The organism is Gemmatimonadaceae bacterium, assembly GCA_020852815.1.
Classification (GTDB): domain Bacteria; phylum Gemmatimonadota; class Gemmatimonadetes; order Gemmatimonadales; family Gemmatimonadaceae; genus SCN-70-22.
This window is the reverse complement of the sequence record JADZAN010000039.1, coordinates 1-57671: the sequence shown is the minus strand read 5'-3', so window position 1 is coordinate 57671 and position 57671 is coordinate 1. Positions and strand designations below refer to the sequence as shown.

Genomic DNA, 57671 nt, shown 5'->3' with positions numbered 1-57671 from the left:
ACTCACGCTGCACGGGCCGTGGGGGAGCGCTGCGGCAACGATCGACGACTTCGAGCCCTACAACGGGCGCATCGTGGGGACGCTCAAGAGCACGCCACAGGTCGACTCGATCGCGCGCGTGAGCGATGCGCTCGTGGTCGCCGCGCAGCGTTCGGTCGCTCGCCCCCGTGCCGACAGTGCGTCGCTGGGGTCGTCGTCGGCGGCGAGCGCGGGCGATGGTCTCGCGACCCCGTGCGACCGCGCGGTCGACTCGGCGTTCGTGGCACGCCTCAGGGGGATTGCGCGCGAGACCGAGGATTCGCTGCGCGCGTCGACCGACCAGCCGATGTACGAGCGCCTGAAGAAGTCGCTGCGCGCACGGCGCAGCGTGGCGCAGGGGTGTTTCGGCGAGGCGCGCGGCGTGGTGGTCGTGACGCTGTATGCGGGCGACTACGAGTGGGTGCGGGAGCGCGTCCTGCTGGTGGGCGCTGGCGCCGCGCGCAAGGCGACGATCCGCGACCTGCGCTTTCGCGCGCACGAGGTGCTCCACGCGCTCGATGCCGACGGCGATGGGGTCGATGACCTCGCGGCGCGCGCCTGGACGCCGCGCGGCGGGGGGACGGCGATCCTCACCTTCGTGCCGGGCGCGGCGCGCTTCGAGCGGTTGGCGCAGGGGTTCGCCTGGGAGCGGTGATGCACCTGGCGGCGCGTTCGCCGCGGCGCGCGCGGGCAGGTGCCCGGTTGCGACTGTCGGCTCGGCGCCTAACGCATCAACGACCGGAAGCGGAGCAGGACGTAACGTACCTCGTCGTCGGCGATGTATCGGTCCTGGTCGATCCAGTACTCGGTGGGGAAGCCGTAGTGCGGGTCGTATCGTGCGTCGAGCTCCCACGCCGGGCGGTCGATGGCATACTGCAGTCCCGCGAAGAGACCGTCGATGGTGGTGTAGCCGGAATTCGTCGACGTGGGGATCGGCGTCGACGTCCCGTCGATCTCGGCCGACACGACGCGATCGTCCAGCACGGTGACGCGCACGGCAACGCCCCCCAGCAGGCAATAACAGTCGAACCGCGCGACGTACTCGTAATCGGTGATGGACTGTGCCAGCCAGGTCCGGCGCGCCCGCGACAGGTCGCCCTGCTCATCCCAGCGCTCGTCGGTTCCCGTGATGACGGCACAGGCGGTGGCGGACAAGGCGAGCGTGACGATGGCGGCCATCGCGGCACGCCGTGTGAACGACGACGAGACGGGCATGTGGCACCTCCACCGGCGACGAGCCGGCTGGGGAGAGTTTGTCGGTGACCGAATGGCATCGCGGGCCGGGAATGCGCCCACCGTGTGCGAGCGATGGGTGCACATCGCCGCCGCATCTTCGAGCGATCCCCTTGCGTGCGCCTGCATACGAATGAATCGTGCCGTCGTGATTCCCTGCCCAATTCCCAGTAGGCCACGCGTCGACACGCGCCCAACTGTCTCGGCGGTGGGACGTGTCGGTGGCCCGTGGGAGAGACAGGGACGTCGCTGCCCGCTGGGACGACGCGTGTGGAGGTGGATTGTAGCACCGTTGTTCGTGGGTGCGCAGCTCTCGTTCGCCGCATGTACCCCCGCCCTCCGCCCCCTCCCCGGCCCGGCCGATCCCGCGCCAGACCCTTTGGAGCTTCCGCTCCCCGCCAACCCGGCCACCGCCGGCGCCGCCACCGCCGACCTGGCAACGCTCCTGCGCGCCAAGCAGCTCATGGTCCCCGTCGCCGGGATCGTCCCGGAGAAGGTCCCCGACACCTTCACGGCGCGACGCGGCCAACGCATCCACTCGGCGCTCGACATCATGGCAGCGCGCGGAACCCCGGTGCTGAGCGCCGATGCGGGAAAGGTCTTCAAGGTCCGGTCGAACAACCTGGGGGGGCTCACCGTCTACACTCTCGACCCCACGGAGCGCTTCGTCTACTACTACGCCCACCTCGATCGCTACGCCGAGGGGCTGGCCGAGGGGCAGGCGCTGCAACCGGGCGACGTGATCGGCTACGTTGGTACCACCGGGAATGCGCCGCCCAATGCGCCGCATCTCCATTTCCAGGTGCTCGTGTACCGCGGGAACGGTCGCTGGTGGGACGGCGACCCGCTGAACCCGCGCCCTTACCTCGCCCGGGCCGGGCGGATCCGCACACCATCATGAAGGGAAAGGAACGCGCGGAGCTGCGCGCCGAGGCGCATCATCTCGACCCGATGGTCCACATCGGGCACCAGGGGCTGAGCGACACCGCACTGGGCGCGCTGGACGACGCGCTGCGCACCCACGAACTGGTGAAGGTGGCGCTGGCGCGCACGCTGGACGAGTCGCCCAAGGCGCTGGCCTCGCAGATGGCCGAGTCGTTAGGCGCCGACATCATCCAGACGATCGGGCGCAAGGTGACGCTGTACCGGCACAACCCCGACCTCTGGCGAGAGCCACGCAAGCTCCCGCCGTGGAAGGGGTGACGGCGTCGACTTTCCCAGGCCCGCGCCGCCTGACGCGCGGTGGCCTGACGCGCCGCGCGGCCTAACGGATGAGAGCAGGTTGGAGTGCGTCGCACGACGTGCTCCCCTGGTCCGATATCCGTGGTGGGGCGCTGGTCAGTCGCCATTCTCCCTCTGTGGTCAGCGATCCGATGCCGAGCGTGACGCGGCACATCGGTGAGCGCTGGCGAGCGACGATGAAGCCGAGGTCGAAGAGGATCCCGTTGGCTCGCTTGATGGCGTGGTGCGTCCCGACCGTTCGCATGAACCATCCCTCGTTCGTCCAGGCGCGCGAGGCGTCGACGGTCTCGAGTCCCGCACGCAGGATCGCTCGCGCGTTGCGACGCCCGGCGCGATCGCTCCCGTGAATCCGGCCGGAAACGCGGAGCACGCGGTCGCGCTGCGAGGCGTAGAGTACGAGGCGCTGGGTGAGCGGCCGCAGTGCGGGGACAAGCGAGTCGGCGAAGCGCGCCGCGTCGATATCGGGAGCGGCAAAGGCAATGGCGCGCAGCGGCGCGGTGCGCAGCGCACGCTGCAGCGAGTCGTCGCTCGCCAGCCCTTCTCCCACGATCTGTCCGCCGAGCGAGTGGGCGAGCAGGACGGTTCGTGCTGGCGAGAGATCGGCCAGGATCCGGCGGGTGGCGGTGACAAACGATGGGATGCTGGCTGCGGCGGCGGCCGAGTCGTCGTGGTAGGCGCTAGTGAGGAGGGCGCCGCGCCGTGGCGGGCCAATGCCGCTCCCCCGTGACGGCCAGCAGAAGACGATCCATGGCGCGCGCGCGCCGGCGCGGTGGCGCGCGGTGGCGGTGTGCACCCACGCCTCGCGCAGCGACGTCCCGAAGCCGTGCACGTAGAGGACCGCGTAGTCATCCGGGGCGGGGGCGTCGCGCAGACGCTCGGCGATCAACTGGCCAAACGACTCCTCCGTCAGCTGCACCGAGTCGATCACCGCGGAGGGCGGGGAGCCGCCGGGAGGGACGCCCCGCCCGCCGCGGTCGAGCACGACGAAACCGTAGGCGAGTGTTGGCGCCGGTCGTGTCCGTTCGCGCCGGCCGTCCTTCCCGCGCGCCGAGATGTACCAGATGGTGTCGGTCGTTCCGGCGGGTAGCGTCGCTGGCGATGGCGCAGGGTTGCCGGCGCAGCCACTGCCGGCCGACAGCATGAAGGCCGCGCCCAGGGCAGCGCCCAACGCGCCCCGCGACCCGTCGCGACGTGACGCGGCGGGCGTTACCCCTCGCGCAGCGCCGTGAGGATGCGCCATGGCGTGAGCGGGAGTTCGCGCACCTCGATGCCTAACGCGTCGGCCACGGCGTTGGCGATGGCGGGGGCCACGGGGATGATCGGCGGCTCGGCGAGACCGCGCGCCCCCAGGTGGTTGGCGACCGTGTCGCTCCCCTCCACGCAGAAGGCGTCGATCTCCGGGAGGTCGGCGATGGTGGGGATCTTGTAGTCGTGGAACGACGGGTTCACCGGGCGCCCCGAGTGCGGGTCGAGGTGGCGCTCCTCGAAAAGCGCGAAGCCCATCCCCTGCAGGATCCCGCCGTGCAACTGCGACTCGGCGAGCATCGGGTTGATGATGCGCCCGGCGTCGTGCGCGGCCACGATGCGGAGCAGGCGAACGACGCCCGTCTCGATATCGACCTCGACCTCGGCAAAGTGCGCGCCGAACGACATGAGCCCGACATTCTCCGGGTTGGGACCGCGCGAGCCCTGTCCCATGATCATGACGTTGCCGAGCTTGCGCGTGACATCGGCGAAGGCGATGCGGCGTGCGCCGTCGCGGGTGGTGATGGTGGAGTCGCGCGCGGTGAGGTCGTCAGCGTGGCACTCCAGCATCTCGCTCGCCGCCTCGAGGAGCTTCTGCCTCGCTTCCTCGGCGGCGGCGCGGACGGCGGGGCCGACGGAGGCGGTCGTCATCGAACCCCAGGAGTTGCCGGCGTATGGGGTGCGCTCGGTGTCGCCGAGGATGACGCGGACGTCGTCGAGTCGCGCGCCTAACGACTCGGCGGCCACCTGGGCGAGGACGGTGCGCGAGCCGGTGCCGAGGTCCTGCGTGCCGCTGAGGACGTCGACGGAGGCGTCGTTGTTGAGGCGGACGGTGGCGTAGGCGGGAGGGCCGCCGCCGGCCCCCCAGACGCAGGCGGCCATGCCGACGCCGCGGCGGCGGGCGTGGGGAGGCGCGCGGTGGGGGGAGTGCGGGGGGGTGTGGTTCGGCTGGGGGGCCCCCCCCAACAACACATTCGCACCGCCGCGCCCATCCGACGTGACCATTTCCTTCCCCTCCGTACCATTCCCTTCCGCGTCGGCATCTGCATTCTCCGCCGCCCCCCACCCAAAGCGCTTCGCCCCCTCCTCGTAGCACCGCCGCAGCCCGTTCGCCGAGTACGGGCGATCCGCCGACTCGTCGCGCTCGGCGAAGTTCACCAGGCGCAGCGCCAGCGGGTCGAGCCCGAGCTCGCGCGCCAGCACGTCCATCGTTCGCTCGAGCGCGAACGCCCCTTCCACGTGCCCCGGGGCGCGGAACGACATCATCGGCTGCGTGTTCACGTAGGCGAACGTCTCGTGCGTGCGCACGTTGGGGCACGAGTACAGCTCGCGGAAGATCGCCGCCGGCCCCCCTTCCCACCCCGTGGCGCCTAACGCCACCTCCGCCACCACGTCGATGGCCACCAGGCGGCCGTCGCGCCGCGCGCCTAACGTCACCACCTGGCGCGACGGGGCGCGATGCCCGCCGTCCATCTGCTCCTCATCGCGCTCGAACACGCAGCGCACCGCGCGTCCGGTGCGACGGGCCAGGACGGCGGCGGCGAAGGTGTACGTCCCCGAGTTGTTCTTCCCGCCAAAGCCGCCCCCCATGTAGTCCTTGATCACCCGCACGTGCGATTTCGGGAGCGCCAGCTCCTTGGCCAGCTCGTCGCGCACGCGAAACACCCCCTGCGTCGACTCCCACACCGTGAGGCGATCGCCGTCCCACTCGGCGACCGCGGCGTGCGGCTCCAGCGGCGAGTGCAGCTGCGACGGCGTGCGATACTCGCGCCTGACGATGACGTCGGCCGTGGCCAGCGCCGCATCCACGTCGCCGCGCTCGACGACGATGGGAGAACCGCGCATCGTGTTGGCGTTGCCGCCGCGTACGCTGGGGGCGCCCGGTGCCGTCGCATCCTCGAAGGTGATGGCGAAGGGAGCGGCCTCATACGTGACGCGAACCGCCCTGGCCGCGGCGATGGCCTGGTGGCGCGACTCGGCGCACACGGCCGCGACCGGCTGGCCGGGATAGGTGACCGACGCGCCGAGGAACGGGAGCCCGCCGGCGCGGATGGGGCGGGGGAGGTCGGCACCCGTGATGACGTCGGCCACGCCCGACAGCCGCAACGCGGCGGCGGCATCGATCGACGTCACCGTCCCGCGCGCGATCGGCGCGCGCACGAGGGCGGCGTGCAGCATCCCCGGGCGCTGGATGTCGGTGGTGAACGTCGCGCGCCCGGTGACCTTCTCCCGTGCATCGACGCGCGGGACCCGCTGCCCAACGATGGACAGCGATGCGTCCGCGTCCCACGGCGCGGGGTCGTGCGCCGGCAGCTCCACGACCTTGACCTCGCGGCGACCCTCCACCTCGACGACGGTGGAGACAAAGCGACGCCCCTGGCGCTCGTTAGGCCCGCTCATCCGTTTGCCCGCGCGACGGCCTGGATGGCGCGCACGATTCCCGGATAGCTGCCGCAGCGGCACAGGTTCCCCGCCATCGCCTCGCGAATCGCCCCCTCGTCCGGCGAGGCGTCGCGCGCCAGGAGGGCGACCGCCGACATCAGCTGCCCGGCGGTGCAGAAGCCGCACTGCACCGCGTCGTGGACAATGAAGGCCTCCTGCAGTGGGTGCAGTGCCTGCCCCGTCGCGAGCCCCTCGACCGTGGTCACCGACGCTCCCTCGCAGGCGCGGGTGAGCGTGAGGCAGGCGCACACCGGCTCGCCGTTCAGCAGGACGGTGCACGCCCCGCACTCGCCGCGGTCGCACCCCTGCTTGGCTCCGGTGAGGAAGAGACGCTCGCGGAGCGTGGTGAGGAGGCTCTCGAGCGGCTCGGGTGACAGCTCGCGCGAGCGGCCGTTGATGGTGACACGCATGTGTGTCTATCTGGTGTGCCGCGAGGGCGATGTCCAGCGTCTATTATCCACCGAGCGGAGCGCATATACTTGTCACTCCGCAAGTACCTCCGGCCTACCTACCGGCTCAACCACCTGGGATCATGCCGTACGTCATCACCGAAGCCTGCATTGGCACGAAGGACAAGGCCTGCGTGGATGTCTGCCCCGTGGACTGCATCTACGAAGGGGAGCAACAGCTCTTCATCCACCCCGATGAGTGCATCGATTGCGGCGCCTGCGAACCGGAATGCCCGGTGACGGCAATCTTCCCGGAAGAGGACGTCCCGGCCAACCTGCGCCAGTACATCCAGATCAATCGCGACGTCTTCAAGGGCGCCAACCCGCCGGGCCGCCCCACCCGCTGAGCCCCTCCCTCGGCAACACCGGGCGGAACGCCGATCCGTCCCGCCCGGAGCGCCAGCACACCGTGACTCGTCGTTCGCACGGCTGAGATGCTGCGCGCCATCACCCTGGATTACTGGGACACGCTCTACCAGGGCGCCTCCGAGCCCGTCCGCGTCGAGCGGCGGCGTGAGGCGCTCTTCGGGATGGTGCACGAGCTCGGGCACGCCATCGGCCGCGAGGAATTCGACCGCCTCTACCTCGCCTCGTCCGAGGAGGCGATGCGCTGGTGGCGCGACGAGCAGCGCGGCTACCAGACCGCCGAACGGATCCACTGGTTGCTGCAGCAGCTCGGCATCGAGCGTCCCGACGATTGCGCGCACGTAGCAGCCGCCGTGGAGACCGTCGACCGAACGCTCCTCGAACTCCCGCCGCCCTTTCTGGACGGGGCGCGAGAGCTGCTGGAGCGCCTGTCCCGGCGCTATGCCCTCGCCATCATCTCCGACACCGGCTTTGCCAGCGGGCGCGCGCAGGATCTCGTGCTGCGGCAGGACGGGATCCGCGGCTACTTCACGGCGACGGTGTACTCGATGGACGTCGGCCACGCCAAGCCCCGCCCCGAGATCTTCCACACCGCGCTCGGCGCGTTAGGCGTGGAACCGCATGAGGCGCTGCACGTGGGTGACATCGAACGCACCGATGTGGCCGGGGCGCTGGCGGTGGGGATGCGCGCCGTGCGCCTGGACGCCGTCCGCGACAGCGGGGAGACGCGCGCCGAGCGTGTGGCGCGGTCGCTGGGCGAGCTGGGGGACTACCTGCTGGGCTAGTCTGGCGCGTCAGGCAGCGGTAGCAGTGGTGTAGGGCTGGGACTCGGAAGAGCCCCTCTCGACGCAGAGTCCGTGCAGGCGAAGTGCAGCGACGCTTCGCCCTCCCGCCGCGCCCAGCCATCTCGACTTCTCGTCCTCTCGTCCTCTCGTCCTCTCGTCCTCTCGTCCTCTCGTCCTCTCAAGAGAGTGAAAGCCTCGCCAGGAACTCCGTGAGCACATGATTCACCGCGGCCGGCCGCTCGACGTTGGACACGTGACCCGCGCCGGCAATCACCTCGAGGGAGCTGCCACGAATCCCCGCGTGCAGGAGCATGGCCTCGCTGGGCGGGGTGAGGGTGTCGTCCTCGCCGACGACGATGAGCGTGGGGACGTCGATCGTGCCTAACGTTGACGTGGAATCGGGACGGTCGCGCAGGGCCTGGAGCGCGCCGATGACCCCCTCGACGGGCGCGCTTTCCAGCATGCGGTGCACGTCGTCCACGACCTCCGGGCACTTCTCGCGGGTCCGCTTGCCGACCATCCCGGTGATCATCGCGTCGGCGATGGCGGCGCTTCCGCGCTCGCGGGCGGTGGCGATCATCTGGTTGCGGCGCTCGCGGGCTTCGGGGTCATCGGCGCCGGCGCGGGTGTCCATGAGGACGAGTCCGCGCACGCGCGCGCGATGGCGCCGCCAGAACGCCAGGGCGACGTAGCCTCCCATCGATAGCCCGCACAACACCGCCCGTTCTACCTTGAGCGCGTCGAGGAGCGTTGCCACGTCGTCGGCGTACTGCTCCACCGAGTAGGGCGGCTCGACGGTGCTCTCGCCAAAGCCGCGGAGGTCGGGCGCAATGCAACGGGCGCGATCCATGAGCGCCCCCAGCTGCGCCGACCAGAGCCCCCGATGGTGAGGGAAGCCGTGGATGAAGACGATCGCGTCGCCCTCTCCCGCGTCGTCGTAGCCGATCTCGATCCCATCGCCGTACGCAATCATGGGACGGCGTTGGGAATGGGGGTGGAAGTGGTGGTGAGCGCGGAGCGGCGTCGATGGAAAGTGCGCACGAAGTTGGGCCTTGCGTCCGGGGCGCGAGCTTGGAGCGGGATCGAGAGAACGGCGCTTGGTTCGGGGGGGGGAGCGTTAACATGCGTCCCCGCGTCGCCGAGGTCGAGAGTAGTGGCCCGACACGCCGTGCCAGCCTTTCCCCGAACGTTCCCAACGTCGCGTCCGCGCCGGCCGGGCGGCATGGGGGGACGGGCCCGGTGGCCCGTGCTACATTACGAAATCCAACCGATGTCCCGGCCGCGCGCGGCCGAATCCGGTCGGCGAGCGCCTTCGCGGCATCGCCCGGCCCGCCAGATGTGCACGAGACCCAGTGACCGCTTCGCGGAAATCCGATCCGTCGCGCCCGCTTTTCCTCGATTCCCCCGAGGCGGCGGAGCACTTCCTGTCGTCGATCGAGTCGACGCGGGTCGTGGCCATCGACACGGAGGGCGCCTCCTTTCACCGCTACGTCGACCGGATCTACCTGTTGCAGCTGTCGACCGATGCGCACCACGCCATCCTCGACCCGCTCAAGGTCGAGTCGCCGTCGCGACTGGGCACGCTCCTCGAGTCGCGCGACGTGGAGGTCGTTTTCCATGACGCGGACTACGACCTGCGACTCCTGCACCAGGACTACGGCTGGCGCGTCACCAACATCTTCGACACCCGCATTGCCGCGCAGCTGCTGGGCGTCAAGGCGTTCGGCCTCGCCGCGCTCCTGGACCAGTACTTCGGCGTGAAGCTGGACAAGAAGCACCAGCGCGCCGACTGGTCAATGCGCCCGCTGACGGCCGACATGCTCGACTACGCGGCGCAGGACACGATGCACCTGCTGGGGCTGCGGGAGCGGTTGCGCGAGACGCTGGAGCAGAAGGGGCGCTGGGCGTGGGCGCGCGAGGAGTTCTCGCGCCTGGAAGGGACGCAGTGGCCCACCGACGACGAAGGGACGGCCTTCCTCCGCCTCAAGGGGGCGCGCGACCTGTCGCGGCGCGAACTGGCGCTCCTGCGCGAACTCGTGGCCTGGCGGGATGGCGTTGCCAGGTCGCTCGACCGCAGCACCTTCCGCGTGGTGACAAACGAGGTGTTGCTTGATCTCGCGCGCCGCTCGCCGAGGACCATGGAGGAGCTGCGTGGCGTGAAGGGGATTGGGCGCGGGATCCTGGAGAACCGCGGGCACGAGTTGCTGGATGCGTGCGCGCGCGGGCGTGCCGTTCCCGACAGCGAGCTCCCACGCTTTCCCAAGGCGCCACGCTGGGAACGCGATCCGCACTTCGACGATCGCGTGGCGCGCCTCAAGCGGGTGCGCGACGAGGCGGCCGCAGACCTCGAGCTCGACCCCGGTGTCCTCTGCGCCCGCGACCGGCTGGAAGCGGTGGCGCGTGCCAAGCCGCGCCACCTCGACCAGTTGCGCGAGATTCCCGAGCTGCGCTCGTGGCAGGTGGAACTCCTCGGCCCCGCCTTCGTGAAGGCACTGCGCGACGTACTCAACGGCGAGAAGGAGGCGCGGGAGACGGTCGAGAGCGCCCGCGACGCCGACGACGCGTCGTCACCGTACCGGGATGGCTGAGCGAGCGGCACGGCGCGCCCACCTGTCGGCGCTGAGCCTGGCCGCCATCATCGCGTGCGCGACCCTTTCCGCAGCCCTCCCCGCGGCAGCCGGCGCGCAGCAGGGCGCGCAGCCGGGCGACGGGAGTGCCCCCGCGCGCGGGCTCCCCTATGCGTCGTTAGGTAGCGATCCCGCCGCCGACACCATCGCCCCGCCCCTCGCCCGCGAATTTCGCGCGGTGTGGGTGGCCTCGGTCTCCAACATCGACTGGCCGTCGCGCCCTGGACTCCCGGTCGACTCGCAGAAGGTCGAGCTGCTTCGACTGCTCGACGTGGCGCACGCGGTGCACCTCAATGCGATCATCCTGCAGGTGCGGCCGGCGGGGGATGCGCTCTATCAGTCGCGGCTGGAGCCGTGGTCGTACTTCCTTACGGGGCAGCAGGGACGCGCCCCGCGCCCCATGTGGGACCCGCTCGCCTTTGCGGTGACCGAGGCACACCGGCGCGGGATGGAGCTGCACGCCTGGTTCAACCCGTACCGCGCCGGCCACCCCGCGGACACTACGCGCACCAGGTCGCCGTTGCACCTGTCGAGGACCAACCCGGCGGTCGTGCACCGCTACGGCCCGTTCACCTGGATGGACCCCGGCGAGCGCGTGGTGCGGAAGAAGACGGTCGACGTCGTGCTGGACGTGGTACGCCGCTACGACATCGACGGCGTGCACATCGACGATTACTTCTACCCCTATCCCGAGCGGACGCGCCGCGGACGCGAGATCCCGTTCCCCGACGAGAGATCGTGGCGCGCCTACAAGGCGCGCGAGGGGACGCTGTCGCGCGACGACTGGCGCCGCCAGAACGTCGACCAGCTGGTGGAGGAGCTGTACGGCGCCATCAAGCGCACCAAGCCGTGGGTCAAGTTCGGCATTTCGCCGTTTGGGATTTGGCGCCCGGGCTATCCGGAGTCGGTACGCGGCTTCGACGCCTATGACCGCCTCTACGCCGACTCCCGCAAGTGGCTCACGGAAGGGTGGGTCGACTACTGGACGCCACAGCTCTACTGGAAGCTCTCGGCGCCCCAGCAGTCGTATCGCGAGCTGCTGGCCTGGTGGCGTGCGCAGAACCGGCAGGGACGCAGCATCTGGCCGGGGAACTACACGTCGCGGTCCTCCGCCAGGCGCAATCCGCCGTGGCCGGTGGACGAGCTCCTGGATCAGGTGCAGGAGACGCGCGCCCAGCTCTCCCCCAACAGCGGGAACGTCCACTTCAGCATGGACGCCTTCCTCGTCGATCGCGACTCGATGAATGCGCGCCTGGCGACTGGGCTCTACGCGTCGCCGGCGCTCGTCCCGCCCTCCCCGTGGCTCGCCAGCGGCGTCCCCGACGCGCCCGTGGTGGTGCGCGTCCCGCAGCCACGAATGGTGGAACTCGACATCACGCGCCGTGATGCCCCGCTCGTCGAGGCACCGCCGTCAGGTGCACGCCGCCCAGCCGCCGCCCCCGCCCCCCGCGCCCCCGCCGACCGCACCGCCGCCCCCGGCTACTCAACCGTTGCCCACGTGCGCGAGCCGCACTGGTGGGTCGTGCGCGCCCGCTACGCAGACGGTTGGTACGCGCGCATCATCCCCGCCTCCGAGCGCAGCGTCCGCCTCCCCCTCGATGCCGACGACGCGCCGCCCGCCGTCATCGCGGTGACAGCCGTGGATCACGCAGGGCTGGAGTCACTAGCCGCTGTCATTCGTTAGGTCTGCGCCGCAGGGAGGCAGGAACGGGGGAGGAGACCCGTTAGGGTCCATCCTCGTCCCCAGCTTTCGCCGGGGCAGGCTTCTCGTCTTCTCGTCTTCTCGTCCTCCGCCCTTCAAAACCCAAGATAAGCCCGCACGCGCGGCTCGATACGCTCGGGGGTCCATGGCGGACTCCACACGAGGTTGACCGCGACGGAGCCAACCCCCTCGATGGTCTTCAGTTGGCGCTCGGCGTCGCCCATGATCTCGGGGCCGCTCGGGCACCCCGGCGACGTCAGCGACATGTCGATCGAGATGTCGTTCCCGTTCACGGCAATGTCGTATACGAGCCCCAGGTCGAGGATATTCAGGTTGAGCTCGGGGTCCTTCACCTTGCGCAGCGCCAGCCTGACCTGATCGGTGGTCAGCGTCGACTCGGCGCCCGCCGCGGTGCCGTCCGCCCCGCCCACGGAGGGGGCGCTGGCCGTGGTCGCGGAGGCGGGCGGTGTGGGGTGCGCAGAAGAGCGCGTCTGCTCGGGCTGGTCGGCTGTGTCCAAGTCTGCGACGTCCACGGAGGCGGTCTCGTCCATCGGTAATCCTCGCATGCTCCCCAACAAGATCAGCGCGGGGGACTATTCCGATCAAGGTATTCGGGAAGAAACCGGGGAAAAGAAAGAGCCGCCGGTCAGGGCGACTCAGGGGATGGCTAGCGAGGACGACTGCGTTCGCCGTAGCGGCGTCAGCGGCCGCCGCCGCTCGCGGAAGGGCGTTTGGCGGCCGGGCGCGGTCGCTGCGAGCTGGCCGCGCGCGACTTGGCGGTAGCGCTGCGCGACGAACGTACCGTCGCTGCGGGGCGCGCCTTGGGCTTGGACGACTTCGATGACTTGGCCGTCGTGCGCGCCTTGGCACGCGCGCTGGTGCTCTTGGACTTGGCCGTCGCACTGCGGGCAGTGCGCGCCTTGCTGGCCTTGGCCGCCTTCGTCGAGCGCGCGGACCTGGCTTTCGCGCCGCGGCGGGACGATCGCGAGCGACGAACCACCTTGTTCCACCCGTCGGCGCGATCGGCGCGGAACGAGGTAGGCATGTTCAGGATCTGCTCGGTATCCTCGACTGAGAGGGCGGCGGCGTCGGCCAGGTCGGCGCGGACATCGGCGATGACCTTGGCAGGGCGGCGCGCGCGCGCGGCGTGGACGCGGTTGGTCAGGAGGACGACGAACATCTGCCGGTCGGGATCGATCCAGATGGAGGTTCCCGTGTAGCCGGTATGGCCGTACGCCGCCGAGGTGAGGTACTCGCCCGACCCGCCCTGTCCGTCTGCCGTGTCCCACCCCAGGGCGCGCGTCCCCGCCGTGCGCCGCGTGAACAGCGCGACCGTGCTGTCCGAGAAGATGCGAACGTCGTCGTAGATGCCGCCGTTGAGCATCATCTGGGCGAAAATGGCGAGGTCGGCCGCCGTGGAGAAAAGACCGGCATGCCCTGCCACGCCGCCGAGCGCGAAGGCGTTCTCATCGTGGACTTCGCCCTTGAGGGGATAGCCGCGCGGCGGGGCGACCTCGGTGGGGGCGATGCGATAGCGAACGGAGTCGGGCGGGTTGTAGAACGTGTCGTTCATCCCCAGCGGCTTGAAGACGCGCTCGGCGAGGAACTTGTCGAGGCGCAGCCCGGCGACCGATTCGGCGACCCAGCCGAGCAAGTCGGCTCCGAGGTCTGAGTACTCGTAGCAGGCGCCCGGCTGGCAATACAGTGGCGTGTTGATGACGATCTGCTTCGCCTCTGCGGGCGAGGAGGTCATCCGCCACAGCTCGCGCCCGGCGGGGAGGCCCGAGCGGTGGGTGAGGAGGTGCCGGACCGTCACCAGGTCCTTTGTCCCGCCGGAGAACTCGGGGATGTAGCGCGAGACGGGGGCGTCGAGCTCGACACGCCCCTCGTCGACGAGGATCATGATCGCCGTCGTGGTCCCGACGACCTTGGAGAGCGAGGCGAGGTCGTAGATGGTGCGATCGGCGTTCACGTCGGGCGACCCGGAGGTCCAACCGAGGTGCCCGAAGCCTTTCTGCATGACGGCGGCGCCACGGCGGCCGATCACGACGGAGGCGCCGGGGTATCCACCTGCCGTGATCCCGCGGCGAACGACGCGGTCGATGGTCGCCAGGCGTTCCGGGGACATGCCCACGGCACGCGGCGAGCGCACGGGGAGCTTCTCCGTGACGGCGGCGAGTACGAGGGCGAGGGCCAGATGGGCGACCAATGGACTTCTCCTGCAACAAAGGGCTATCGCACCGACGAGCTGGGATCGCGATAGGTATCGGACCGCAAAGGCTACACCAACAGCCCTGGGCGGTCTATATCGACAATAAGAAAATGCCTAGGTTGTTGCAAGGTAGAGAGATGCCTTTCTCTACCTCACGTACGTTCTCGTTCGGGTGCAGGCAGGACTGTCGGGCGGGCTGGACGACAACGCGCAAAGTGCGTCCTTCGCTGGGGACGAAAACCCCCGATTGGGCGGGTGACAATGGCGTTCGAGAGGGCGGCGAACCGTCGTCGAAGGGGTTGCAGGGGTAAACCCACGCAGCGGTGGGACGTGACGAAAGAGGTAGAGTACCCGGGACTTCATGGCTACGGACAATTCCCTCATTCAGCGCGCCATCGACGGAGATGAGCGGGCCATGCGACGGCTCTGGTCGCAACATGCCCCGCACATCGACGCGGTTGTCCGTCGCCTGGTGGGAAATGCCGACGATGCCGTGGACATCGCGCAGGAGGTCTGGATCCAGATCTTCCGGGCACTTCCCACGTACCGCGGTGACTCGCAGTTCGGCACGTGGGCGCATCGCATTGCGGTGAACCGGACGTTGAATGCGCTTCGACGCACGCGGCGGCTGGCGAAGATCGAGACCGACATCGACGAGGAGACGGCGTCGGTGGAGCACGGGAGCGATCGCGCGCTGTTGGCGCAGACGATCGAGGACGCGGCGTCGCGCCTCTCGCCAGGCGCGCGCACCGTTTTCCTGATGCACGACGTGGAAGGCTACACGCACGAGGAGATAGCCGCCGAGTTGGGGATCACCCCCGGCGGGAGCAAGTCGCAACTGTTCAAGGCGCGCGCACGGCTGCGCAAGATGCTGTCGCACGTCATCGACGAATTCAGGGCTGACACGGACCGGGAACATGCTGCACCTGCCTATTGAACGGCTGGCCGAACTGGTCGACGGGGGCGCGATGCCCGCGGAGCGCGAGCACCTGGGTGCCTGCGTGAGCTGCACGCGCGAGTTGGAGGCGTACCGTCGCCTCGTGGTGATGGCGGGCGACGAGCGACGTCGCATCGCGCCGCCGCTCACGGCATGGGATACGTTAGGCGAGCAACTGCGCGCCGAAGGGTTGCTGCAGGGGGGCGCCACGCCGGCGAGACGCGCCACGGCGCACGGCGGGCGCCGCGTGGGTGCCTTGGCCGACGTCGCGCGCCGCGTGGCAGCCGTGCTGGTGCTGGTGGCCGGGGGCGCCGTACTGGGGCGCATGAGCACGGGGATGCAAGTGGTGGAGGCGGTGGCGCTGCGAGGCGGCGCCGGTGCGCTGGGCGATTCGTCGGCGCGTGGGGCGGTGCCCGCCGGCTCCGCACCGTCAAACGTCATCCCGGCGTCGAATGCGGGGAACGACTTCGGCACGTCGCAGGACGCGCTCGCGGCGCTGGACCAGGCGCAACGCCAGTACGAGCAGGCGGCGGCGTGGTTGGCGACGCACGACACGTCGTCGTCGGAAGCGGCGCCGGAGCAGTATCGCACGCGCCTGGCCGCGCTCGACCGCACCGCGCAGACCATGCAACAGGCCATGCGCGACGCGCCATCCGATCCCTACATCAACCAGTACTACCTCGCGACGTTGAGCGCCCGCGAGCAGACGCTGCGCCGCCTGGGGACGACGCTCCCGGTGGGCAACAAGCTCGGGAGCTTCTGATGGCGAAGCCGCTCGTCTGCAATCGTTGGACCTTCCACGGCGTCGTGGCGCGCTGGCGCCCGCTGGCGCCAGCGTTGTGGCTGGCGGCAGTCGCGCTGCTGGCGGCCACGCCGCTGGTGGTGGAGGGGCAGCAGCGCCGCGTGACGGTGCGCGGCGACGCGCGCGGTACCACGCGTGACGTGGCGCGCGAGGAATCGCCGTTCGAGCAGGAAGTCGACCACCTGGTGCAGGAGTTGCTCGAGCGCAAGCGCCTGTCGATGGCGCTCCTCGACAACCTGCAGGAGTTGCAGCTGGCGCTGCGATCGCCCAACCTCACGGAGCAGGCGCGCTCGCAGGGGCAGGTGTCGCTGCGCAGGATGCGCACGCAGCTGGCCGCGCTGGAGAACGACGGGACGCGTATCCAGCGCCGCCTGAGCGACATCTGCGCCGCCGCCAAGCCGGAAGGGTGGGTGGGGGTCATCTACTCCGCCGATGCGAGCGCCTTCCGCGACGACGAGGGAGGCCTCGTGATACGGTTCGTCGACTATCCGGAAATCGAGTCGGTCGATCCGGGATCGCCGGCCGAGAAGGCGGGGATTCGCGGCGGCGACCGCATCCTGGCGATGTCGGGGCGCGACCTGCGCGACGCGGAGATCGACTTCACCCCACTCCTCAAGGTCGGGACCCGCATCCCATTCAAGCTGCGTCGCGGGATGGAGACCAAGGTGCTGACGGTGACGGTGGAGCCACATCCGGGCGAGTTCGCCTCGCCGTGCCCGTGGATCGACGAGCGCATTGCGGCGGCGTTCGCCCCGATGCAGCAGCTGACGTTCACCATCACGTCGGATGAATCGGCGGTGCCCGGGTCAGGCCCGCCGCGCATCGTGGTGCAGCGCCGCTCGCTCCCCGCGGGCGCAACGGAGAGCCCGGCCACGCCGTCGCTGCCGACACCGGTCGCCGCCACGGCTCCCGGCGCCATCGCGGCTCCCGGGCCGCTGCCACCGGTCGCCGGCGCGACGAGTGCATCGACGGTGGTCTTTGCCGGTGCACAGTTCGTGGCCGTGGGGGCGGAACTCGCCGCCGCGTTAGGCGTGGTGCGCGGGCTCCTGGTGGTGGCGACGGGGCGTGGCTCGCCCGCCGAACGGTCTGGGCTGCGCGTGGGAGACGTCCTGCTCAGCGTCGACGGGGAGGCGCTGGCGTCGCCCCTCACCTTCCTCCAGGCGGTGGAGGAGTCGCGCGATCGCGAGCTCAGGTTGCAGCTGGTGCGTCGCCGCAAGCCGGTCACGGCGACGCTCAAGTGGTAGGGCGCTGAGCGTCACCACAGGGATCAGGACGACGCGGGCCGCTCGCACCATGTCGAGCGGCCCGCGTTCGCGTCCCGGTGCGTTGCGCCGGCCGGCCTAACGATCCTCGCCCTGGCGCGCGCGAACGGGCCCCGGGGGGAGCATGTACAGCAGTTGCGCCGTGGCGCGGTCGGCGGGGGAGAGCGCCTTCACGCGCACGCGCGGCGTCATGATAGACGTCGTGTCGGTAGTGTGATCGAGGCCGATGAGGTGCCCCACCTCGTGCAGCGCGATGGCGCGCGTGGCCGCGGTGTCGAGGACCTCGCCGGTGCGATGGTGCACGGCAAGGACGATGTTGGCCTCGAGAATCGTCCATCGATCGTCGTGCGACCAGAGCGTCTTGCCGGAGATCGCTTCGTTGAAGCGATCGATCCACGTGACGTGCACGTCGGCGGACGCCGAGTCGAGCACGAAGGAGAAGTTGAGCGGGACGCCGGCCTCTCCCCATTCGATGAAGGCATCGCGAACGAGCGGAATCGCAGTCGGCGTCCAGTCGCGCACCCGGGCGATGGGCTGGATCCAGATGCGCAGCGGCTGCCCCGCGCGATCGGGCCAACGGGCAAGCGCGGAGTCGTGCGCGGCGAGCACCTCGCCGATGTACGTACCCGCGCCGGAGAGTTCGAGGCGCGCGCGCACGTCGATGAGCGAGCGATCGTTGGAGACGGACGCGGCGTCTCCTCCCTTCTTCACTCGGCGGTTAGGTCGGGGCGACTCGTCCTCGACCGGGATGATCGACGCGTTGGCGCCGGCGGAACCGACGACGTGACGCGCCCCCACCTGGCCGCGCATGGCGTACGCCTCCACGCCGACAAAGCCGGCAAGGCAGGTAAGGGTGATGGCGAAGACGAGATCCAGACGCTTCATGATGACCGGCAAGTGCTGCTTGTGCGGCGGATACGCAGGAGCCTACGCTCCGCCAAGGAACTGTTCGACCTGACTGAAGAACGCGTGCGGTTGCTCCCAGAAGGGCATGTGCCCCGCCTGTGGAATGATCGAAAGTCGGGCATTCGGCAAGAGGGCAACAAGTTCCGCCGCCACCGAAGGCGGGAGAAGGTCGTCTGCCCCATGAATGACGAGCGTTTCCACTTGCACGGCACGTACCAAGGTGCTCCAGTCGTACCCGACGCGTCGCAATTGCGCGGCGACAGCGCCTCCGGTGCGCGACTCACTGCGCGGTGGGACAAAGAGTTGCGCCATTTCGGGATCGGCGAACCAGGCGGGGTACATGGCGCGCGAGTAGGCCGATTGTGCCGCTGGATCGCCCGTGCGGAGCGTCACGGGGTCGATGTGCTGCAACACCGCGCGCTGCGGGGCCGAAAGTCTGGCCAGGGCGGCATCGTGCAGGTTCGGGAGCCAACTCGCGCTCCGCGGGCCGACGGCGTCGACCAGGACCAGCCTCCGCACCCCGCCCTGATCCTGCTCCACGCCCAGCAGGGCGATCCCCCCGCCCCACGAGTGCCCGAGCACATCCCAGCGCCGGTAGCCAAGCGCAGTGCGCAGCGCCGCCAGGTCGCCCGCATCGTGCTCGATGCGCGCGGCCTGCGCACCGGGGGGTGCGCTGCTCTCGCCACGACCGCGCTGGTCATAGAAGATGAGCTGCCGGTGCTGCGCGAGCGGTGAAAGGGCGGGCCAGAGGAGCTTGTGCGAGAAGAGCAGGCCGCCGTTGACGCACACGAGCGGGGTCGCGCCGTGCACCGCCGGCGTGGTGAAGACCGCGAATTCGAGCCCGCGCGCGGCAACGCGCGTGTGGTGCAGGCGCGGCGCGCGCGGGAGCGAGCGCCGAAAGGCGACGAAACGATCGCGAGCGGTGAGCGGCGCGGTCATGCGGGAAAGATACAGGGCGACGAGTGATGCGCGCCTCGCCGCGGGTGTCGGGGTTCGAGGCGCACACCCAAACATGGGAAGTCCCTAACCTCTTCATCGCTGATGCGCCGGTGCCGAGACTCGTACTCGCATCATGCGCGCCTTCTCACTCCTCCGTCGAATCGTCGCGCGATGGCGTGTCGTCAGCGTCATCGGCATGGCCGTGTTCGCGCTCGCGTTCGACGCGCCGCGGGGCATCGATCACGCATCCGGTCCGCGAACGGGCGACGACGTGGAGCTGGAACGTGCGGAGATCCTGGTGGCGCGCGGCGAGGCGGAGCAGGCGCTGCACATCCTGCGCGCGGTGGAACCGTCGGTGCGTTCGCGCCATAGCGCGCCCATCGTCGAGCGCTGGCTGCGAACCTACGCGTCGGCTGCAGGGGGCGCGGCGCAGTGGCGCGACGCCTACCGGGCGCTGGCCGAGGCGCAGCGAATGGACGAGCAGCACGCGCGCGCGCTGGGGCAACAGCTGCGGCGGACCCAGGGCGTAGCATTGGTGCTCCTCGTCGTGTTGCTCCTGGCGACGCTCGCTCCGGCGCTACGCAAGGTGCGCCGCTCGCGCCGCATGCACCTGCAGGCAACGACCGACGAGCTGACCGGCGTGGCCAATCGCCGGGCACTGATGATCTGGCTGGAGGAGGAGTTTGCCCGGACGCGATCGGCGGGAGACGGGATGGCCGTGCTGATACTCGACGTGGATCACTTCAAGCGGATCAACGACACGCATGGGCACGCGATGGGGGACATCGCGCTCAAGCACCTGGCGCGGGTGCTACAGGAGCGGCTGCGCGAGGGCGACCGGCTGGGGCGAGTGGGTGGAGAGGAGTTCGTCGTGATCCTTCCCCGCACGTCGGTGGTGGAAGCGCAGGGAGTCGCGGAGCGGATGCGCGCCGCCGTGGCCGGGGCGCCGCTCTGGCACCCGGACGGCGACATCTCGATCACCGTGAGTGTTGGCGTGGCGATGGGCGATGGATCGCCGACGGCGGACGCGGTGCTGTCACGGGCGGACCTCGCGCTCTACCGCGCCAAGGCCTGGGGACGCGACCGCGTGGTGGTGCATGAAGCGGAGGGGGGAGCGGCGGTTGCCGCGCCGGGCGATGCTGCGCCGGCCGTTTCTTCGCCGGCCGTCTCTTCGCCGGCCGGTTCTTCGCCTACGGCGAACGCTGCCTAACGCAGCAGCTCCTCCAACGCGCACCGCCACCCCGGCAGGACGTCTTCCCCTTCCAGGGCGCCTTGTTCGCCGACGAAGGAGATGGAACCGTCGGCGCGGTACACGAACGCTGCGCGTCGCTTGGGATCGATTACCCAGGCCAGCAACGTCCCCGCCTGCAGCCAGTCGCCAACCTTTGCCAGCAGCTCACCCGGGCGATCGTTCGGCGAAACGATCTCGATGACGAGGTCGGGGGCGACCTTCGCGTAGCCGCGCGACGGCACGTCGGCGAGCCGCTCCTTTCGGATGAACGCGACATCGGGCGCGCGGACGGTGTCGGGGTTGGCGAAGATGTGGAAGCCGGTGTCCTGGGCGGCGACGGCGCCCAAGTCGTGCCCGTAGACGAAGTGGGCGATGCTATACAGCAGCTTTGCGGCGATGATACCGTGGAGCGTGCTTGGAGGCTCGTGCACGACGAGGCGCCCGCGCACGAGTTCCGTCGACCTGCCGGGAATGTCGAGGACGAGTATCTCCTCGGCGGTCATGAGCGGCGGGACGGTCATCGTCATAGCCATAGTATTCCACTCCTCGGCGAAAAAGGTCAACTCGGCGATTCAGAAGTTGACCGAGGTGAGCGGTGGCGGCGTACCATTTCTGCGCGCTCCGCATCATCCAGTTGCGACAGGGTAGTGGCCGCGAGCGGCGGACTCCCGCGGCGACGAGCGCTTTCGCGGCTCGTCGCGGCGAGTGGCGCCCGCTCCGCTCTGCGTCTAGCGTTGGGGCATGACGATCAACACCGTTGCGCTGTATGCCGCCCTTGCCGCTGCCGCTGCGGGATTGGGTCCGATCATCTCGCGCGTGCAGGGACCCGAGGATCGCTTCGTGGGGTTCGCGAACGCGCTGGCCGCGGGGATGATGCTTGGCCTTGCGTATCCCCTCATCCGCGACGGTTTCGACAGCGAGACGGTGCAGGCAACGATGGGGGCAGCGGTGGCGGTGGTGGCGCTGTTCCTGGTGCACGTCTGGTTCAACCTGGACGGCGGCGACTCGCTTCCGCCGATTCGGGCGCTGGTCGGGGCTTCGATCCACTCGGCGCCTGAGGGCTTGGCGTTAGGCGTGGCCGCCGCGGTGGATGAGCGCTTTGGCGTGGTGGTGGCGCTCACGCTCGCGCTGCACAACGTGGGGGAGGGGATCGCGCTGTCGTCCTATCTGGTGCGCCGCGAGCGGCGCCTGGGCGCGGTGGCGGCGGCGGCGCTATCGAACCTTCCGCAGTTTGCAATGGCGGTTGGCGGTTTCGCGCTGGCCACTGCGCAGCCCGCCCTGCGCCCTGCGCTGCTGGGCGCGGCGGCGGGGTCGCTCGTGTACCTGTCGCTGGCCGACCTCCTGCCCGGCGGCTATCGCGGTTCGGGACGCACGGCGATCAGCATCGTCGTCATTGCCGCCACGAGCATGGTGGCCTTTGCCGAGGCGATGCGATGAGCTGGCTGCATTCCCATCCCGTGTTGTTCGTCTTCTGGTACGCGCTGCTCACGGCGGTGGCGACGGCGTTAGGCGCGATCCCGTTCGCCTTCATCAAGTCGGTGTCGAAGCGCGTGGTGGGGTACTCCAACGCGCTTGCGGCGGGGTTGATGCTGGGTGCGTCGTTCGGCCTCATCGTGGAGGGGGCGCGGGAGCGTGGGGGGGCGACGCTGGTCGGCGTCCTCCTGGGCGTCGTCTTCATGCTGGTGGTGCAGCGCTTTGTTGGGGGGCACGAGCACGAGACGGAGTTCCTGGGGGCGCGCGGGGTGGGAGCGAGGAAGATGCTCCTCATCATCGCGGTGATGACGGTGCACTCGTTCGCCGAAGGGGCGGCGGTGGGGGTGTCGTTTGGCGGTGGTGAGTCGCTGGCGACGGCGATCACGCTGGCGGTCGCGGTGCACAACATCCCCGAGGGATTGGCGATCAGCGCGGTGATGCGCCCGCAGGGGGCGTCGATCCTGTCGTGCGCGTGGTGGTCGTTCTTCTCGTCCATTCCGCAACCGCTGGCAGCGGTGCCGGCGTTCCTCTTCGTGGAGAAGTTCGCGGCGACACTTCCCTACGGGCTGGGCTTTGCGGCTGGGGCAATGATCTTCATGGTGCTGGTGGAGCTGCTCCCCGAGGCGTACGAGCAGGAGTCGTCGCGCGGGATCGCGGCCGCGGCGACGCTGTCGATGCTTGGGATGGTCGCGGTCCAGCGGTTTCTATAAGAGTCGCTCGGGCGGGCCACTCAGGCCCGCCGCGAGCATGTAGAAGTCGCTCGGGCGGGCCACTCAGGCCCGCCGCGAGCATGTAGGAGTCGCTCGGGCGGGCCACTCAGGCCCGCCGCGAGCGCCTAACGCGGCTTTGCCCGTTCGTACTGCCTGGGCCAGGCAATCTCCTGCTTGAGTTCGTGCGCGGCCTGGAGCGGCCATCGCGGGTGGCGCAGGAGTTCGCGCGCCATCAGGACGACGTCGGCGTCACCGCTTTCCACCACGTGTTGCGCCTGCTGCGCCGCCGTGATGAGACCCACGGCCCCGGTGGCGATCCCCGCTTCGTGTCGCACGCGTCGCGCGAAGGGGACCTGGTAGCCGGGGGCGACGGGGATCTGCTGCGCCGGCGACAGCCCGCCTGACGAGCAGTCGATCAGGTCGACGCCTGCGGCGGCAAGCTCGCGCGCGAGCCGCACCGTGTCATCGGCATCCCATCCGTTCGGCACCCAGTCGGTGCACGAAAGCCGTATGAAGAGCGGCAGCTCGGCGGGCCACACGTCGCGCACCGCGGCCACCACTTCGAGCGTGAGGCGCGCGCGGTTCTCGAACGAGCCGCCGTAATCGTCGTCGCGCTGGTTGGCGAGCGGCGAGAGGAACTGGTGCAACAGGTAGCCGTGGGCGGCGTGCACCTCCACCACCTGGAAGCCGGCCTGCAGCGCGCGGCGCGCCCCGTCGCGGAAGGCGTCGATCACCCGGCGAATGCCGTCCCGGGTGAGCGCGTGCGGCATGGCGTAGTTCTCGGCGAAGGGGATCGCGCTGGGCCCGATGACGTCGCTCCATCCGCCACCGTCAGGAGCAACGTACCCATTCCCCTCCCACGGGCGCGCGGTGCTCGCCTTGCGACCGGCGTGCGCCAGCTGGACTCCGCTGGCCGCCCCGTGGGCGTGCAGGAAGTCGTTGATGCGGCGCAGGGTGGGGATGTGGGCGTCGTCCCAGATCCCCAGGTCGTGCGGTGAGATGCGCCCTTCGGGCGAGATTGCCGTCGCCTCCGTGAGGACGAGCCCGGCCCCGCCCACGGCAAAGGCGCCGAGGTGGACGAGGTGCCAATCGCTGGCGTGGCCGCCCTGGCTCGAGTACTGGCACATCGGCGATACGACCACCCGGTTGCGGAGGGTGATGCCACGAACGGTAAAGGGAGTGAACAGCATGCGTACGAGTCGAACGGCGGATGGCGCTGGGAAGCGCGGGACGTGTACCGCGGGCTCGCGCCACGCGGTGACCTGGGATTCGGCGTGCCTAACGGGCGACCGCTAGCGTTTCTTGCGACGCGACTTGGGCGCGGCGGCGTCGCTGGCGTCGGTCGTGGGCTGCACGGCGCCCTTCTTCTTCCGCTCCTTCTGCCCTGTCGTCGACGTCTTCGATTCCCCTGGAGCCTTCGGCGTCTTCGACGTCGTCGGCTTCCTCGAGGTTGTCGGCGTCTTCGCCGCCTTCGCCGCCTTCGGCGCCTTCGCCCCCTTCGGCGTTTTCGGCGCCTTCGGCGCCTTGGGTGAAGTCGTCAGCGCCGGTTCGGTCTCGGTATGCACGACCTCGGCTTCGGGGACGAAGGCCAGCGCCTCGTGCGGCGTGCTGGGGTCGATCACTGGCGCTTCCACCACGTGCTCGAACTCATCGGCGGCGACGAGATCGGCGCGCACCGGCTCGAGCGACTCCAAGGCGTCGAGCGCGTCACTCACGCTGACACGCCCCAGCGCCTCGATCACGTCGACGCTGCCCAGCGACTCGTCAGGCATGCCCGGCGCTTCGGCCGTGCCAGGGATTCCAGCCACATCGAACGCGTCCACCCCCTCCGCGTCGGGGAGCGTCGCGAACGCTTCCTCGAAGTCGATTGCCGCCGACGGGAGCGGGACCATGCGGAAGAAGGAGATGGAGAGCGGTGGGAGCGTGAGCGTGACCGAGCGCGCTCGCCCATGCACCGACTCCGGCTCGGTAAAGACGCCGCCAAGATTCCCCCACCCGGCGCCGCCGTACATCGTGGCGTCGCTGTTGAGGATCTCGTCCCAGCGCAGCGACTCGGGGACGCCGACCTTGTGCCGCACGCGCGGCACAGGGGTGAAGTTGCAGACGCAAAGGATCGCCCGCGAACGGTCGCGGTTGAAGCGGAGGAAGGAGATGATGCTCTGCTCCGCATCGTTGCAGTCCACCCATTCGAAGCCGGCAGGATCGTTGTCCAGTTCGTGCATGGCCGGCTCGTCGCGATAGAGCGCGTTGAGGTCGGCGACCCACTGCTGGATGCCGCGATGCTCTTCGAACTGCAGCAAGTGCCAGTCGATCGACCCGTCGTGGTTCCACTCGCGGTACTGTCCCAGCTCGCACCCCATGAAGAGGAACTTCTTCCCCGTCTGTCCCCACTGGTAGCCGAGGAGGGCGCGCAGGTTGGCGCGCTTCTGCCAGTTGTCGCCGGCCATCTTGTTGATGAGCGACCCCTTTCCGTGCACCACCTCGTCGTGCGAGATGGGGAGGACGTAATTCTCCGAGAAGGCGTACATCATCCGGAACGTGATCTTGTTGTGATGGTAGCTCCGGTGGATGGGGTCCTTGGCGAAGTAATCGAGGGTGTCGTGCATCCACCCCATGTCCCACTTGAGCCCGAACCCTAACCCGCCGATGTAGGCGGGCTTGGTGACCATGGGCCACGCCGTGGAATCCTCGGCGATGGTCTCGGTGTCGGGGTGCTCGCGGTAGACCGACTCGTTGAGGCGCTGCAGGAAGCGGATCGCCTCGAGGTTCTCGCGCCCGCCGTACTGGTTGGCGATCCACTCGCCGTCCTTGCGCGAGAAGTCGAGGTAGAGCATCGACGCCACGGCGTCGACGCGCAGCCCGTCGGCGTGGAACATCTCCAGCCAGAAGACGGCGTTGGAGCGCAGGAAGTTCTGCACTTCGTAGCGCCCGTAGTTGAAGATGTAGCTCCCCCAGTCGGGCTGGTGTCCCTTGCGCGGGTCCTCGTGCTCGTACAGGTGCGTCCCGTCGAAGTACGACAGCCCGTGCGCATCCGTGGGAAAGTGCGAGGGGACCCAGTCGAGGAGGACGCCGATGCCGCGCTGGTGCAGCACATCGATGAGGTACATCAGGTCCTGCGGCGTCCCGTAGCGCGAGGTGGTGGCGAAGTACCCGCACACCTGGTAGCCCCACGAGCCGAAGAAGGGGTGTTCCATGACCGGCATCAGCTCCACGTGCGTGAAGCCCATGCGGGTGACGTAGTCGGCAAGGAGCGGAGCGATCTCGCGATAGGTGAGCGAGCGGTTCGCCTCCTCCGGGACCCGGGCCCACGACCCCAGGTGCACCTCGTAGATCGACATCGGGCCGTTCATCGCGCGCCGCTTGGCGCGCTCGGCCATCCAGTCGCCGTCATTCCACGTGTAGTCCATCGTCCACACGATGGACGCCGTCTGCGGCGCCACCTCGGCGAAGTAGCCGTAGGGGTCCGACTTGTCGACGCGGTAGCCGCCGGTGCGCCCCACGACGTGGTACTTGTAGTGCGTCCCATGCCCGACGCCGGCGATCCACACCTCCCAGATCCCCGACGTGCCGTGGAGGCGCATGGGGTGCGAGCTGCGATGCCACGAATTGAAGTCGCCCATGACGGCGACCGATGCGGCGTTAGGCGCCCAGACGGCGAAGTACGTGCCATCGACGCCGTCGGCCACGTGCGGATGCGCGCCGAGGACGTAGTGGGCGTGATCGAGCGTTCCCTCGTTGAAGAAGTGGACGACGGTGTCGTCGAGGAGCGAAATGTCGTGGCGGGCGGCGTGCGCAGTCATGCGTCCATGCGAAAAGAGGACGGCGCGGCAGCGTTCGTGGTTCCGCGCCGGCACCGGAGTTGTAACGTATCCGGTGCCGTGCCGTCCACGCCAGCGTTTACACGCTGTGTCGGCGTGTCAATCACGCGTGCGGCTCCTGTAAAGACGCGAGCACGGCGCCACGGCGCCGCGATCCACACACGAAAAGACGCAGGGGCACTAATGCTCCCCTGCGTCTGGGTGACGAGTGCTGCCCGGCGCGGCTACTTCATGGCCGCCAGCTTGCGCACCGACTCGGCGAGCGCCTGCACCTTGGGGCCGTTGTTGGCCAGCGCCGACTCGTACTCCAGCGTTGCCGCCAGCGCATTGAGCGCCGTGCGACGCGCCGCGGGCCTGGCGGTCTCGGCCCTGGAGAGGACGCGCGACGATTCGGCGATCTTGTCGGCCGACATCCCGTTGTCGCGCTTGAGCTGGTCCAGGTAGGCGCGCGACACGGCGTACGAGGGCGGCCAGGTGAAACGCGGCTGCATCTGCGGGTTGAAGTCGCCGAGCATGACCAGCCGGGCCGCGTCCAGCTCGTTCTGCGTGAGCAGCTCGCTGGGCGTCAGCTGCAACACGTCGAGGCCGCGGGCGATCTCGGAGCCGTAGATGTATCCGTTGTACCAGTACGCCGACCAGTAGCCACCCAGCATGAGCTTGTCACCCAGCGGACCGCGATCGAAGAAGGCGATCTCCTTGGGGTTGTGCGGGTTGGTGAAGTCGAGCACCGAGATTCCGCCCTGGTACCACGCCTGCACCATGATGTCTCGCCCGGGGACGGGGACGAGCGACCCGTTATGCGCAACGCAGTTCTCCTCGGCCGTCTGGACGGCGGGAAGCTTGTAGTAGCCGGCGGGGCGCAGCTTGCGATCCTTGCTGAGCGTGAAGGTCGCATTCGCCCCCCACGTGGGGCGATCGGTGGCGCGGCAGCGGGCTCCCACCCCACCGCCCCACTCGTCGGTGAAGAGGAGGCGATCGGCGTTGTTGCTGAAGGTGGCCGAGTGCCAGTAGGCGAAGTTGGGATCGCTCACCTCGCCAATGCGACGCGGGGCCGCCGGGTTCTTCACGTCGAGCAGGATCCCGTTCCCCGAGCAGGCGCCCGCCGCGAGGGCGAAGGCGGGGAAGATCGTGATGTCGTGGCACTGGTCGGTCGTCGACGTCTCCTGCGTCCCCTCGCCGTGCGCGCCCCCCTTCCACAACCCCGCCACGTTCCCCTGTGCGTCGGCAAAGATGCGCGGCGCGTTCACTACCCTGGCGTCCTTGGGCGAGGCGAGCGGGACCTGGATGATCTCGATGCGGAAGTACGACGTGTTGGGATCCTTCTCCGGCGGGAGCCCCGAGCACCCCGCGAGTTCCCCGGGATTGCGCACCGGAGATGTTCCCTGCACGTAGATGTAGACGTTCTTCTTGTCGTCAGGCGGAACGTACAGCGTGTGCGTGTGCGAGCCGCGACATGTCTGCACCGAGGCGAGCTGGCGCGGGGCGTTGATGTTGGAGATGTCGAAGATGCGCACACCCACGAAGCGTTCGCGGCTGAGCGTGTCGGTTACCGGCGTGTCGCCGCAGTCGATGCGCGCCGACGGTTGCTCCACCGACATGAAGAGGAGGGTGCCGTAGATCGAGACATCGCCCTGTCCGCCGGGGCACGGATACGTGGTGACGATCTTCGGGTTGCGCGGGTCGAGAATGTCCCACACCTGCACACCGTGATAGCCTCCCTGGAAGGCGTAGCGCCGGCTGAAGGCGAGGTCGGAGTTGGCGAAGGCGAAGTCGCCCGGGTCGGCGGCATTGGAGAAGCCCCCCGCCTTGGGGCGATGGGCGACGAGTTCCATGTGGCGACTCGCCTCGCCGGCGTCCTGCACCCCTGCCTTGAGGCCGACGCGCGGGTCATCCTGAGCCAAGGCGACGCGCGCGAAAGGCGACAGCGCGAGCGCCAGGGCGGCCGGAAGAGCGATGCGGAGCGAACGGGTCGTGAACATGCGCGCGAACGGGTTCGAGATGGAGGGCCACTGGATGCAAGCTACGCCCGCCCGGGGCGAAGTGCATCGCGCCGGCGGGGCACGGCAATCACGCACGTCCTGATACCCGCGAGAGAGCCGCGAGCTGTCGCCGCCGTGCGCGGGGAACGATCATTCAGGGGGTTGCACGACCATGTTGCACCCGACCATCGGAGTTCTGTGGTGAAGCCCACACATTCCCAGCGTCGCGACGCACGACTCTCGCGCCGCGACTTTGTTGGCGCGAGCGCGCTGGCGGCCCTCGGCGTGGCGTCGTGGCCCGCACGCGACGCCGAGGCAATGACGCCAGGCGCCGACTCGTGGGAGCTGTACGTCGGGACCTACACCAACGGCACCGCCAGTCGCGGGATCTATCGCCTGGAGGTCAACAAGGCGACAGGTGCGTTCGCCAACGTGTCGCTGGTCGCGGAATGCCCCGATCCGTCTTATCTCGCGCTTTCGCCGGACCGGCGCCGGCTGGTGGCGGTGAATGAACTCGTGTCATACGAGGGGAAGGGCGCGGGAGCGCTCACGACCTACGCGCGCGATGTGCGTAGCGGAGCGCTGACGAGGCTCAACGAGCGCAGCTCGCTGGGTGGGGCGCCGTGCTATGTCGCCTTCGACCACGCCGGCCAGCACGTCCTCTTGGCGAACTACGTGGGCGGTAACGTCGCCGTCTTTCCGGTTGGCGATCAAGGCGCTGGCGAGTCGACGGCGTTCGTGCAACACGCGGGGGCGGGCCCCAACCGCACGCGGCAGGCGGGGCCGCACGCGCACTGCATCGTGGTGGACCCGCGCGGCGCGTTCGCGCTGGCCGCCGACCTGGGGACAGATGCGATCGAGGTGTACCGATACGACGCCGCCGGTGGTCGCCTGCTCCCGTCACAGGGCCTCCGCGCCGCGCTCGCGCCCGGTGCGGGGCCGCGCCACCTGGCGTTTGCTCCTGACGGGCGTTCGCTGTACGTCGTGAACGAACTCGACTCCACGCTCGTCGCCTTCCCTTACCGCGCGACGACGGCCATCGGGGCGCAACGACAGGTCATCGGGACACGTCACGCGGGCGCGACGGGGAACAACTTTCCGGCCGACCTGCACGTGCACCCGTCGGGGCGCGCCGTCTACGTCTCCAACCGCGGGGACAACACCATCGCCGTCTTCTCGGTGGCAGCGGCGACCGGGAAACTCGCCCTGGTGCAGACGATTGCCACCGGGGGCGACTGGCCGCGCAACTTCGCGCTCGACCCCTCGGGGCGCTTCCTCCTGGTGGCGCACCAGCGATCGCACGTCATCACCAGCTTTGCCGTGGACGCCGCCACCGGGCGCCTGGCGCGCACCGGCGCCGAGGCCAACGTGTCGTCGCCGGTCTGCCTCCGCTTCTCGGCCTGACGACTGGCGACTGACGCCTGACGCCGACGCGTCAGGAGCGTGGGATCGTTGCCAGCAACGCCCGCATGCGGGCGATCTCGGCACGTTGGTCGGCGTCGATGTCCGAGGCGAACTCGTACAGTTGCGGCTGGCGGGCCGCGCCCGGTTGTGCCAGCAACGCGCGCACCATCGTCAACGCCCCCTGGTGGTGCTTGATCATCCCCTCGAGAAAGAGGCGATCGAAATCGTTGCCGCTGGCGGTGGCGAGCGCCTGCATCTCGGCGGGGGACAGCATGCCCGGCATGAGCGAGTCGCTGGCCGCGGGGGCACCGTGCCCGGCGTGCGCTGGAGCGTGTGCCTGCGCTGGCAAGCTGTCGGCGCCTTGGGCGACGTGGTCGCGCAGCCACTGCTGCATCATCGCGATCTCGTCGCGTTGCGACACCGTGATGCGCTCTCCCAGGAGGTGCAACTCGTGACGGGAGGTGCGCGTTGGAATGAGCGCCGACATCTCGATCGCCTGCGCGTGGTGATGGATCATCCCACGGATGAAGGCGATGTCGCCGGGCGTCGCCCTGGCGCGCGCGTGCACGCCGGCGGCGCCGCGCGCGGTGGCAGAATCCTGGGCACCCGCGGTGGACGCCGCGCAGGTGAGCGCCGCCGCCACGATGGCGAGCCAACAACCGTTGATGGAATGGGAACGCATGACGAATCGCCCGCTGCAGGAAGACGGTGAGCACCGGTCCAGCCGACGCGGCTCCGCATCGCTGGCGGCGGCACTGCAAGCTAGCACGGTGGGCGGGCGCGTGCGGGGCGTGGATGCTATCCTTCCCGGTCACCGCGCCCAACCCCGCAATCGTCGCCATGAAGATCGAACCGTTCGCCGTCGAGATCTGGATGAACGCGCACGAGACGCGTTGCCAGTACAACATCGCCGAGAGTTGCGTGGACTCGATCACCCTTGGCGCGCTGCTCGACCTGGCGGGGCGCCCCGACGTGCTGGCCGAGTTGCGTTCGCGCCGGCTCACCTATGGTGACATCGAGGGCGCTGAGCGGCTGCGCGCGGCGATCGCCGCGCTCTACGACGACGTGACGATCGACCGGGTGGTGACCACGCATGGCGCCATCGGTGCCAACGCCCTCCTCTACGACGCGCTCATTGCCCCGGGCGACGAGATGGTCGCGGTGGTCCCCACCTACCAACAGCATGTCTCGATCGCCGAGAGCCGTGGGGCGCAGGTCAAGCGATTGCAGCTGCGGCGCGAGCGGGGATACCTCCCCGACCTGGACGAACTGGCGCGGCTCGTCACGCCCAGGACCCGGCTCATTGCCCTCACCAATCCCAACAATCCCACCGGCGCCGTCATCGAGCGTCCCATGTTGCAGGCGATCGCCGAGATCGCCGCCAGGCACAACGCGTGGGTCGTCTGCGACGAGGTGTACCGCGGCGTGAACCAGGACGGCGATGCGCCTGGCCCGTCGATCGTCGACCTGTATGAGCGCGGCATCGCGGTGGGGAGCATGTCGAAGGCGTTCGCGCTGGCGGGGCTGCGGCTGGGGTGGATCGTCGCGCCGCACGAGGTGCGCGAGGCGGTCCTGCTCCATCGCGACTACAGCACGATCTCAGTCGGGATGCTGGACGAGCACTTCGCCACGCTCGCCCTCGAGCACCGGGAGGCGCTCCTGGCGCGCAACCGGGGCATCGTGCGCACAAACCTCGCGCTGCTGGAAGCCTGGCTGGCGCACGAGCCGCGCCTCTCGTGGGTCAAGCCGCGTGGCGGGACGGTGACGCTCCTCGACTACGACCTCGCGATGCCGTCGCGCGAGCTGTGCACACGCCTCCTGCAGGAGGCCGGCGTCCTTCTCATGCCGGGCTCGGCGCTGGGGATGGAAGGAACGGTCCGGATCGGCTTCGGCAACGCGACCGCCGCGCTGCGCGACGGGCTCGCCGCCACCTCTCGCTTTCTGGCGGCGCTCCCCGGTTAGGTGCAGATTGGGGAATGCACGCGGCCCCCTCCCTTGCTGCACGCCGCACTGCGCCTGCCATTGCCCTCGCCGTCGTTGCCCTCGCCGGCGCATGCGGCGGCGGTGACGCCTTGGCGGGCGCCGGCCCAGCGCCACGCGTGGGGAACCAGATCCTCTTCTCGTCGGTGCGCGGCGCCCCGTCCGACATCTACGTGATGCATCCCGATGGGAGCGGCGTGCGCTCGGTGACTGCACAACCGCAAAGCAACCAGCATGGCGACTACACCCCCGACGGTTTCGGTGTCGCCTTCATGTCCAACCGGACGGGGGTGTACCAGGTCTTCTCGATCGGGATCAACGGGCGCGGGCTCGTGCAGCTGACGAATGGCCCCGGCGCCAACGGCTTTCCCCGCTGGTCGCCCGACGGGACCCGCGTCCTCCTCACCTCGTCACGCGACGGGAACTTCGAGCTCTACACGATTCGCGCCGACGGGAGCGAACCGACGCGCCTTACCGTCAATCCCGGCGACGATGTCGGCGGCGCCTGGTCGCCCGACGGAACCCGCATCGCCTTCCTCTCGGCGCGCGGCGCCGCGCGCGAGCTCTATGTGATGCGCGCCGACGGCAGCGGCGTCGTGCGCCTCACCAACGACGGGCTGGAGAAGGGCTCGCGCGTCGCCTGGTCGCCCGACGGGACGCGCCTGGTCTATCACGCCTATCGCGACGGATCGTTCGACATCTACGTCGTGAGTGCCGACGGGACCGGGCAGCGCGCTCTCACCTCACACGCGAGCAACGATCGTTACGCCGTCTGGTCGCCCGACGGCCTACGCGTGGCCTTTGCCTCCGACCGCGACGGTGACGACGAGGTGTACGTGATGAACGCCGACGGCTCGGCGCCCGTGCGCCTCACGCACAACCCCGGCCCCGACGTGCCGGATGCGTGGTCTCGTTAGGTGACGCGGTCACCGCGCGCCCCGTCACACCGCCAGCGCCCACTTGGTGCGCGTGTAGGCCACGCGAAAGCCGGCCCGCTCGGCGTTGCATTGCGAGGTGCTCCCCGGGGCCGCCGCCATCATCGCCAGCTCGCAGCCGACGCCCCGGGCGTGCTCGAGCCGCGCGCGCAGCAGCGCCCCCTGCGCGCCGCGCCCGCGCCAGGCAGGGATGGTGCTGGCACCGGCCAGTAGCGCGATGTCGCCCTGCACGGACAGCGCCCCAGCTGCAATCATCCTCCCGTCCAGCTCGGCCACGAAGCACGACACGCCGCGCGCGGCGCCGAGGGTGGCCCCGTACTCCCGCACGAATGAGCCGAGTTCCGGCGTCTCTCCCCAACCGAGGGCCGACGTCTCGGTCCACGCCGCGAGTTCGTCGCCTCCCACACGCCGCGTGGTGAGCCCGGGGGACGGTGCCCGAAGCCCCGCCGCCGGTGTCGCCGAACCGCCTAACGGGAGATGGAGGACGGTGGAAAGCTCGATCGGATGGTAGCGGCGCGCGCGCAGCGTCTCGAGCAGTGAAGGATGGGCGAGCGGCGAGACCTCGTGAAAGACGCCTGCTCCGCGCGATTGGAAGAAGTCCTCCAAGGCACCGAAGTCGGCGTCGGATGGTGGCGAGAAAAGCCCGAGCCCGAACGTCTGTGTGAGCGGTGAGCCCACACCATCAAACATCGCGTACGTGCCGCCGATGTCGCACCAGGCCGCGCCCGACTGCGGGCGGCGCGCCGCGTGTGCCTCGACGCACGCCGCGTTGGACCCTCCTTCGGCACGCTCCAGCCGGCGCGCGAGGGCAAGGTCGGTGACCAGTGCATGAGCGGCGGGACGAGGCGACATCGCGGATCGCTGCGGAGGTTGGGGAGGGAGAGAATAGCGAGTGGCACCCGTAGGCGCGAACGTCGTGGGCCGATAGCTTTAGCCGCGTCCGACAGGGCGTTGTCAAGATTGCTCGCATTGCTCGCATAGCTCCGCATCCCGCGTTCCCGAGGTTCCCATGGCATCCCAGCACCTGCTCTGCACGCAGTGCGGCTCCGAAACAACCGCGCCGGTGAAGGTTCCGCCGGGGAGCGCATGGGTCGCCCTGGTGCTTGCCGTGCCGTTCGTGATTCCCGGGGTGGCGTATGCGGTGTGGCGCTATACCATGCGACGCGATACCTGCCCCACGTGCGGACATGTCACGCTGATCCCGTCGGACGCGCCGCTGGCGCGTGTGTGGCGCACCGCGGGGTGGATCACGGGACGCGCCACCGATTTCGGGGCGCGCACCCCGGCCGAGGTGCGACTCGACCGCATCGAGCAGGCCATCGACGCCATCGCTGGCGAGGTGGATCGCGTCTCGCAGCGTGCAGCGTCGCTGCGCGGCGCGGGGGAAGCGAGCCTCCCGCCGCGACTGCGCGATCGGGGGACCATCACCCCCACCTGATCACCTAACGACGCGGGGCGAAGGCGCCCTGCTTCGTACGCATGGCCAGGCGCTGTCCGCCGCCCGCACCCGCACGGCGGCGTGCATTCGGCGACAAGCCGCGGTAAGCTTGTGCGATGCCGACCCTCCTTGTCTCCGTCGCCGCCAAGGCGCTGCACCCGCTCGCCCTTGTTGCCGCGACGCACCTGGCGCCGCTTGCCCCGATAGCGCTGCCCGACTCCACGCCGCCGGACTCGACGCCGAGCGCGCGGGCCCTGGTGCGCCTGGTGGCCGACTACGAGAGGCGCATGCGCGAGGAAGAACCGCTGCTGCGCGTGCGTACCGGCCTCCCGCTGCACCACCTCCCCGACGTGACCCTGGCCGGTGCGGAGCGGAGCGCTGCCGAGGCGCGGGAGCTGCTGCGCTCGATCGACCTCCTGGTTCCCAAGGAGCTGTCGCCTGACGAGTGGACCACGTCGCGCATGCTGCGCTGGGAGCAGGTGCAAGTGGTCGAGGGGGCGCGCTACTTCTGGCTCTCGTTCGCTGCCATCACGCCCTACGCCTCGCCGCTGTCGAGCGTTCCTCGCCTGCTGGCGGCGCAGTCGCTGGCCACGGCCGCCGACCGGGGGCGCTACCTGGCGCTCGTGGACGAGGTGGCGGCGATGGCCGACACGATCCGTGGCGGGCTGGAGGCGCGGCGCCTCAAGCAGATCACGCTCCCGCGCGAGGAGCTGCGACTCGTCATCCCGTTCGTGCGCGGCTTCGTCCACCCGCCGCCGCAGTCGCCGTACATGGCCAGCGAGGCGCAGCTCGCGGCGCTCGACGTGGCGGCGCGAGACGGTTTCGTGCTCGCGTTAGGCGCGCGCATCGCCGACAGGGTCAACCCGGCGCTGGAGCGGCTGGCGGCATACCTGGACGGTCCGTATCGCGCCGCGGCGCGGGAGACGGTCGGCGTGGGGAACCTCCCGGGAGGCGACGCCTACTATCGCGCCCTGGTGCGCCAGCACACGACGATGGACGTTCTCCCCGACGCCGTGCACCGCATCGGGCTCGCGGAGGTGGCGCGCATCGACAGCGCGATGGCGCTGGTGCGCGGGGAACTCGGCTTTGCCGGGACCAAGGCGGAGTTCCACGCCAGGCTGCGGCAGGACCCGCGCTTTCACGCGAAGACGCCGGAGGAGTTCGGCGAGAGGTTGATGTATCACGACGCGCGCATCCGCACGCGCATTGCCGACTACTTCGCCACGCTCCCCAGGGCGCAGGGCGATGTGCGCCGCCTGGACCCGCGCCTCGAGGGGGCGATGACGTTCGGCTACTACCAGGAGCCCACGGCGCAGGACTCCATGGGGCATTACTTCTTCAACGGCTCAAACTTGTCGCAGCGGAGCACGTTGCAGGCGGCGGCGCTCGTCTACCATGAGCTGATTCCGGGGCACCACTTCCAGGTGGCGCTGCAGCGGGAGAACGCGACGCTCCCCGCCTTCCGGCGCGACGGGGGGCACACCGCGTTCACCGAGGGGTGGGGCGACTACGCGTCGGCGCTGGCGGGGGAGATGGGGCTGTACTCCGATCCGTACGACCGCTACGGCCGCCTCCTGATGGACATGTTCATCTCGTGCCGCCTGGTGGTCGACACGGGGATGAATGCGCTGGGCTGGTCGCGCGCACAGGCCATTGCCTTCATGAAGGAGAACACGCTGGAGAGCGACCTGCAGCTCGACACCGAAACGCTGCGCTACGCCGTGGACCTTCCCGGACAGGCACTGGCGTACAAGATGGGGGCGCGCGAGTTCCTGGTGCTGCGCGAGGACGCGCGAAAGCGGCTGGGGACGAAGTTCGACCTCAGGCGGTGGCATGCTTTCATTCTCGAGGGCGGGTCGATGCCGATGACGGTGCTGCGCCAGCGGTACGAGGCCTGGGTTGCGGCTGGCGGGGTGCTGCCGTGAGGGGGCAGGCGCGTGCGCGCTGGCGCTCGCGGGCGGGGCGCAGCGTCGCGCTGCTGCTGCTCGCCGCTTGTCGGCCGGCAGAACAGCCGGCCGCCGACCGCATCTTCGTCAATGCCCGCATCTGGACGGGCGACTCCGCGCGTCCCGAGGCGACCGCGCTCGCCCTTCGCGGCGATCGCATCATCGCCGTCGGGAGCGATTCGGCGGTGCGCGCGATGGCCGGGAGTGCGGCGCGCATGGAGGACCTGGGCGGTCGCCGGATGATCCCGGGGTTCCACGACGCGCACTGGCACCTGCCCACGCGCCGCAGTGCCGACCTGGTGAACGCCAGCGATCCCGCGGAGATCGTCCGCCGGCTGCAATCGTTCGCGCGCACGCTCCCGCCTGAGGCGTGGATCACGGGGCGCGGGTGGACGCCGGACATGTTCCCGCGCAATACCGCGCACCGTCGATACCTGGACAGCGCCTTTGCCGATCGCGCGGTGTTGCTCACCGACCGCGATGGGCACCAGGTGCTGGCCAACCAGCGCGCCCTCTCGCTCGCCGGCGTGGGCGTGGAGACACCGGAACCGGCGGGGGGTGCGATCATCCGCGACGCCGATGGCAGGCCCACCGGCCTGCTGCAGGAGACGGCGAGCGCGCTGGTGCGCCGGCACCTCCCTGATCCCACGGCCGACGAGGTGTACGCGGCGATGCGCGAGGAGATGCACCGCGCCGCGTCGAAGGGGCTTACCGCATTGCAACTGGCGAGTGCACCCGACTCGGTCGAGTCGAGCGCCTTCGAGCGGGCGCTCGCCGACGACTCGATGCTCGTGCGCTGGCGCATTGCCCTCCCGTTCCGCAAGGACGCCGGCGACTCGGCGTTCCGGGCGTGGAAGGCGTTAGGCGCGCGCTGGTCGGGGCCACTCCTGCGCACCGGGATCGCCAAGGGGATGCTGGACGGGACGGTCGATGCAGGGACGGCGGCGATGCTGGCCCCGTATGCGATTGGCGAGGGCTCGGGGCTCCCGCGCTGGAGCGCGGAGGAACTCAACACGACCGTCGCGCGCTATGACAGCGCCGGGATCCAGGTGGAGCTGCACGCCATTGGCGACCGGGCGATCCGGATGGCACTGGACGCCTTCGAGGTGGCGGCCAGGCGCAACGGGGCGCGCGACCACCGGCACCGCATCGAGCATCTCGAGGTTCCCGACCCGAGCGACATTCCGCGCTTTGGCCGCCTGGGAGTCATCGCCTCCACGCAAGCCATCTTCGCCACGCCCGACAAGACGACGCTGGAGAACTACGTCCCCCTCCTGGGGCCGGCGCGCGCGCAGCACGCGATGCCGTTCAAGGACCTGGACGACGCCGGGACCCGGCAGGCGTTCGGGAGCGACTATCCCGTCTTCCCGATGGATCCCTTGTTAGGCACCTGGATCGCGGTCACGCGCCAGAACCCCGACGGGACGCCGGCCGGCGGGTGGTTTCCCGAGCACCGCCTCACGCTCGAAGCGGCGCTGCGGCACTACACCGCCGGCTCGGCGTACGCCGCCTTCCGCGAGCAGGACATCGGCGTGCTGCGCGAGGGAATGCTCGCCGATTTCGTGGTGCTCTCGGAGGAAATCATCGGCGTGGCGCCCACGGCGCTGCTCAGGACCAGGCCCGTGCTCACCGTGATGGGAGGGCGAGACACGTACCGCGCGAAGTGAGCGGCTACTTCACCACGCGCTTCGCACTGACGATCGGTTTTTCCGGGAGCCGGGCGAGGTCGACCACCCTGCCGTCCTTGATGACGGCGGCAATGCGTCGGTAGTTTCGCGCGCTGGCCAGAGGATCGGCGTCGAGAATGACGAGGTCGGCGATCTTCCCGGCTTCGAGCGTCCCGATGTCGCGGTCCAGTCGATAGGCGGTGGCAACATTGGCGGTAGCCGAGCGGAGGATCTCCATCGGCGCCATCCCGGCCTCCTCGAAGGCGAGAAGGGCGTTGAAGTGCCCCTCGCCGAGCTTCACGCGCGCATCGATCGTATCGGCTGCCAGCGTCGGCGACTCCGCCAGCCGCACGGGGTCCTCGACGCCGGCGTCGGTGGAGACAAGGAGCTTTACCCCGCGCTTGACCATCTGATGCACGTTCTGGGACGCAAGCACCATGTAGGGTGTGAGGACGCCGTTGGGGGCCGACGTGCGCAGCGCGTCGAGCGAACGCGCGGTGATGGCGAGCGACGAGACGTAGGTGCCACGCTGCGCGATCTTGTCGAGCGTTTCCTGCGGGATGGTGAAGGCGGACCCGGAGATGTCGCCGTGGGTGAGAATGTCGACCCCCGCGTCCACGGCCATGTCGATGCTCTCCGGCGACGTGACGTGCGCCTGCACCACCTTCCCCGCCTTGTGTCCCTCCTCGACGATCGCCCGTTGCTGCCGCTCCGAGAACGAGACGAACGACATCTCCACGTGCCCGCTCCCGCCGAACTTGAGGAAGTCGACACCGGTCGTGAGGTAGCGGCGAATGGCGGCGCGCAGTGTGTCCGGCGGCATCCACATCAACTCGCGCCCGGTTCCCTCCTCCCACGTGCTATTGACCTGCCGCGCAAACTGCTTGGTGACCGTTGCCGCGGCGGCGCCGAAGAAGTCGGGGCCTAACGGTCCGCTGAAGCCGATGATGTTACCGGCAAAGTAGATCCGGCTCCCGGGCGCCTGGCCGGCATTGATCATGTCGCGCGCCCTGGCGATGGCCGCGCGCGGCCCCCAGGTGTCGAAGACCGTCGTCATCCCCGCCTTGAGCGCGATCTGGGCCCCCTCGAGGACGATCTCGTGATAGCGGTCCTCGTAGCGAATGAGCGACTCGAGGTCGGCGTTGAGATAGAGATGGAGGTTGGCATCCATGAGCCCCGGAATCACGTACTTCCCGCGCCCGTCGATGCGCGTGGCACCCGCGGGGATGCTGACCTGTGCAGCGGCACCGACAGCCGCAATGCGGCCATCCCTGATCAGCACCGTGCCATCGGCGATCGGCGCGCGCCCGGTGGCGTCGATGACGGTAGCGCCGGTGATGGCGAGCGTTGGCGCGCTGGGGCGCGGTTGCGCGCTGGCGTGCGGCGCAACGAGCAGGAGCGACGATGCGGCGGTGGCTGCGGCGGTTAGTCGGGTGAGGGCGTTCATGGAGTTCCTGGTTCGGGATGGTAGAGCCCGCGGGCGCGCCTAACGCCAGTCGCCGACGCCGCTACTGCACGCTCCCAAGCTTGAGCCCGCCACTCTTGAGGTAGTCCACCGCGAGATTCGCCAACGACCGCACGCCGGTGGGCAGCGCAGCTTCGTCGGCGAAGAAGAGCGGGGAGTGGTTGGCCGGCTGCTTGTTCAAGTCGGCCCCCTTGGGCGCCACGCCGAGGAAGTAGAAGATGCCGGGGATTTCCCTGGTGAGGACGGGAAAGTCCTCGGAACCGGTGACGGGGTTGATGATCTTCATCCCACCGTCACCCGCGGTGCGCTGCAGCGTCGGGGTCATCTTGTCGAGGAGCGCGGCATCGTTCTGAGTGATCAGGCCGCCGGTGGAGATCTCCACGCTCGCCGTTGCGCCTGCCGACCGGGCGATGTCCTCGGCCGTGCGCTTCACGCGCTCGTGAATCTCGGCGCGCATCGTCTGGTCGAAGGTGCGGATGGTCCCGATCATCATCACGCTGTCGGGGATGATGTTGCCGCGGTTGCCGCCCTGGATCATCCCGATGGTGATCACGGCGGGGGCCGCAGTGACGTCGATCTGGCGCGAGGCGACGGTCTGCAGGCCGAGGATCACCTGCGCAGCGACAGGGATGGGATCGACACCGCGCCAAGGCGACGAGCCATGCGTCTGGCGCCCCTTGACCTTGATCGTCAGGCCATCGGCGGCGGCCATGAAGCCGCCGGCGCGCGTGCTCAGCGAGCCTAACGCGGACGGCCAGACGTGCAATCCGAAGATCGCCGACGGGCGCGGATCCTTGAGGGCGCCGTCCTCGACCATCGCCTGCGCTCCGCCGAGCCCTTCTTCCGCGGGTTGGAAGAGAAAGACGATCGTCCCGGGAATGCGCGCCTTCATCCCCGTGAGCACCTCGGCCACTCCCATCAGGATCGCCACGTGGTTGTCGTGCCCGCAGGCGTGCATCACCCCCACTTCCATCCCGTTGTACATCGCGCGCACGGTGCTCTTGAATGGGAGGTCGACCTGCTCGGTGACCGGGAGGGCGTCCATGTCGGCGCGCAGCGCGACCACCGGCCCCGGCTTTCCGCCGCGAAGCACTCCCACAACCCCCGTCTTGCCGACTGGCGCGCGCACCTCGAGCCCGAGCGCGCGCAGGTGCTTCTCCACGAGTGCCGACGTGCGCTTCTCCTCGAAGGAGAGCTCGGGATGCTCGTGTATGTCGCGCCGCCACGCCACGACCTTGGGCATGACTTGCGCAAGGCGCGTCTCGATCTCGCGCGCCAACGGGTCAAGGGCGGCCTGGGCGGCAACTGGGCGCGTGGCGAGCGCGTGCGTGATGGCCAGCGCGCTGGCGGCGGCAAGAAGGTGCGGGCGCATGGGCGGTGTGAATGTGACGGGGAAGTGTCTCGATGCATCGGATAGTACCAGCCGCGACCGCTGGGCGGAACATGCGAACGCTGCATCGCGCGAGTCCGATCATCATCGCAATTGCCGGGTGAGTTGAGTCACCGCCGACGCCCGTTCCCACGCCTAGCTTCGCCCACACGTCGCAGCATGGCGCTGCACCGCGCGCGCGCGACGTCACGTTAGGCACGAGCGCCGGGTCGCTTTCCCCCCTGGCCCGCGGCCCTTGGCCGCTGCGCGCTTGCGCCTCCCCTGCGGAACGGGTGTCCAGGCCCGGGCCCGTTGCCGCGTGCATCCTCACCCCAGTTGTTTCCCTCCTTCCTACACATGCTATGATGAAGCCTACCCTCCTCATGGCCGCGTGCCTCGGTGCCCTCCCGCTCCTGGCGGCGTGCGATGGCTCCGGTACCGCCAGCGGCACTCCCGACGCCTCCAGCGTCGCCCTGCAGTTCAACGCCGTGGTCCCGTCCGCTGCCAGCGGTGCGAGCGCGACGGCCCAGCCTAACGCGACACGGGCCAACGGTCCCATCACGCTCACCGGCGCCAACGGGACGCTCGTCATCGACGACCTGCGACTCATCGTCTCGCGCATCCGCCTCAAGCGCGCCGAGAGCGACTGCGGTGGCGGCGACAGCGACAGCGCCACGGCGTGCCGCAAGTTCAAGGGCGGCCCGTACCTCGTGAACCTGCTCGATGGCTCAGCGGCCGACGTGGTCACCGCCGATGTCCCGGCCGGGAACTACACCTCGCTCGAGTTCAAGGCGCAGAACCTCGACCCGTCGGATGACGACGACCTCGAGGAAGATGGAACGGTTCGCGACGTGGAGCTGCTCATCGTCGAGGTGCGCAAGACGTACCCCAACTATCCGCGCAAGGCGAGCATGGTGGCGCACGGAACCTTCACGCCAACGGGCGGTGCTGCCCAGCCCTTCACCGTCTACTTCCAGGCGGAGATCGTCATTCGGAAGAACTTCTCCACGTCATTCAAGGTGCCGGAGGACTCGAAGGTTGTGATCGATCTCGACGCCACCTCGTGGTTCAAGGAAGCGAACAATGTCGTGAACCTCGCGGCGCAGAACGGGAAGACGCTGCGCTTCGAGCTGGAACTGGCAAGCGGGATCACGCTCGGCAAGTCGTAACACCGCAAGCCATCTCACAAATGGTCGCCGGCGCGCCGGCGCGCCGCGCCGACCAGGAGCCGTCGACCATCTGCGAGAGGGCCTGTAGCGGGCGCCCGAACAGGACGCCCGCGCGACCAGGCACCATGCGCGAGCGAGGGTAGCCCCCGAACCGGATACAAACCGGGATCGGGCGCACGACGAGCGCTGCGGCGTCGCCTACCGGCGTCGCAGTGCTCGCCGAGGGCGTGGATCGGGGTACATTCGTACGGGGGTGCAACGCCTGCAGTCGGGGCGTGGCGCCATGGGGAGGACTTCCCCGCTTCCCGTCCACGCCGTCCCACCTCGTTGCCATGGATCGTCCTGCCATGGATCGTCCCGCCATGGATCGCGCCACCATGGATCGTCGCGAAATGCTCGGCGCGTTAGGCGGTCTGGCCGCGGCGCGCTCGCTGGAGCTGCGCGCTGGCGGCGCGGTCGCTGCGCCACTGGACGCCGCCGCCCTTCCCCTTGCGGGTGCTCAGTTTCCCCGCAAGGACGACTTCGTCATCGAGGAAGGGGTGACCTTTCTCAACGCCGCGTACACGCACCCCATCCCACGCGTCTCGGTCGAGGCGGCGCGCCGGGCAGCCGATGCACGCGGGACGGCGCGCGCCACGATGACGGTCCCCGGTGCGGCCAGTCGCCCCACCCCCAAGGCGCTCTTCGCGCAACTCATCAACGCGAAGCCGAGCGAGGTGGCGCACGTGTCGAGCACCAGCGCCGGCGAGAACTTCGTCGTGCGCGCGCTGGGGCTCGACCACCGGCGCGATGGCAACGTTGTGACTGACGGGCTGCACTTCGAGGGGGCACTGATGCACCTCGACGCATTGCGCCAGCGCGGACTCGACGTGCGCGTCGTCGCGCCGACGCCGGACGCGCGCATCGACTTCCGCGACCTCGAACGCGTCGTCGACAACAGGACGCGCCTCATCGAGGTGTCGGCGGCGGCGATGTACAACGGCTTCCAGCACGATCTCAAGCGGGTCGCCGACCTCGCGCACGCGCACGGGGCGATGGTTTACGTCGACATCGTGCATGCCGCCGGCGCCGTTCCCATCGACGTCAAGGCGCTGGGAATCGACTTCGCCGCCTGCTCGTCGTTCAAGTGGCTCATGGGCGATTTTGGCCTGGGCTTCCTCTACGCAAGCGAAGCAGCGTTAACCAGGATCGAGCGCCCTGTGGTGGGCTACTATCAGGCCGCGAGCATCGAACCCAACTATCCCCCCAACCTCCCGCCAGGACGCTACGCGCCCATTGTGTACGACTTCAGCACGTCGGCATCGGGTCATTTCGAGATGGGGGCGTTGACGGGGAGCGCCGAGGTGATGATGGCGTTGCTCTCCACGTCGCTGCAGTACGTGCTGTCGCTCGGCGTGGAGAGGATCCAGGCGCATCGCGCGCCGATCATCGCCATGTTGCAGCGCGAGTTACCGCGGCTTGGATTCACCGCGGTCACACCGCCAGGCGCAACTGGGCCCATCGTCACCTTTGCCAGGACGGGGCTGGGCGACAGCGACGTTCCCCACAGGCTGGCGGCGGCGAAGGTGAACGTGCGGGTGGCGCAACACTGGATGCGCATTGCCCCGTCCGTGTACAACGACGTGACCGATGCGGAACGGTTGATCGAGGCGCTGCGATGACCGTCATTGCCCTGGAACAACTGCTCAGCGGGTGCACGACCGACCATCTCTGCACGCCTGAGGAGGGGGACGTGCTGGGCGCGCTCGTGCACCGCGACGCGCTGGCGCCGCTGCTCCGGCTGCGCGAGGCGGCGTCGAGGGAGGGATTCGACTTGCGGCTGGAGAGTGGCTTCCGATCGTTTGACCGACAGCTCTCCATCTGGAACCGGAAGGTGCGGGGCGAACTAGCCGTCCTCGACTCGAATGCGCAGCCGCTCGACATCGCGAAGCTGGCGCCGCGTGACCTGGTCTTCTCGATCCTGCGCTGGTCGGCGCTCCCCGGCGCCTCGCGTCATCACTGGGGGACCGACGTGGACGTTGTCGACGCCGCGGCGACGCCCGCGGGGTACGTGGTGCAGCTCGTTCCAGCGGAGGTGGAGCCGGGAGGGATGCATGCGCCGTTGCACGCGTGGCTCGATGAGCGCATAGCGACTGGCACGGCACACGGCTTCTACCGGCCGTATGACCGCGACCGCGGCGGGGTGGCGCCGGAACGCTGGCACCTGAGCCACGCCCCGCTCGCCGCGCAGTACCTTCCACGCCTCACCCTCGACGTCTTGCGTGAGACGGTGCTGCACGCCGATCTCGCGCTCAAGGAGACCGTGCTCGAGCACCTGGACGAGATCCACGCGCGCTTCGTGCTGAATGTTTCGCCGCCGCCCGGGGGACCGGTTGCCTAACGAACCACTCACGTTGCGCGCACGAGCGCAATGGGGGACGCACCACGTGCTCCCCACCACCTACGGGCGGTCGGTCCTGGGGCTCCCGCTCGAGGTCTGGCGCCCGCGCGGGCGTTGCGAGCTCCTCGTCTTCGCGTCGATCCATGGCGAGGAGCCCGAGACGACCTATGCGCTGTCGCGCGCGCTGCGGCAGCTCCCGGGCCAGGCAGAGCAATCGGCGGTCGTGCTGGCCGCCAATCCGGACGGTCTCATTCGCGGGACGCGTGGCAACGCGCGCGGCGTCGACCTCAATCGCAACTTCCCGACCGCCAGTTGGCAGGCCGCTTCGGTCACCTGCCGCTCGACCATCGAGGATCCGAGCGACGTGGTGCTCGGGACGGGCAGTGAGCCTGGCTCCGAGCCCGAGGTGCGGGCGCTGCTGTCGCTCATCGGGGAGCTGCGCCCGTCGGTGGTGGTTGCACTGCACGCGCCGCTGGCCTGCATCGACGACGCGAACGACTCGCCGTTAGGCAGGCGACTCGCCGCGCGCACCGGGATGCCGCTGGTGCGCGACGTGGGCTATCCCACCCCCGGGTCGTTCGGTTCGTGGGGAGCGGAGCACGGTGTCCCCGTCATCACGTATGAGTTTCCCCTTGCCGCCACCGAGGTCCTGATGCGCGACCACGTTCCGGTGCTCGTCGAACTCCTCACGGGGACGCTGCCGTGACGCTCAACTACATCTGGCTCGCCTTCTTCCTCATTGCCCTCGTGGTGGCGCTGGTCAAGCTCATTGTCCTGGGGGACACGGCGGTCTTCACCTCGATGGTGCAGGCAACCTTCGACTCGGCCAAGACCGGCTTCGACATCTCGTTGGGGCTGACGGGCGTCCTCACGCTCTGGCTGGGGCTCATGAAGGTGGGGGAGAAGGGCGGAGCCATCGACGTGATGGCGAGGATCGTGCGCCCGTTCTTCCGGCGACTCTTCCCCGAGGTCCCGCCCGAGCATCCGGCCATCGGGTCAATCATCATGAACTTCGCCGCCAACATGCTGGGGCTCGACAACGCGGCGACGCCGCTCGGGCTCAAGGCGATGAACGAGCTGCAGGAGCTGAACCCGGAGAAGGATACGGCGACGAACGCGCAGATCATGTTCCTCGTCCTCAACACCTCGGGGCTCACGATCATCCCGATCAGCATCATGGTGTACCGGGCGCAGCTTGGCGCGACCAACCCGTCGGACGTCTTCATCCCCATCCTCATCACGACGTACTTCGCCACGCTGGTTGCGCTCATCGCCACGGCCATCGTGCAGCGCATCAACCTCCTCGACACCGTCGTCCTCGGCTACCTCGTGGCGGTGACCGGGCTCGTGGCCGCGGTCACGTGGTACTTCACGGGGCTGCCGCAGGAGCAGGTGCAAGCAATCTCCAACGTTGTCGCCAACGTGATCCTCTACGGCGTCATCTCCGGCTTCCTGATCATGGCGATGGTCAAGAAGGTCAATGCCTACGAGGCCTTCGTGGAGGGGGGAAAGGAAGGGTTCAACGTGGCGGTGCGCATCATCCCGTACCTCATTGCCGTTCTCGTGGCCATCGGCGTCTTCCGCGCCTCGGGGACGCTCGACCTGCTCGTGACGGGGTTGAGCAACCTGCTCGAGGCGATGGGGCTGCGCAGCGACATCGTTCCCGCACTCCCCACGGCACTCATGAAGCCGCTGAGTGGAAGCGGTGCCCGCGGGATGATGGTCGATGCGATGAAGACCTACGGCGCCGATTCGTTCGTCGGACGCCTGGCGTCCACCTTTCAGGGGGCAACCGATACCACCTTCTACATCCTCGCCCTCTACTTCGGCTCGGTCGGCGTGCGGAAGACGCGGAGTGCGGTTGCACTCGGCCTCCTCGCCGACCTTGCCGGCGTCGTCGCGGCGATCTTCGTCGCTTACCTGTTCTGGGGCTAGGCCCCTGTCTACCAGCGTGTCCGTTTCAGCTGCACCGAATCCAGCGAGCCCCGACAGCGGCAACGTCGTCACCGACATCGATCCCTCCGCGATCCATCGCATCCACCTCGTCGGCGTCGCCGGGACGGGGATGGGTGCCTTTGCCGGGATGCTCAAGGCAGCCGGCTACACCGTGACGGGGAGCGATGAGAACGTCTATCCTCCCATGAGCGACATGCTGCGTGAATGGGGGATCGAGACCTACACGCCGTATGCGCCAGCCAACCTCGACCGCGCGCGCCCCGACCTGGTCATCATCGGCAACGTCATCCGCCGGGTCAATCCCGAGGCGACTGCGGTGCGCGAGCGCGGGCTGCCGCAGATGTCGTTCCCCTCGGCGTTCGGGGCGCTGATAGCCGCCACGCGCCATGCCATCGTGATCGCGGGGACGCACGGGAAGACGACGACGTCGGCACTGATGGGACATGTGCTCGCCGAGGCAGCGCTCGATCCCACGTTTCTCGTGGGAGGGGTGACGCTCAACTACGGCGGCAACTACCGGTTGGGAGATGGGGCGCACGTCGTCGTCGAGGGGGACGAGTACGACACCGCATACTGGGACAAGGGGCCCAAGTTCCTGCACTACCGCGCCAGGACCGCGCTCCTGACGTCGGTCGAGTTCGATCACGCCGACATCTACCGCGACATGGCACACTACGAGTCGGCGTTCGAGCAACTGGGGGCGGTGCTCCCCAGCGATGGCTGGCTCGGCGTCGCGGCGTCGTATCCCGGCGCGGTCGCCATCGCGCGGCGCAGCACCAGCGCGCACGTGCAGACCTATGCGTGGGAGCGTGAGGCCGACGTGCGCGGACACGATGCACGCTTCTCGGAAGAAGGGACGCACTTCACGATCGATGGCCCCAATGGCGAGTCGGTCGAACTGCTCCTCCCGATGACCGGCTACCACAACCTGGAGAACGCGACAGGCGTGTACGCGGCGGCGCGCTCGTTAGGATTGCAGCCCGCGGCGATCGCGCGGGGCTTTGCCTCGTTTCGCGGCGTGAAGCGGCGGCAGGAGCCGCGCGGCGAGGTGGGCGGGGTGCTCGTGATCGACGACTTCGCGCATCATCCTACGGCGGTGCGCGAGACGATCCTCGCCATGCGCCAGCGCTTTCCCACGCGACGGCTGTGGGCCGTCTTCGAGCCCCGGTCCAACACCTCGCGCCGCAACATCCATCAGGCGGAGTACGCCGCGGCGTTCGATGAGGCCAACGTCGTCTCGATTCGCCTCCCGGAAGCGCATGACAAGGTACCGGCCGACCAGCAGCTCGACGTGCCGGCCATCGTGCGCGCCATTGCGGCGCGTGGCATCGAGGCGCATGCCGACGCCGATCCCGAGGTGCTCGTGCGGCAGGTGGTGCAGGGTGCGGTGGCGGGCGATGTGGTGCTGGTGATGAGCAACGGCGCGTTCGGCGGGTTCATCCCGAAGTTGCTGGAGGGGCTCAGCGGGCGGTGACGGCTGGGCAATGGCAGCGAGTATCTCGTCTCTTTGTCATCCAGTCCCGTTTGACGCACACCGGTCCGGCGGGCATGTTCCTCGCGCCTCCGGCTCCCTTTCTCGACCGCCTGCTTTCGCCTTCCATGTCTCGTCGTCCGCTACGCCTCGCCATCACCGCCCTCGCGGCGATTCTCCCGGCCGCCGCCACCCTGGCCGCCCAGCCTGCGCCTAACAAGCGCATTCTCGACGTCATCAATCGCCCCGAGTTCGCGCACGCGCACTTCGGGCTCGAGATCTACGACATCGCGGCGAAGAAGGTCGTCGCGTCGTACAACGGCGACCGCCTCTTCGTTCCCGGTTCCACCACCAAGGTCGTGACCATGGCGACGGCGATGCAGGCGCTGGGCGCCGATCATCGCTTCCGCACGCGCGTCTATCGTACTGGGGCGATCGTCAACGGGATCGTGCAGGGCGACATCGTCCTCGTGGCCTCGGGCGATCCCAACATCTCGGGGCGCGTGCGCGACGGGCGTTATGCTTTCATCGACCAGGACCACTCGTACGGCGGAATGCCGCTGCCGAGTGACCCGCTCACCACGCTGCGTGCGCTGGCGCAGCAGGTGGCGTCGAAGGGGATCAAGGGGCTCACGGGGCAGGTGGTCGTCGATGGTTCGTTGTTCAGGGAAGGGGAGCGCGAACTGGGAACGCGCATCGTGATGTCGCCCATGGTCGTGAACGACAACGTCATCGACATCGTCATCACCCCGGGGCGGCGCGTCGGCGAGCCCGCCACGGTCGAGGTCTCGCCCAAGACGTCGCTGCTCACCGTGCAGGCGTACCTCACCACGATCGATTCGACGGTCAACGCGCGTGTTCGCATGACCGAGGACAGCACGAACAAGGATCGCCGCTTCCTGGTGGCCAACGGCGCGGTCCCGATGGGGGCGCCGATCAACTCGCGCTGGGCGGTCCCGTCACCCGTGCGCTTTGGCGAGATCACCTTCGCCGAGGTGCTGGGCGATGCCGGCGTGCGCGCCATTCCGCGCCTGGCCTCGCGCGTCGTCGATGTCGCCGCGCTCAAGGCTCGTTATGCAGACTCGCTCATGGTCGCCGAGCACACGTCGCTCGACCTGGCCAAGGAGGCGGTCGTCCTCCTCAAGACGTCGCAGAACCTGCACGCCTCCAACTTCCCGCTCGTCGTGGGGGCGCTCAAGGGCGAGGGGACCAGGGGCGGCTTCGACATCGCGCGCGAGTGGCTGACGAGCGAGGGGCTCGACCTCGATGGCGCGGTGCAAGGCGACGGCGCCGGCGGCGATGCTTACTTCACGCCGCGCTTCATGACGCGACTCCTGGCCAAGGTGTGGGAGAAGCCGTGGGCGAACGACTTCAAGATGGCGATGCCTAACCTCGGAAAGGATGGAACGCTGGCCAAGATCCAGGTCGATGCGCCGGGGGCGGGAAAGGTGTGGGCCAAGACGGGGACCTTCGGCTCGTTCGATCCCCTCAATCGCCGCCAGTTGATCCACGGCAAGGGGCTCACCGGCTACTTCACGTCGAAGAGCGGGCGCGAGATGGCGATCGCGGTGTACGTGAACAACGTCGCCGTGGCCAAGGGCGATCCGGCGATCGTGGCGGGCCAGGCGTTAGGCGAGATTGCGTCGATCGCGTGGGAGACGGTGAAGTAGCGGGGGCGAGTTGTCACCGGCGCGCGGGCATCCACCGCTCGCGCGCCACCAGCCGCCCGCTCCCCGCCGCTCCCACGACCTTTCCCTCCTCCACGACGACCTCGCCGCGCCGTAGCACCGTCATCGGCCACCCCGTCACGCTCCACCCTTCATACGGCGAATAGTCCGACTTGCCGTAGTCGTTGGCGGCCAGCACCGGTGCGGTGCGCTTGGGGTCCCAGATGGCGATGTCGGCATCGGCGCCGGCGCGGATCACCCCCTTCTTCCCATACACCCCGAAGATCCTCGCCGCGTTGGTCGACGTGGTCTCGACGAAGCGCGTGAGCGAAAGCTTGCGCTTCCCCACACCTTCGGAGAAGTACATCGGGAGCATCCACTGCAGGTCGCTCGCCCCGGGGCGCACGCGGGCGATGGAGAGCTGCGGATCCATCTTCTGCTCGCGCGTCCATGGCGCGTGGTCTGTGGCCAGGACGTCGATGCTCCCGTCGATGAGCCCGCGGAACATCGCATCCACATCGGCGCGCGGGCGCAGCGGTGGCTGCCCGACAAACAACGGATAGTCGCTTCCGCGCAGCTTCGATTCGTCGAGGTGGATGAAGAGCGGGCGCGTCTCCAGGTAGAGCGCGCGCCCCATGGCCCGCACGGGGCGGCAGGCCTCCAGCGCGCGCGCCGACGACATGTGCACCAGGTAGACCGGCGCCGCCGTGTCCTCGCATAACGAGGCAGCTAGCTGTGTTGCCGCCACCTCGGCGATGATTGGGCGCGACTCGATGTAGTGGTCGAGCGAGGTCTTCCCCTGCGCCGTGAGGCGCCGCACCGCGGCATTGAGCAGCGCGCCGTCCTCGCAGTGGATCATCGTCACCACCCCCGCCGCCCGCGCCCCCTCCAGCACCTTGATCACCATCTCGAGCTGCGCCCCGAAGTCGGCGCGCACCATGTAGAACTTGATGCTCGGCTGCCCACGCTCGGCGAGCGCCGGGAGCGCGGCCAGCAACGCGTCGTTTGGGGGCCAGACCGAGGAATGGAGGATGACATCGGCGATCGCCTCCTGCTTCACCGTCGCTTCCATCCGGTCGAGCGCGGCGAGGATTGCCTCGTCGCGGCGCGGTGTCGAGAACGTCCCAACGGTGGTGATGCCGCCCGCGAGCGCCGCCTGCGTCCCGCTGGTGAGGTCGTCGGCGAAGGTGGGGTGCAGGTGCGTGTGCGGGTCGATGCCTCCGGGCATGAGGAGCATCCCCCGCGCCTCGATCACGCGTGCGCCGGCGCCGGGCGTCAGGTGCGAGCCCACCTCGGCGATCGTCTCGCCCACGATGCGGACATCGGCGGCGACGACGCCGTCGGCGTTCACCACGCGTCCGCCACGGATGAGGAGTTCGTTGGCGTTAGGCGTGGAGGGGTTGATCGCGCGGAGGATCTGCGGTGCGCTCAGCGATGCGACCCCCGCGGTGGCAAGCGTGCGCAGCACATGGCGGCGGCTGATGTCCTGTGTCACGGGTCGGGAGCGGAGGACGTTGGTCGCGCGCACGCCGGTCGGCACGCGGACCGCGGCGCGAGCGTGGGCGCCGCTACAGCGGCAACCAGTAACTCACCTTCACCAGGAACGTGTTGTCCGTCGGCGCGCGCAGCAAGGCCGCCCAGTCGCGCGAGATGGCGAAGTCGCCGCGTACCACGTCGCTCCGCTGCCGCCGCTGCCAGACGAGGAAGATCGCCGATCCGGGGCGATACTCCCACCGGATCACCGCGTTGCCGATGAGCGAGCGGACGTTGAAGTCCTGCTCGTCGATGGTGGTGTCGGTGGCGCCGTCGCCGTTGACGTCGATGTGGCGCACGTTGTCGCGGTCGACGCAGGTGCGCCCCCCCGTGCAGCGTGTCACGCCATCGACCGAGACCGCCGTGCCCTCGCCGAGACTCGTGAAGGCGAAGCTCGCCGGCGCGGCAAGCTGCTTGTAGTTGGAGTAGTCTCCCGACGAGAGCAACGGTTGGGCGAAGAGCTGGAAGGAGAGCGTGGGGGAGAAGGCGGCGTTGACGCGGGTGGGGAGCGCCAGTTCGCGGCGCGATACGTTGCCGAAGAAGTAGTGCCCGCCCATGGTCGGCGCGTAGCCGGGATCCTCGAGCTGTCCCACGTACTGGGCGCCGATGGTCGCGTGCGTGAAGCGCGGCTCCACCTCCACCTCGAGGCGCGACGACGGGCGCATGTTGATCTCGAGCGCCGCCTGCATCTCGTTCCCGCTCCCCATGGCCCCGCGGCGCACGTACAGCGAGGGCTCGACGGCGAGGCGCGCGCGCTGGTCGGTCTGCAGCGAGAATCGCAGGTCCCCCCAGCGCGGCTGCAACATCAGGGGGCCGCCGCGCGTCCCGCTCCGGTCCATCGTCTCGGGATGCCACTGCGCATTGCTCTCGAGGCGCCAGAAGTTGGTGAACTCGATCGTCGAGTTCACTCCCACCGACCCCGCCACGTGCGCGCGCCCCCAGGCGTCGCGGCTCCAGGGCCCCGCCACGGCGTCGTGGCTCCAATTATGGAATGTCGACAGCGCCACGTTGTATGAGCGGTACCATCGACCCGGGTTGATCTCGCGGTATTGCACCCGCGCCCCGCCGTCCAGCACTTCCTGACGCGTGCTGAAGCCCGCGTCGTTGACCTCGAAGCCCGGTGACACCTCGGCGGCCCACACGGAGCCGGTCCAGTGGTCGCCGCGCCGTTTCTCCACCGTCATGCGCCAGTCGTAACCCGACATGGTGCGCGCCGACGAATCGACGCCGGGGCCGCGGTAGTCGGGGCGCTGGAAGAAGTGGTTGCTGGCGCGCTGCAGGCGGATCATCGCCACCGAGTCGCCGCGCACGTGGCTCCCCGCGACGTAGCCGAAGAAGCCCCACATGCGGTTCCCCCACTGGTGTTCCCAGTCGATCCCGCCGTTGAAGGCGGACTGGGGGAGGAAGTCGAAGGTCCTGTCGGCGGGGAGGGAACGCGCCAGCCCCGTCCCGATCACGCCGATGGTCGAGGCGCCGCCGTTGAAGTCCTGTCGCAGCCGCAACACGCCGTAGCGCGCGCGCGGCTCGACCATGAACGGGCGCTCGGGCTCATCGTCCGAGAGGAAGGCGCGCCCGTCGGCCTGCTGCGTCATCGCCACCAGCGCACCTAACGAGAGGCCGCGCTGCGTGCGTCCGGTGAGCTTGGCGGCGCCCAGGATGTTGGCCGACGCGGGAACGTCGGCGAAGAGCGCCGCCTCGGGCGCCCCGCCGCGCGGTGCGCGCCCCATGCGGCGCGAGTAGTACAGCCGGTTGCGCCCGCCGGAGAGCGAGAAGTCGAAGATCTTCGCGTCCTCGACGAAGAAGGGGCGCCGCTCCTCGTAGAACTGCTCGAACGCGGAAAGGTTGATGACCGCGGGGTCGGCCTCGACCTGCCCGAAGTCGGGGTTGATCGTCGCGTCGAGCGTGAAGGCGCCGCCCAGCCCCACGCGCACATCGCTCCCCACGCGCGACGAGGCGTCACGCCCGGTGCGGAACGGGTTCCCCGCCTCCGCCGTCCCGCGGAAGACCGAGCCTAACGCGTACGGGCGCAGTTCCAGCCGGCGCGCGCTCCTGGCCCGCACCCCCTGCAGCTCCCCGAACTGCGAGACGAGCCCGCGCTGCAGGCGCGAGACGAGGGCAAAGTGCGACTCCTCGTTGGAGCGCACGCGCCGCCGCGCGAAGTTCACCCCCCACGCCTGCTCGCCATCCACCTCGCGAAAGCGCAACTGCGAGAGCGGGATGCGCAGCTCCGCCGTCCAGCCGAGCGAGTCGAAGGCGACCGACGATGACCAGACCGCGTCCCATGTGCGGTCGCGTTCGTTGTCGTCGAAGATGTACTCGTCGCGCTGCACGTTGGCCGCGCTCACCCGGAAGATGAAGCCGGTGCGCTTGTCGCGGTTGGAGTCGAAGGCGACCTCGAAGTAGTCGGCCTGCGCATCCTGGTCGCGACGAACGAGCTGGCGGGCGATGGTCTCTGGCTCGTGGTCGAACATTCGCGCCGCGACCCAGACGGCCGTCTCGTCGATGAGGATGCGCACCTCGGTGCGATCCTGCGCCGGCCCTCCCTCCACGGGATAGCGCTGCACGAAGTCCGAGGCAACCGGCGCTGCTTCCCATGCGAGGTCGTCGATACGCCCGTCGAGCACGATCGCGCCGGTGCGCGGCGCCGCGCGGAGCGACCGGCGCGCACCAGCGCGCGCCGCCGCGGCCGTCGCAGAGGCGTCTTCCTCCTGCGCACGAACACGACGCGACGCCAGGAGCGAGCAAGCGAACATCGCCGCGCAAACGGCGAGACGGAAACGGGTCACTGGGGGATGACCGATGCGGGGAGCGAATGGCTGAGCGAGCCGCGGACCGACACTCGGGGCGGTTCCAAGGCGAACAGGCCGCCCAGTCCAGATTAACGCACGACGACCGGGAGACGTTCACACCCGATGACCCGGGATGCCGGTCGTGAGGCGCGGCGGCGGCGCTCATCTCTGGCGCCGTGCCATGACGGCAGCTATCACACACTACGTCAAGCCAAGGGCGAGGTGTGCATGAGAACGATGCTCGGCAGGTGCGTCGAAGTGACGGTCGTGGGTGTGGTGATGGTGCTTGGCGCGCTGGCGCCATCGACCGGGAGGGCGCAGGCGCCGCTGCGACGGCTCGCCAGGAGCGACGCCGAGCATCGCGAGCCGTTCACGTCCATCAGCGGGCTCCGCGAGCTGAGCGACGGGCGCGTGCTCGTGGCCGACGTGCGCGAGAAGACGTTGCAGCTGATCGACCTGTCGCGCGGCACGTCGCGCGCGGTGGGTCGGCAGGGCGCCGGGCCCGGGGAGTGGGGGAGCGTGTCCGAACTCGTTGCCTTGCCGGGCGACACGACGATGATGATCGACGTCGCCAACGGGCGCGTCTTCCTCGTGGGCCCCGACGGGACGCCGGCACCCCCCGTGCGCATGGCGGAGAACAGCCCGCTCCTCTGGTCGCAGCTGGTTGGTGCCGACGCCGCCGGGCGACTCCTCCTCGTGAAGTCGCGCGCGCCGTCCACGCCGACCGCCGGGAGCGTCGGGACTGCCGACGTGATGCGACTCGACCGGCGCAGCGCTCGCGTGGACACGGTAGCGACGCTCGCCGAGCCCAAGGGGGAATTGACGGCGGCGCGCATACTCGGCGGCGGGATGATGCAACTGGTGACCAACCTCCCGTTCGCGTCGCGCGACCTGGCCGCGATTGCGCCTGACGGGCGCATCGCCCTCGTGCGGAGCGCCCCCTACCGCGTGGAGTGGATCGCCCCCGACGGAACGCGCCGTGAGGGGGCGGTCGCTGCGTCGCCGAACATTCCGGTCACCGCGGCGGAGAAGGCCGACTTCGCGCGCCGCTCCGTGCGCCCCGGGGGGATCCTCATCCGCCGCGGCCCGGCCGCGCCACCGCAAAAGGAGGGAGCAGGTGCAACGCCCCAGCCGCGCACGCCGACCATGTCGAAGCTCGACGTCGAGAAGCTCTTCACCCCCGACCAGGAGTGGCCCGCGGTCAAGCCCCCCTTCCTCGATGCGGCGGTGCGCGTGGCCCCCGACGGGCGCGTGTGGGTGCAGCGCACGCGTGCCTGGGACGACTCCATCCCGACGTTCGACGTCTTCGATGCCGCGGGACGCGTCGTGGAGCGCGTCGCGCTCCCCAGGCGCACGAGGCTGGTAGGGTTCGGGACCAAGTCGCTCTACCTGGCGCGGACCGATGACGACGACCTCGTCTGGTTGCAGCGCGTCCCGCGGTAGAATCCGTCTCATGGTCAACTCCGCCGTCGCACGTTGTATCGCGCTCCTCACCTGCGCACTCGGCGCGCTCGCCGCGCCGTTGCGCCTGGCGGGGGCGCAGGAACAACCGCGCGCGCAGGGGCGTGTGGTCGTCGACACCGTGCGGGCGCGCGCGCTGCTCGGCAATCGCGCCGGCGATGCGATCGAGCGCGAGGTGTGGATCTACCTCCCGCCGAGCTACGAGCGTGACCGTGCGCGTCGCTATCCCGTCCTGTACCTCCTGCACGGGATGACGTCGCACCCTCGCGAGTGGCTCGACGGGAGCTACCAGGGGTTCGACTTGCGCCTGGCGATGGACTCGCTGGCACTGCAGGGACACGAGTACCTCGTCGTGACGCCGCATGCCGACAACGCGTGGGGCGGGGCGTTCTACGTGAACTCTGTCGCGTTTGGGCGATGGGACGACTTCGTGGGGCGCGAGCTGGTGGGATACGTCGACGGGAAGTACCGCACCATGCGCGACCGCCGGCATCGCGGGGTTGCCGGGCAGTCCATGGGGGGATTCGGGGCACTGTCGCTCGCCATGACGCACAGCGCGACGTTTGCAAACGTCTATGCGATGAGTCCCTGCTGCCTGGCGATGGTCGGCGAGCTGGGGAGCGCGCACCCCGTGTGGCAGCGCGCGCCGTCGTTCTCGTTGTCGGACAAACCGCAGAATGTCGCCGAGTCCATCGTGCGCGACCTGTCCGCCGTCTTTGCGCCGACGTATCGCACGACCGCACCGCTGGCCCTTCCGTATGTGGTGCGCGGCCAGCAGGTGCGCACCGTCCCGGCGGTGCAGCGCACCTGGCGCCGCTTCATTCCCACCGACCGCGTGGCGCGCGATCCGAGCGCGCTCAAGGCCATGTGCGGGATCGTGATCGACTATGGCGCACAGGACCAGATCCCGAGCGTGGTGGAGGGGTCACGCACCTTTGCGGCGGCGCTGGCCAAGGCCGGCATTGCGCACACGGTCGAGGTGTACGACGGCGGTCACGTGGACAAGGCGCGCGATCGCTTCGAGCGTCACCTCCTGCCGTACTTCGCGCGCGTCTTTGCGACGACGGCCACGCGGCCGGGGTGTTGAAGGGGTGCGTTCCTGAAGCTCGACACGGAGGATCACGGAGGATCACGGAGGATCACGGAGGATTCGCGGAGGGATCACGGAGGATCACGGAGGATTCGCGGAGGGATCATGGAGGAAGCGCCGAGGCACGAGTGAGTGCCAGAACCGCCGCCCACCGTCCCAGCGCAAGCTGGGATCCATTTGTCCTCGCGTTGCACCCGACCGGTCGCGGGCGGCGCCGGGGTTGGCGATGGGAAAGCTTGACACGGAGGATCACGGAGGGATCACGGAGCGATCACGGCGGATTCGCGGAGCGATCACGGCGGATTCGCGAGGCTATCACGGAGGAAGCTAAGAGGCACGAGTGAGTGCCAGAACCGCCGCCCACCGTCCCAGCGGAAGCTGGGACCCATTTGTCCTCGCGTTGCACCCGATCGGTCGCGTCTGGCGCCGGGGTTGGCGATGCAGAAGCTCGACACGGAGGATCACGGAGGATCACGGAGGATCACGGAGGATCACGGAGGATCACGAAGGATCACGAAGGATCACGAAGGATCACGGAGGATTACGGAGAATCACGGAGGATTCGCTGAGCGATCATGGAGGAAGCGCCGAGGCACGAGTGAGTGCCAGAACCACCGCCCACCGTCCCAGCGCAAGCTGGGATCCATTTGCCCTCACGTTGCACCCGACCGGTCGCGTCTGGCGCCGGGGTTGGCGATGGAAAAGCTCGACACGGAGGATCACGGAGGATTCACGGAGGATTCGCGGAGCGAGCATGGAGGAAGCGCCGAGGCACGAGTGAGTGCCAGAACCACCGCCCACCGTCCCAGCGCAAGCTGGGATCCATTTGTCCTCGCGTTGCACCCGATCGGTCGCGTGCGGTGCTGGCCTCGGCGATGGAGAAGCACGACACGGAGGATCACGGAGAACGGCAGTGCCGAGGTCTTCTCCGTGTACCTCCGTTCCTCCGTGTGTCCCCCGTGTTCAAGGCTCTTGGAACTACCAGCATCGCAACCACTGCCACGAATGCGGGGCGTCATCGTGAAATGGCTCTGTACCTGGCCGGCAAACAGGCGCGCGAAAGCGCTGGATGCGGGCGATCGATCAACGAGGTTCACCAACTCAAACGCTTGAACTCGGAGTAGCTGTGTTGAAATCCAAGCGGTGGTGGCCACGTCGAACTGCCATCGCTGCTGTCTCCTGAGCATTGCGTTGAGAATCAGGGCAGTTCGCGGCACTCCCTCGTTTACCTCCGTGTCTCCACCGTGCGCTTCCGTGTCGTGCTTGTGTTGTTGCGATCACGGACGCCCGAGGCAGTCGATCGCGAGTATGCCGAGGACAAGTGGATCCCAGCTTTCGCTGGGAAGGTGGGCGTGGGGGGCTGGGTTCGGCGCGTCGCGGCACTCCTTCGTGCGCCTCCGTGTCTCCTCCGTGTGCATCCGCCGTGAGCCTCCGTGTCGTGCTCTTTGTAGTGCTTCAGCGCTTTTCGCACTTGGCCAAGACCTGAGCGAGTTACACCCCTCCGGTAGTCATGCGGCTGCGCGCCGTTGCTCGTCGTTGCGCCGCCGTCGGTCCAGCCGTGCCTGTTCCAGCT

47 protein-coding genes (1 of these 47 running past the window's edge) are annotated in these 57671 nt (G+C 69.2%); 28 read left to right on the top strand and 19 right to left on the bottom strand.

The features are described from left to right. Positions 1 to 673: the 3' portion of a hypothetical protein gene (locus tag IT359_18725; protein MCC6931033.1), read on the top strand. 206 nt of this gene lie to the left of the window's left edge; only the last 673 of its 879 coding nucleotides appear in the window; its start codon lies beyond the left edge, outside the window; its stop codon occupies positions 671 to 673. A gap of 68 nt (positions 674 to 741) precedes the next feature. Here IT359_18725 and IT359_18720 read toward each other — a convergent pair whose 3' ends face one another. Then, positions 742 to 1233, bottom strand: coding sequence for a hypothetical protein (locus tag IT359_18720; GenBank protein MCC6931032.1), 492 nt, complete (start codon positions 1231 to 1233; stop codon positions 742 to 744). Positions 1234 to 1630: 397 nt separating this feature from the next. On the opposite strand from IT359_18720, the gene IT359_18715 reads away from it, so the two are divergent. Continuing rightward, positions 1631 to 2152, top strand: coding sequence for a M23 family metallopeptidase (locus tag IT359_18715; GenBank protein MCC6931031.1), 522 nt, complete (start codon positions 1631 to 1633; stop codon positions 2150 to 2152). Then, positions 2149 to 2454: a YhbY family RNA-binding protein gene (locus IT359_18710; protein MCC6931030.1), complete on the top strand. Its 306-nt coding sequence runs from the start codon at positions 2149 to 2151 to the stop codon at positions 2452 to 2454. The genes IT359_18715 and IT359_18710 overlap by 4 nt, the downstream gene beginning before the upstream one ends. Positions 2455 to 2515: 61 nt before the next feature. Here IT359_18710 and IT359_18705 read toward each other — a convergent pair whose 3' ends face one another. The 3 genes from IT359_18705 to IT359_18695 form a co-directional block, all read right to left on the bottom strand. After that, entirely contained in the window at positions 2516 to 3634 is a 1119-nt protein-coding gene (locus IT359_18705; protein MCC6931029.1) for an alpha/beta hydrolase, read from the bottom strand. Between the two features lie 65 nt (positions 3635 to 3699). Beyond that, on the bottom strand, positions 3700 to 6138 hold the full coding sequence (locus IT359_18700) for a xanthine dehydrogenase family protein molybdopterin-binding subunit (GenBank protein MCC6931028.1): 2439 nt from the start codon (positions 6136 to 6138) through the stop codon (positions 3700 to 3702). Continuing rightward, positions 6135 to 6590, bottom strand: a complete 456-nt coding sequence (locus IT359_18695) for a (2Fe-2S)-binding protein (protein ID MCC6931027.1) — start codon at positions 6588 to 6590, stop codon at positions 6135 to 6137. Before IT359_18695 ends, IT359_18700 begins: the two co-directional genes overlap by 4 nt. Before the next feature lie 122 nt (positions 6591 to 6712). On the opposite strand from IT359_18695, the gene IT359_18690 reads away from it, so the two are divergent. Both IT359_18690 and IT359_18685 read left to right on the top strand, forming a co-directional pair. Continuing rightward, positions 6713 to 6976, top strand: coding sequence for a ferredoxin family protein (locus IT359_18690; GenBank protein MCC6931026.1), 264 nt, complete (start codon positions 6713 to 6715; stop codon positions 6974 to 6976). Positions 6977 to 7063: 87 nt separating this feature from the next. Continuing rightward, a complete protein-coding gene (locus tag IT359_18685; GenBank protein ID MCC6931025.1) occupies positions 7064 to 7780 on the top strand; it encodes an HAD family hydrolase in 717 nt (238 codons plus the stop codon). Between the two features lie 178 nt (positions 7781 to 7958). Here the strand turns inward: IT359_18685 and IT359_18680 are convergent, their stop codons facing one another. Further along, a complete protein-coding gene (locus tag IT359_18680) occupies positions 7959 to 8753 on the bottom strand; it encodes an alpha/beta fold hydrolase (protein ID MCC6931024.1) in 795 nt (264 codons plus the stop codon). 379 nt (positions 8754 to 9132) lie between these two features. Between IT359_18680 and IT359_18675 the strand changes: the two genes are divergently transcribed. Both IT359_18675 and IT359_18670 read left to right on the top strand, forming a co-directional pair. Next, positions 9133 to 10368: a ribonuclease D gene (locus IT359_18675; GenBank protein MCC6931023.1), complete on the top strand. Its 1236-nt coding sequence runs from the start codon at positions 9133 to 9135 to the stop codon at positions 10366 to 10368. Continuing rightward, a complete protein-coding gene (locus IT359_18670; GenBank protein MCC6931022.1) occupies positions 10361 to 12091 on the top strand; it encodes a family 10 glycosylhydrolase in 1731 nt (576 codons plus the stop codon). Before IT359_18675 ends, IT359_18670 begins: the two co-directional genes overlap by 8 nt. A gap of 113 nt (positions 12092 to 12204) precedes the next feature. Here IT359_18670 and IT359_18665 read toward each other — a convergent pair whose 3' ends face one another. Together IT359_18665 and IT359_18660 are read right to left on the bottom strand one after the other, a co-directional pair. Continuing rightward, positions 12205 to 12660, bottom strand: a complete 456-nt coding sequence (locus tag IT359_18665; protein MCC6931021.1) for a metal-sulfur cluster assembly factor — start codon at positions 12658 to 12660, stop codon at positions 12205 to 12207. 149 nt (positions 12661 to 12809) lie between these two features. Then, positions 12810 to 14318 (bottom strand): serine hydrolase, encoded by a 1509-nt coding sequence (locus IT359_18660; GenBank protein ID MCC6931020.1) that lies wholly within the window; start codon positions 14316 to 14318, stop codon positions 12810 to 12812. Between the two features lie 364 nt (positions 14319 to 14682). On the opposite strand from IT359_18660, the gene IT359_18655 reads away from it, so the two are divergent. Genes IT359_18655 through IT359_18645 form a run of 3 tightly spaced genes read left to right on the top strand, consistent with a single transcriptional unit; the run spans position 14683 to position 17304 of the window. After that, a complete protein-coding gene (locus tag IT359_18655) occupies positions 14683 to 15258 on the top strand; it encodes a sigma-70 family RNA polymerase sigma factor (protein ID MCC6931019.1) in 576 nt (191 codons plus the stop codon). Beyond that, positions 15239 to 16021: a hypothetical protein gene (locus IT359_18650; GenBank protein MCC6931018.1), complete on the top strand. Its 783-nt coding sequence runs from the start codon at positions 15239 to 15241 to the stop codon at positions 16019 to 16021. The genes IT359_18655 and IT359_18650 overlap by 20 nt, the downstream gene beginning before the upstream one ends. Continuing rightward, entirely contained in the window at positions 16021 to 17304 is a 1284-nt protein-coding gene (locus IT359_18645) for a PDZ domain-containing protein (protein MCC6931017.1), read from the top strand. Before IT359_18650 ends, IT359_18645 begins: the two co-directional genes overlap by 1 nt. Positions 17305 to 17400: 96 nt before the next feature. Here IT359_18645 and IT359_18640 read toward each other — a convergent pair whose 3' ends face one another. Next, positions 17401 to 18207: a matrixin family metalloprotease gene (locus IT359_18640; protein ID MCC6931016.1), complete on the bottom strand. Its 807-nt coding sequence runs from the start codon at positions 18205 to 18207 to the stop codon at positions 17401 to 17403. 42 nt (positions 18208 to 18249) lie between these two features. Then, positions 18250 to 19167 carry an alpha/beta hydrolase gene (locus IT359_18635; protein MCC6931015.1) on the bottom strand — a complete coding sequence of 306 codons (918 nt, stop codon included), beginning with the start codon at positions 19165 to 19167 and terminating at the stop codon, positions 18250 to 18252. 133 nt (positions 19168 to 19300) lie between these two features. Between IT359_18635 and IT359_18630 the strand changes: the two genes are divergently transcribed. Further along, positions 19301 to 20377 carry a GGDEF domain-containing protein gene (locus tag IT359_18630; GenBank protein MCC6931014.1) on the top strand — a complete coding sequence of 359 codons (1077 nt, stop codon included), beginning with the start codon at positions 19301 to 19303 and terminating at the stop codon, positions 20375 to 20377. Here the strand turns inward: IT359_18630 and IT359_18625 are convergent. Next, complete coding sequence (locus tag IT359_18625) at positions 20374 to 20931, bottom strand: Uma2 family endonuclease (protein ID MCC6931013.1); 558 nt, start codon at positions 20929 to 20931, stop codon at positions 20374 to 20376. The genes IT359_18630 and IT359_18625 overlap by 4 nt on opposite strands. Before the next feature lie 208 nt (positions 20932 to 21139). Here IT359_18625 and IT359_18620 point away from each other — a divergent pair, with 208 nt between their 5' ends. Further along, the gene (locus tag IT359_18620; GenBank protein ID MCC6931012.1) at positions 21140 to 21835 is read left to right on the top strand and encodes a ZIP family metal transporter; all 696 of its coding nucleotides are present in this window, start codon (positions 21140 to 21142) and stop codon (positions 21833 to 21835) included. Then, positions 21832 to 22581 carry a ZIP family metal transporter gene (locus IT359_18615; GenBank protein MCC6931011.1) on the top strand — a complete coding sequence of 250 codons (750 nt, stop codon included), beginning with the start codon at positions 21832 to 21834 and terminating at the stop codon, positions 22579 to 22581. The genes IT359_18620 and IT359_18615 overlap by 4 nt, the downstream gene beginning before the upstream one ends. Before the next feature lie 125 nt (positions 22582 to 22706). Here IT359_18615 and IT359_18610 read toward each other — a convergent pair whose 3' ends face one another. The 3 genes from IT359_18610 to IT359_18600 form a co-directional block, all read right to left on the bottom strand. Further along, complete coding sequence (locus IT359_18610; protein MCC6931010.1) at positions 22707 to 23771, bottom strand: NADH:flavin oxidoreductase/NADH oxidase; 1065 nt, start codon at positions 23769 to 23771, stop codon at positions 22707 to 22709. 102 nt (positions 23772 to 23873) lie between these two features. Continuing rightward, positions 23874 to 26381, bottom strand: coding sequence for a 1,4-alpha-glucan branching protein GlgB (gene glgB, locus IT359_18605; GenBank protein MCC6931009.1), 2508 nt, complete (start codon positions 26379 to 26381; stop codon positions 23874 to 23876). Between the two features lie 242 nt (positions 26382 to 26623). After that, on the bottom strand, positions 26624 to 28378 hold the full coding sequence (locus IT359_18600) for a hypothetical protein (GenBank protein MCC6931008.1): 1755 nt from the start codon (positions 28376 to 28378) through the stop codon (positions 26624 to 26626). 201 nt (positions 28379 to 28579) lie between these two features. On the opposite strand from IT359_18600, the gene IT359_18595 reads away from it, so the two are divergent. Further along, positions 28580 to 29782 (top strand): lactonase family protein, encoded by a 1203-nt coding sequence (locus IT359_18595; GenBank protein MCC6931007.1) that lies wholly within the window; start codon positions 28580 to 28582, stop codon positions 29780 to 29782. Positions 29783 to 29813: 31 nt separating this feature from the next. Here IT359_18595 and IT359_18590 read toward each other — a convergent pair whose 3' ends face one another. After that, a complete protein-coding gene (locus IT359_18590) occupies positions 29814 to 30464 on the bottom strand; it encodes a DUF305 domain-containing protein (protein ID MCC6931006.1) in 651 nt (216 codons plus the stop codon). Between the two features lie 158 nt (positions 30465 to 30622). Here IT359_18590 and IT359_18585 point away from each other — a divergent pair, with 158 nt between their 5' ends. Both IT359_18585 and IT359_18580 read left to right on the top strand, forming a co-directional pair. Then, complete coding sequence (locus IT359_18585) at positions 30623 to 31744, top strand: aminotransferase (GenBank protein ID MCC6931005.1); 1122 nt, start codon at positions 30623 to 30625, stop codon at positions 31742 to 31744. Between the two features lie 14 nt (positions 31745 to 31758). Continuing rightward, on the top strand, positions 31759 to 32679 hold the full coding sequence (locus IT359_18580) for a PD40 domain-containing protein (protein ID MCC6931004.1): 921 nt from the start codon (positions 31759 to 31761) through the stop codon (positions 32677 to 32679). 24 nt (positions 32680 to 32703) lie between these two features. Here IT359_18580 and IT359_18575 read toward each other — a convergent pair whose 3' ends face one another. Next, complete coding sequence (locus tag IT359_18575) at positions 32704 to 33549, bottom strand: GNAT family N-acetyltransferase (protein MCC6931003.1); 846 nt, start codon at positions 33547 to 33549, stop codon at positions 32704 to 32706. A gap of 157 nt (positions 33550 to 33706) precedes the next feature. Here IT359_18575 and IT359_18570 point away from each other — a divergent pair, with 157 nt between their 5' ends. The 3 genes from IT359_18570 to IT359_18560 all read left to right on the top strand — a co-directional run bounded on the left by IT359_18570 (position 33707) and on the right by IT359_18560 (position 37748). After that, entirely contained in the window at positions 33707 to 34135 is a 429-nt protein-coding gene (locus IT359_18570; GenBank protein ID MCC6931002.1) for a hypothetical protein, read from the top strand. Positions 34136 to 34251: 116 nt separating this feature from the next. After that, positions 34252 to 36060: a DUF885 domain-containing protein gene (locus IT359_18565; GenBank protein MCC6931001.1), complete on the top strand. Its 1809-nt coding sequence runs from the start codon at positions 34252 to 34254 to the stop codon at positions 36058 to 36060. Continuing rightward, entirely contained in the window at positions 36057 to 37748 is a 1692-nt protein-coding gene (locus IT359_18560) for an amidohydrolase (GenBank protein MCC6931000.1), read from the top strand. The genes IT359_18565 and IT359_18560 overlap by 4 nt, the downstream gene beginning before the upstream one ends. A gap of 4 nt (positions 37749 to 37752) precedes the next feature. On the opposite strand, the gene IT359_18555 is transcribed toward IT359_18560, so the two are convergent. Next, the gene (locus tag IT359_18555) at positions 37753 to 39195 is read right to left on the bottom strand and encodes an amidohydrolase family protein (GenBank protein MCC6930999.1); all 1443 of its coding nucleotides are present in this window, start codon (positions 39193 to 39195) and stop codon (positions 37753 to 37755) included. A gap of 61 nt (positions 39196 to 39256) precedes the next feature. Beyond that, on the bottom strand, positions 39257 to 40585 hold the full coding sequence (locus IT359_18550) for an amidohydrolase (protein MCC6930998.1): 1329 nt from the start codon (positions 40583 to 40585) through the stop codon (positions 39257 to 39259). 359 nt (positions 40586 to 40944) lie between these two features. Here IT359_18550 and IT359_18545 point away from each other — a divergent pair, with 359 nt between their 5' ends. The 7 genes from IT359_18545 to dacB all read left to right on the top strand — a co-directional run bounded on the left by IT359_18545 (position 40945) and on the right by dacB (position 49228). Continuing rightward, on the top strand, positions 40945 to 41751 hold the full coding sequence (locus IT359_18545; GenBank protein ID MCC6930997.1) for a hypothetical protein: 807 nt from the start codon (positions 40945 to 40947) through the stop codon (positions 41749 to 41751). Between the two features lie 332 nt (positions 41752 to 42083). Then, a complete protein-coding gene (locus IT359_18540; GenBank protein ID MCC6930996.1) occupies positions 42084 to 43412 on the top strand; it encodes an aminotransferase class V-fold PLP-dependent enzyme in 1329 nt (442 codons plus the stop codon). Beyond that, complete coding sequence (locus IT359_18535) at positions 43409 to 44131, top strand: M15 family metallopeptidase (GenBank protein ID MCC6930995.1); 723 nt, start codon at positions 43409 to 43411, stop codon at positions 44129 to 44131. The genes IT359_18540 and IT359_18535 overlap by 4 nt, the downstream gene beginning before the upstream one ends. Continuing rightward, on the top strand, positions 44124 to 44837 hold the full coding sequence (gene mpaA, locus IT359_18530) for a murein tripeptide amidase MpaA (protein ID MCC6930994.1): 714 nt from the start codon (positions 44124 to 44126) through the stop codon (positions 44835 to 44837). Before IT359_18535 ends, mpaA begins: the two co-directional genes overlap by 8 nt. Next, positions 44834 to 46066, top strand: coding sequence for a spore maturation protein (locus IT359_18525; GenBank protein ID MCC6930993.1), 1233 nt, complete (start codon positions 44834 to 44836; stop codon positions 46064 to 46066). Before mpaA ends, IT359_18525 begins: the two co-directional genes overlap by 4 nt. 16 nt (positions 46067 to 46082) lie before the next feature. Next, positions 46083 to 47561: a hypothetical protein gene (locus IT359_18520; protein ID MCC6930992.1), complete on the top strand. Its 1479-nt coding sequence runs from the start codon at positions 46083 to 46085 to the stop codon at positions 47559 to 47561. A gap of 125 nt (positions 47562 to 47686) precedes the next feature. Beyond that, on the top strand, positions 47687 to 49228 hold the full coding sequence (gene dacB / locus IT359_18515) for a D-alanyl-D-alanine carboxypeptidase/D-alanyl-D-alanine-endopeptidase (protein ID MCC6930991.1): 1542 nt from the start codon (positions 47687 to 47689) through the stop codon (positions 49226 to 49228). Positions 49229 to 49241: 13 nt separating this feature from the next. On the opposite strand, the gene IT359_18510 is transcribed toward dacB, so the two are convergent. Further along, on the bottom strand, positions 49242 to 50720 hold the full coding sequence (locus IT359_18510; protein MCC6930990.1) for an amidohydrolase family protein: 1479 nt from the start codon (positions 50718 to 50720) through the stop codon (positions 49242 to 49244). Positions 50721 to 50793: 73 nt separating this feature from the next. Next, positions 50794 to 53544, bottom strand: coding sequence for a carbohydrate binding family 9 domain-containing protein (locus tag IT359_18505; protein MCC6930989.1), 2751 nt, complete (start codon positions 53542 to 53544; stop codon positions 50794 to 50796). Positions 53545 to 53775: 231 nt separating this feature from the next. On the opposite strand from IT359_18505, the gene IT359_18500 reads away from it, so the two are divergent. Continuing rightward, a complete protein-coding gene (locus IT359_18500) occupies positions 53776 to 54990 on the top strand; it encodes a hypothetical protein (protein MCC6930988.1) in 1215 nt (404 codons plus the stop codon). Between the two features lie 10 nt (positions 54991 to 55000). Beyond that, a complete protein-coding gene (locus IT359_18495; GenBank protein ID MCC6930987.1) occupies positions 55001 to 56095 on the top strand; it encodes a hypothetical protein in 1095 nt (364 codons plus the stop codon). Positions 56096 to 57671: the final 1576 nt, after the last annotated feature.

What these genes read in the sequence shown, in the direction of transcription:
- IT359_18710 (MCC6931030.1), top strand. Translation starts at nt 2,149, where the DNA reads ATGAAGGGAAAGGAACGCGCGGAGCTGCGCGCCGAGGCGCATCATCTC.
- IT359_18600 (MCC6931008.1), bottom strand. Translation starts at nt 28,378, where the DNA reads ATGTTCACGACCCGTTCGCTCCGCATCGCTCTTCCGGCCGCCCTGGCG.
- IT359_18590 (MCC6931006.1), bottom strand. Translation starts at nt 30,464, where the DNA reads ATGCGTTCCCATTCCATCAACGGTTGTTGGCTCGCCATCGTGGCGGCG.
- IT359_18580 (MCC6931004.1), top strand. Translation starts at nt 31,759, where the DNA reads ATGCACGCGGCCCCCTCCCTTGCTGCACGCCGCACTGCGCCTGCCATT.
- IT359_18665 (MCC6931021.1), bottom strand. Translation starts at nt 12,660, where the DNA reads ATGGACGAGACCGCCTCCGTGGACGTCGCAGACTTGGACACAGCCGAC.
- IT359_18630 (MCC6931014.1), top strand. Translation starts at nt 19,301, where the DNA reads ATGCGCGCCTTCTCACTCCTCCGTCGAATCGTCGCGCGATGGCGTGTC.
- IT359_18555 (MCC6930999.1), bottom strand. Translation starts at nt 39,195, where the DNA reads ATGAACGCCCTCACCCGACTAACCGCCGCAGCCACCGCCGCATCGTCG.
- IT359_18700 (MCC6931028.1), bottom strand. Translation starts at nt 6,138, where the DNA reads ATGAGCGGGCCTAACGAGCGCCAGGGGCGTCGCTTTGTCTCCACCGTC.
- IT359_18500 (MCC6930988.1), top strand. Translation starts at nt 53,776, where the DNA reads ATGAGAACGATGCTCGGCAGGTGCGTCGAAGTGACGGTCGTGGGTGTG.
- IT359_18695 (MCC6931027.1), bottom strand. Translation starts at nt 6,590, where the DNA reads ATGCGTGTCACCATCAACGGCCGCTCGCGCGAGCTGTCACCCGAGCCG.
- IT359_18640 (MCC6931016.1), bottom strand. Translation starts at nt 18,207, where the DNA reads ATGAAGCGTCTGGATCTCGTCTTCGCCATCACCCTTACCTGCCTTGCC.
- glgB (MCC6931009.1), bottom strand. Translation starts at nt 26,381, where the DNA reads ATGACTGCGCACGCCGCCCGCCACGACATTTCGCTCCTCGACGACACC.
- IT359_18680 (MCC6931024.1), bottom strand. Translation starts at nt 8,753, where the DNA reads ATGATTGCGTACGGCGATGGGATCGAGATCGGCTACGACGACGCGGGA.
- IT359_18645 (MCC6931017.1), top strand. Translation starts at nt 16,021, where the DNA reads ATGGCGAAGCCGCTCGTCTGCAATCGTTGGACCTTCCACGGCGTCGTG.
- IT359_18635 (MCC6931015.1), bottom strand. Translation starts at nt 19,167, where the DNA reads ATGACCGCGCCGCTCACCGCTCGCGATCGTTTCGTCGCCTTTCGGCGC.
- IT359_18540 (MCC6930996.1), top strand. Translation starts at nt 42,084, where the DNA reads ATGGATCGTCCTGCCATGGATCGTCCCGCCATGGATCGCGCCACCATG.
- IT359_18565 (MCC6931001.1), top strand. Translation starts at nt 34,252, where the DNA reads ATGCCGACCCTCCTTGTCTCCGTCGCCGCCAAGGCGCTGCACCCGCTC.
- IT359_18615 (MCC6931011.1), top strand. Translation starts at nt 21,832, where the DNA reads ATGAGCTGGCTGCATTCCCATCCCGTGTTGTTCGTCTTCTGGTACGCG.
- IT359_18610 (MCC6931010.1), bottom strand. Translation starts at nt 23,771, where the DNA reads ATGCTGTTCACTCCCTTTACCGTTCGTGGCATCACCCTCCGCAACCGG.
- IT359_18570 (MCC6931002.1), top strand. Translation starts at nt 33,707, where the DNA reads ATGGCATCCCAGCACCTGCTCTGCACGCAGTGCGGCTCCGAAACAACC.
- IT359_18620 (MCC6931012.1), top strand. Translation starts at nt 21,140, where the DNA reads ATGACGATCAACACCGTTGCGCTGTATGCCGCCCTTGCCGCTGCCGCT.
- IT359_18545 (MCC6930997.1), top strand. Translation starts at nt 40,945, where the DNA reads ATGATGAAGCCTACCCTCCTCATGGCCGCGTGCCTCGGTGCCCTCCCG.
- IT359_18670 (MCC6931022.1), top strand. Translation starts at nt 10,361, where the DNA reads ATGGCTGAGCGAGCGGCACGGCGCGCCCACCTGTCGGCGCTGAGCCTG.
- IT359_18720 (MCC6931032.1), bottom strand. Translation starts at nt 1,233, where the DNA reads ATGCCCGTCTCGTCGTCGTTCACACGGCGTGCCGCGATGGCCGCCATC.
- IT359_18585 (MCC6931005.1), top strand. Translation starts at nt 30,623, where the DNA reads ATGAAGATCGAACCGTTCGCCGTCGAGATCTGGATGAACGCGCACGAG.
- IT359_18690 (MCC6931026.1), top strand. Translation starts at nt 6,713, where the DNA reads ATGCCGTACGTCATCACCGAAGCCTGCATTGGCACGAAGGACAAGGCC.
- IT359_18495 (MCC6930987.1), top strand. Translation starts at nt 55,001, where the DNA reads ATGGTCAACTCCGCCGTCGCACGTTGTATCGCGCTCCTCACCTGCGCA.
- dacB (MCC6930991.1), top strand. Translation starts at nt 47,687, where the DNA reads ATGTCTCGTCGTCCGCTACGCCTCGCCATCACCGCCCTCGCGGCGATT.
- IT359_18535 (MCC6930995.1), top strand. Translation starts at nt 43,409, where the DNA reads ATGACCGTCATTGCCCTGGAACAACTGCTCAGCGGGTGCACGACCGAC.
- IT359_18550 (MCC6930998.1), bottom strand. Translation starts at nt 40,585, where the DNA reads ATGCGCCCGCACCTTCTTGCCGCCGCCAGCGCGCTGGCCATCACGCAC.
- IT359_18685 (MCC6931025.1), top strand. Translation starts at nt 7,064, where the DNA reads ATGCTGCGCGCCATCACCCTGGATTACTGGGACACGCTCTACCAGGGC.
- IT359_18625 (MCC6931013.1), bottom strand. Translation starts at nt 20,931, where the DNA reads ATGGCTATGACGATGACCGTCCCGCCGCTCATGACCGCCGAGGAGATA.
- IT359_18650 (MCC6931018.1), top strand. Translation starts at nt 15,239, where the DNA reads ATGCTGCACCTGCCTATTGAACGGCTGGCCGAACTGGTCGACGGGGGC.
- IT359_18655 (MCC6931019.1), top strand. Translation starts at nt 14,683, where the DNA reads ATGGCTACGGACAATTCCCTCATTCAGCGCGCCATCGACGGAGATGAG.
- IT359_18575 (MCC6931003.1), bottom strand. Translation starts at nt 33,549, where the DNA reads ATGTCGCCTCGTCCCGCCGCTCATGCACTGGTCACCGACCTTGCCCTC.
- IT359_18705 (MCC6931029.1), bottom strand. Translation starts at nt 3,634, where the DNA reads ATGCTGTCGGCCGGCAGTGGCTGCGCCGGCAACCCTGCGCCATCGCCA.